We start from the raw sequence: 57,671 nt of genomic DNA on the forward strand, positions 1-57,671 counted from the left end.
CCTTCCCTGCGCCCTCCACGTGATGAGGGCGATACGAGAGATGTAAAGCTCGGGTGCTGGACGCGTCGCGAGGATGCGGGCGCTTATCTTCAGATGCCGTTCGAGATTGTGGATCAGACGATGTCATCGGCGCGCTGCTCACCTTCCCCCGGAGGGGAGGCGCCTCACGGCGAACGCAGCGAGACGAGAGGCGGGGTGGGGTGATCTCTCCACCTCCGCCGCGGCTCGTGACTTCACCCCGCCCCGACGCGCCTCGCTCCGCGACGCGCGTCGACCCTCCCCCTCCAGGGGAGGGTGGGAGCCCGGCCATGACGTTCCTTATTGGGAGCGCGTCGACGGCGGGGGCGCGCCAGCCTCACGCCACCAGCACGGCGTCCGCGGCCATGATGCTCTCGGCAGAGTCGGTGACGGTCTTTTCCAAGGACGGCGCCTGGACGGCAAAGGTCTCGGCGAAGAAGCGGGCGAGGGCGACGTGACGTGCGCCGTCTGCTTCACCCGAGGACCGCGCGGCGAGCGCCTCGTTGGCCAGCATGCAGCCGCCGAGCGCGGAGCCGAACAGCCGCAGATAGGGCGTCGCGCCGGCGAGCGCGTCGTTCGGCGACGACGGCAGTTTTTCCAGCAGCCAGCGGCTGGCGCGATCGAGCGAGCCCAGCGCATCACGCAGCTTCGCGCCGGTGGTGCCGAACGCCGGATCGTTCGAGGCCTCGACGCGGCGGACGATGTCGGTGAGCTCGTCGATGAGCTTGAACACGGAGGCGCCGCCGTTGGCGCCCAGTTTGCGGGTGACGAGGTCGATCGCCTGGATGCCGTTGGTGCCCTCATAGATCGCGGTGATGCGGGCGTCGCGATAATGCTGCGCGGCGCCGGTCTCCTCGATGAAGCCCATGCCGCCATGCACCTGCACGCCGAGATAGGCCACCTCGTTGCCGATGTCGGTGGAGAATGCTTTCGCGATCGGCGTCAGCAGCGCACCGCGCGCGGCGGCGTCCGCGCGGACGCCCGCGTCCTTGGCGCGCACCGCGACGTCGAGCGCCACGGCGGTGGCATAGCAGATCGAGCGCGAGGCCGCGGTGAGCGCGCGCATCTGCAAGAGCATGCGCTTGACGTCGGGATGCACGATGATCGGATCGGAGCCGTCGCCCTTTTTGCCGACGGCGCGGCCTTGCTTACGCTCCTGCGCATAGGCGAGCGCCTGCTGATACGCGCGATCGGCGACGCCGACGCCTTCGAGGCCGACGCCGAGCCGGGCCTGGTTCATCATCGTGAACATGCAGCGCATGCCGGCATTCTCTTCGCCGACGAGATAGCCGATGGCGCCGCCGTGGTCGCCCATGGTCATGGTGCAGGTCGGCGAGGCATGCATGCCGAGCTTGTGCTCGATGCCGGAGGCGTAGATGTCGTTGCGCGCGCCGAGCGAGCCGTCCGCGTTGACCAGGAATTTGGGGATCAAGAACAGAGAAATGCCCTTGGTGCCGGCGGGCGCATCCGGCAGCCGCGCGAGCACGAAATGCACGATGTTGTCGGTCATGTCGTGCTCGCCATAGGTGATGAAGATCTTGGAGCCCTTGATGCGGTAGGTGCCGTCGCCCTGCCGCTCGGCGCGGGTCCGGAGCGCGCCGACATCGGAGCCGGCCTGCGGCTCGGTGAGCTGCATGGTGCCGGTCCATTCGCCGGAGATCAGCTTGCCGAGATAGATCTGCTTCAGCTCGTCGCTGCCATGGGCATCGAGCGCCTCGATCGCGGAGAGCGTCAGCAGCGGACACAGGCCGAAGGCGACGTTGGATGCGCTCCAGATCTCGGTGCAGGCGGCGTTGATGGCGAGCGGCAGGCCCTGGCCGCCATGCGCCTCGGGACCGGACACCGCATTCCAGCCGGCTTCGGTCCAACGCTTGTAGGCATCAGGCCAGCCCGGCGCGGTCGTGACCTTGCCGTCGGCGAGCTTGACGCCGTTCTGGTCGCCGACCTTGTTGAGCGGCGCCAGCACGTCGGAGGCGAACTTGCCCGCTTCCTCCAGCACGGCGGCGGTGAGGTCAGCGTCGAAATCGCCGTAATGGCCGGCCTCGACGGCGGCCTTCAGCCCGGCGCCGTGATTGAGGGCGAGCAGGATGTCGTTGATCGGCGCGCGATAGGTCATGACGCTTCCTCTGGCGTGATTGGGATTTGGCCGCCGTCTTCCCATGAAACCGGCCGGTCCTCAACTTTTTCGCGTATGGTGCGGCTGGTCGGGTGGTCTCGTGGCGCCGGCCGGCATGGCGCTCGAGCCGCCTGCTGCAAGGCCTTCAGAAAGCTCGCGAATCCGCCGGCGGCGCGGGGCAGGGCAGGGCCGGGTGAAAATTCCCACGGCGCGCGGTTGAAAACCCCGACCCGCGTCTGTAGACCACCGTGCGGAAGCCGGAATCGGCGAGGCGGCCCGGTCGCCTCGATCCCGGTCCGCCTGATGGGGCGTAGCCAAGCGGTAAGGCAGCGGATTTTGATTCCGCCATTCGGAGGTTCGATCCCTCCCGCCCCAGCCAGCGCAACACCTTGGATTTCCTTGCGGATCAGCTTTGTTCTCAGGCGCGCTGTGAACGCGTTTGGAAATTCGTTTGCCCCGGCATTTGGAAATTCTGTGCTGTTTTTGTTTCCACGCCACCTGCGGTGCCGCTCTGGTTGCACATGGCCTGCCGTTTATTCCGTCAACGCCATTGGTGGTGAGATGCGGGCGCTGCTCATCACCTGCGTAACCGGGGCAGCACGCATCGCACCACGCAGACGACAAGCGCGAGCTCAGCGCAATATTGAACGCCTTGCGATCATACAGGCACAGCCGCTCGCTGCCCCGGGTTGCCTACGGGCCTGCATCGCTTCCCCCCTGCAAGAGCGCGATTGCAGAAGTCGAGGAGGAAACCGCGCTCAATCTTGTTAGTAATACGTCTCTGCAGGCCACGCGGTACGACGCTCGCCCGGGGCTACACATCCTTCCAAGACGCTCCGTAAGGCCAAGATGTCGTTTCTGCTGGCTGAGCGTATCGAGGACGAAGCCGGCGGCGGCTCGGATTTGTTGGGCACGGCATGCTTGCGGCCTCGTCACGGACGCGCTATCAATGGTACAACCAATAACGAATTTGAGGGAACGTCGTGGCGAGAGGGTTTTGGGCAGCCTTGCTGGGGCTGTGCCTGTCGAGCAGTGCGGCCTTCGGCGAGCCGTTGAAGATCGGTGTCTTGACCGACATGTCGGGAGTCATTGCCGATACGGTCGGGCGTGGCTCGGTCGTGGCAGCGGCACTGGCGGTCAGTGATGCCGGCGGCTCTGTCCTTGGCCGGCCGATCGAGATCGTTTCGGCGGACCACCAGTTGAAGCCGGACGTGGGCCTGACCATTGCCCGGCGCTGGTTCGACGAGGAGCACGTGGAGGCAATCGCCGATATTCCTGTCTCGACCATCGCCCTCGGAATTCAGAATCTCGCGCGGTCCAAGGGCAAGATCGCACTGATTTCCGGATCAGGAACCCTCGATCTCTTTGGCAAGTCGTGCTCGCCGACCGGGTTCGTGTGGACCTTCGACACGAACGTACTCCCGCGTGCCACCGTTCTGACTGGGGCGCAATCCGGCGTGAAGAAATGGTTCGCAGTCGGCCCCGATTATTCCTTCGGGCATCAGATGGAGCGCGCGGTCGCCGATGCCGTGAGCGAGACCGGCGGACAGCTGGTCGGCTCGCGCCGCACGGCCATCGGGACCTCGGACTATGCCTCCCTTCTGCTGGCGGCGCAGGAGGCGCAGCCCGACGCGATCGCCTCATCCTTCGCCGGGCACGACGGCGTGCTTCTGATCGAGAATGCGGTCGAATTCGGCCTGCTGCAGAAGGGAATTCGGATTGCCGGACTGATGCTGTTCGAGGCCGACGTGCACAGCCTCGGGCTGGAACGTATGCAAGGGATCTATACGACAACCGCGTTCTACTGGGACACCGACGACAACACCCGCAGCTTTGCGAAGCGGTTCAGCGAGAAAATGGGGCGTCCGCCGTCTGCGCTGCAGGCGGGGGTCTACAGTTCGATCACGCACTATCTGAAGGCCGTCAAGGCAGCGGGCACGGCATCCGGCCCCGAGGTGGCGAAGAAGATGCATGAGCTGCCGATCTCGGATTTGACGACGCCATCGGCCAGGATACGCGCGGATGGTCGTGTGATGCGCGACATGTTCCTGGTCCAGGTCAAATCACCGGCGGAATCGAAAGGTCCTTGGGATTATTTCAAGATCGTCAGGCGCATGAAGCCGGAGGAGTTGATGTCGGAAACGCCAAGTCCTGACTGCAAGCTTGAGAACTAGTGCGGGTGCCAAGCTCGATCGCCGCCGCCATTTTCTTCGTCGGCTTCGACTTCAATGCTGAACATTGTCAGAGGAACCATGACGGCGCCAGAGATCTTTCTCGATCGAACGCCTCGCGCGCGCGAAGAGGTGCTAGCCAATGCGGCGCGGGCGGCCAGCGGGCTCCGTGCTTGCGGAGTCTCCGAGGGAGATACCGTTGCGCTTCTGCTGCGCAACGACTTTGCCTTCGTCGAGGCGACACAAGCGGCCGCGCTGCTCGGTGCCTATTGCGTGCCGATCAATTGGCACGGCCGGGCCAAAGAGATCGGGTACATCCTCGGTGATGCGAAGCCCAAGGTCCTCGTGGCTCACGCTGATCTTCTTGCCGATGTTCGCGACGAGCTCAAGGAAGAGTTAAGCGGCATTCTGGTGTTGAGCGTCCCAACGCCCGCCGAACTCATCCGGATGTTCGGTGTTCGCGCCGGGGCGGAGAAGCCGATCGCGTCCGATCGGAGCTGGCCGGAATGGCTGGCGCAATTCCAGCCCTGGAGTGGCGCTCCGCCGCGCAGCCGCGCGACGCTGATCTACACGTCGGGCACGACGGGGCATCCGAAAGGCGTGAAGCGCGAGCCTGCGACATCCGAACAGGCCAAGGCGTATGGGGAGTTGATGCGGTCGGTCTACGGCATCGCGCCCGGCGTTCGTGTCCTGATCGGGGGCCCGCTGTACCATGCCTCGCCCAACGCCTGCTTGCGTCAGGCCATTGGTCAGGCCGACCTGATCACGTTTCAATCCAAGTTCGAGCCGGAAGAAACTCTGGCGATGATCGAGCGGGAGCGCGTCACGCATGCCGTCATGGTTCCGACCATGTTCGTGCGCCTGATGCGCCTGCCGGAAGAGATACGCCGGCGTTATGATGTCAGCTCGCTTCGCTGGGTGATCCATACCGGCGCGCCGTGTGCGCCGGAGATCAAGAAGGCGCTCATGGATTGGTGGGGGCCGGTGATCTACGAGACCTATGGCGGAACGGAAGTAGGGGCCGTGATGCTGAGTACACCGGAGGATTGGCTGGCTCATCCGGGCAGCGTAGGGCGGCTCACGCCGGGTGCCCGGATCGCGCTCTATGGTGAGGACGGCAAGCCCGTCGCGCCCGGCGAGGTCGGCGAAATCTATGTCCGGCAGGATTCGCTGTCTGACTTCGTCTATCTCAACGACCTCGCGAAGCGCAAATCGGTCGAGCGCGACGGCCTGATCAGTGTGGGCGATGTCGGCTATCTCAAGGATGACCGGCTGTATCTGTGTGACCGGCGCTCGGACATGGTGATCTCGGCCGGCGTCAATATCTATCCGGCGGAGATCGAAACGGCGCTGATCCAATGTCCGGGTGTCCGGGATTGTGCCGTGTTCGGCATTCCCGATGAGGAGTTCGGCGAGTCGCTTGCGGCTGCGATCGAGGCCGAGCCGGGACATGAGCTCTCAGCAGATATGGTTCGCGCCTATCTCGCCGAGCGGATCGCGAAATACAAAGTGCCGCGCCGGATCGACTTCCATGCGGCGCTTCCACGCGAGGAAAGCGGGAAGATCTTCAAGCGCCGGCTCAAGGAATCCTTCTGGAAGGAGACGGGTCGGCGCATCTGACCGCTGTTCTTGCATTTCCGAGGCCGGAGCGCATCATGCTCCGGCCGTGATTTCATCGCAGACGATGCCGGCTGCTTGGCGCCGTGCGCGGAAGTCATCGCGCAGTGGCGAGGGCGGGTCAGCCTGATGAGCCGAATGCGCCTGCCGCCGTCAGCTCGGCGATGCGCTCGGGTCCATAACCGAGAACGCGCTCCAGCACCTCGGTCGTATGCTGCCCAAGGGTCGGGGCGGCGACCGGATCGAGAACAGGCGTTTCACTAAAGCGCAAGGGGGATCCGATGTTCGGTATCTCGCCCGCGGTCGGATGCGGGATGGACGAGGCGAGCGCACGCTCGGCCATTTCAAACGAGCTGAACGCACCTTCGATCGTTCTGACGACGCCGGCCGGGACGCCTGCGGCCTGCATCTTCACGACCCATCTCTCGCTGGAATCGCCGGCAAGAATCTCTTCGATGATGACGGTCAACTGGTCGCGATGGGCCATCCGGTCGCGATTGCTTAGGAAGCGAGGATCCTCGGCCAGATCAGGCCGTGCCAGCACGTCGGTGACGAGGCGACGGAACGTTCGGTCATTCGCGCAGGTGATGTAGAGCGGGCCGTCTGCCGTATTGAATGTCCCGGTCGGCGTGCTGTCGGCGCTGCGATTGCCGGCGCGCGTGGGATTGCGACCCGTCGCAAGATAGTTCATGGCATGAAAGCCGAGCATCAACGCGGCGGTATCGAACAACGCCGTCTCGACACGCTGTCCGCATCCGGTGCTATGGCGTGCTGCCAGCGCGCCGAGTACGGCGATCGTGGCCGTCATGCCGGTGGAGATATCCATGATCGCGGGACCGGTGCGGACACCTGGCTGGTCCGGGAAACCGTTCATCGACATGAAACCGGTCTCCGCCTGGATCACCGGATCGAAGCCGAGACGATCAGCCATTGCGCCGTCGCGGCCATAGGCGGAGACGCTGCAATAGATCAGGCGAGGGTTGAGCTTCTGCATCGCATCATAGCCAAGGCCGAACCGCTCCATGACCCCGCGCGAGAAATTCTCGACCAGGATATCGGCCGATGCGACGAGCTCAGTTGCGATTTTTTGCGCAGCTTCGTTGGTGAGATCGAGCGCAATGCCTTTCTTGTTGCGATTGACCCAAAGAAACGGCACGCCTTCACCACCGAGGTGAGGCTGGAAACGGCGGAAGTCGTCGCCGTTGGCGGCGTTCTCGATCTTGATCACGTCGGCGCCCATATCCGCCAGGAAGAGCGTGCACATGGGACCTGCGATGAAGTGCGAGAAATCGATCACGCGCAGGCCGTGAAGCGGGGAGGGCGCGCCGGACTTTCTCGGGCGTGGCGGCGGCAGCGGAGGACGATCTGTCGTAGTCATTGTCACCTCCGGGCAAAGCCTATCTTGGCAGCCCCAGGCCGCGTTGGGCAATCAGGCTGCGCTGGATCTCATTGGTGCCGATGCTGATGACCCACATCAGCGAATGTCGGAGATTCTGTTCGATGCGCCCGCGGAGGATGGCGCCGGGACTGTCTTCGCTGAGCAGCGCCTCCAGCCCCAGCAGGTCGAGCGCGGTTTCGCCGAAGCGCTCCATCAGCTCGCCGGAATAGACCTTGCTGAGGGCAGCTTCGTCCGCCGGCGTCTCGCCCTTGTCCACCTGCTCCGCACAATAGACCATCATGCGTCGGCCGGCTTCGATTTCAGCCGCGAGCGCGCCGATCCTGGCGCGCACGAGCGGATCGTGCCGCATCGGGCTGCCGTGGCGCTCGGCGGTCCGGATATGCTCGCACAAGAGTTCGAACATGTGGGCGACCTTCAACACGATGCCGCCGCCGATGAAGCCGCGCTCGGTCGCCAACGCGCCGGTCAGGACCTTCCAGCCTTCCCCCTCGGCGCCGATCCGATTTTCCGCAGGGACCCGCACGTTGTCATAGAAGATGTTGGCGAAGGTGCCGCCATACATCGTCTCTGACGGCCGGATCGTGATCCCGGGCGTAGCCATTGGAACGATGAACATCGTGATCCCGGCATGAGGCGGGGTCGCGTCTCGATTGGTCCGGGTCGCCAGCAGCATGTAGTCGCCCCAATAGGTCGTAGTCCAGATCTTCTGTCCATCGATCACATAGTGGTCGCCGTCCCGAATCGCGCGGGTTTTCAGCGAGGCAAGGTCAGAGCCGGCCTGAGGTTCGCTGTAACCCATGCCGTAGATCGCTTCCCCGCGGAGGATTTCGGGCAGGTAGCGCTGCTGCTGCTCCGGCGTGCCGTGGACCTGGAGCATCGCGGCCTGCACAGGCGCGCCGGCCCGCGGCGCTTCAGCGCGCTCCATCTCCTCCATAAAGGCAAGCTGCTCGAAGGCGCCACGCGCCTGCCCGCCGAACCGCTTTGGCCAGTTGAGTCCGATCCAGCCGGTCTGACCAAGGGCCCTGGCAAATTCACGGTCATACTCCCGTTCGCGAAAGCAAAGCCGCTGGTGCCGTGCGCGGCGCTCGCCCGACCAATAGCCATCAAGCCAAGTGCGGACCTCGCGGCGGAAGGCATTGCCGGCCGGCCCCAGATCGTATTCCGGAAACCGGACCTCACCGTCCTGATCGAGAAAATAGCTCGCGAGCTGCTCGAGTGACGGGCGTCCACCGCCATGCCGAAGCACTCCGACATGAACCTGCCGGAAATGCCGCGCGGCCTCGTGCTCCTCGCTGTAGCCGATCGCGCCGAAGGTGTGGTGGGTTTCGAGCGAGACCTGACGGAGCGAAGCGGCAGCGGTGGCCAGCGCCGCGGACGCGAACCAGCGCCATTGTTGCGCTTGCAGGTCGTATTGAGCGGCGGCGTTCTGTAGCGATAGCTGGGCCGCGCGCAAGGCAATGTGGCAATTGGCCAGCTTGTGCTGGATGGCCTGGAAGCGCCCGATCGGCTGCCCGAACTGCCGGCGCTCGCGGGCATAGGCGACGGCCTGCTCGAACGCACGATCGGCCGCGCCAAAGGCGCGCGCGGCCTGGCCAAGGGACGCGATTGCAAGCAGATCCTGGATCTCCGCCTCGGCGAACGGCACGCTCAGCAGCGGACTTGCATCGACTCGAACCCGCCACCAGCCGGCCTTGCCCATCATCGGGGTTGGCTCAGCGTCAATTCCCTCGCTGGTTATGAGGATGACCAGCGTCGGGCCCGGGACGAACACGGCCAAATGCGTGGCGATGTCTGCGGCTTCGACAAAACGCGATTCCGCGACCACGCGGTTCGCTTCCATCCTTGCCCAGCCCGCGGAACGATCGTGGTCGAAGCCTGCAAAACACAAGGCGATTGCCGCATCACCGGCGTGAAGATCCTCCAGCAGCGACATCAGGGCAGGGGCGTCGCTGCGGGCTCCGAGCTGCATGAGATTGACCAGGGCGGCATCCGCGAGCGGTGCACGGCAAGCGGCGCGCCCAGCTTCTTCCGCGACCTGCAGGATCTCGCGCAGACCGCCGTCGGCGGAAGACGCTGCGATCTGGGTCAAGCCTTGGCCGGCCAGCCGCTTCCAGATGCTCGGGGTCGTCGGGGTGCTGATCTCTGGCGTATTCTCAAAGAACCTTCGGACAGCTTCTCGCAGGATTTGACGATCCTCGTCCGACGGCAATTCCCGCAGCATCCCGGCATTCCTCCCTATATTGGTCCAACCATTCTACCTTTGGTCAAGAGGTGGGTCAATGCCGAGCTTCTATGGCGAGAATCGTCAGCTTCGCCTATATATCGTCCAGTTCGAACCATCCGGGTTGATATGAGCGCTTCACAATTGCCGGCCAAGTCCAGCGCCGAGGCTGCGCCGCTGGCGCAGTTCCAACGTATCCGATCGTCCCGTGCGTTCGATGAGATCGCCGCCCAGATCCGGACCGAGCTTGCCTCCGGCAGGCTTGCCGTCGGCAGCCGTCTGCCGTCCGAACGGGCGCTGTCGGAGCAGTTTGGCGTGTCTCGCAATACCCTTCGCGAGGCGTTGCGCTCCCTGGAGCATGCCGGGTTGATCCGCCTGCAAAAGGGAGCCCGCGGCGGTGCTTTCATAAGCCAGCATAGCGGCGAAGCGATCGCGACCGGGCTCATGGACATGTACCATGTCGGCACGATCCAGCCGGCGCAACTGACCGAGGCCCGCATCTGGCTGGAATCGATCGTAGTGCGGGAAGCGTGCCGGCGCGCAACGCCCGCGGACATCGACATGCTCAACCGCAACATCGATGAGGCGCAGGAGGCGCGCCGCCGCGGTGATTTCGCCGGTCGCGCAGAGAGACATATCGAATTCCACAGAATGCTTGCGCGCCTCACCGACAATCCGATCATGGTCATCGTCATGAACGGCGTGCTCGACGTGCTCGCTCATTTCGTGCAGCGGATCGGCGAGTATGACAACAGTTTCGTTTTGCCGTCGCGTCGCCGATTCATGGAGCACTTCGCTGCGGGCGATGCCGATGCCGCCGTGGCGGAGATGGAGTCCTGCCTGAAGCGGCTGCAGCGAAGCTACATGTCGCGCATTCAGGCCGAAGGTGTGACGGTGGCGAAAGCCGCGCCACGCGCGCGCCGTTCTCCCCCGACTGCCCAGCGTTAAATCCTCTCGGCCGCGCAAACCCGGGGCTTCGTGCCGGGGCCTGCGGACCTCCATTCCGGATGAATGCGGATATCCGCGGCCAGCCGACGACCCTTCACGTCCGAGTTGCCCGAGAGAACCGGCGCGCAGCCTTGTCCGCCGCTCCCGGGTCCGTTGACTTCGCGTCTGATCATCGGTAGCTTCGCAATGGTTCAACCAATTGGTCGGAAGCACATGTCTGCAAATCCATCCCTCGGTGAGACGCTGGCGGTGCTGCTTGCGCGCGATATCGCCGACGGTGAGAAGGTCATCATCGGGACCAACTCCGACATCCAGCTTGCGGCCTGCAATCTCGCGCGGCGGATGCAGGCGCCGCGGCTGTGGTGGATTTCCGGTCCGGGTGGGATGGTCAACCCGACTCGGGATCATCTACTGTCGACGGCGGACTACGAGAACGTCGAGTCCGCGGAGTCCTGGATGGATCTGCCGGTCATGATCGACTTCATCGACTGGAAGATCCACTTCTTCGATTTTGCCATTCTGTCTGCATTGCAGGTCGACCGGTTCGGCAACATCAACACCGTGGTGGTGGGCGACCAGCGTAAGCCGAAGGTGCGCGGGCCGGGAACGGTCGGGATCAGCGCGCTTTGCGGTCTCGCCAAGCGCTTCTACGTGTGCCTGACCCGTCATGACCGCAGTGCGTTCGTGCCGCGGGTCGATTTCCTCTGCGGCCCCGGTCACATGGAAGGCGGCGATTCCCGCGAGCGCATGGGGTTGCCGCCGGGCGGCCCGAAACTGGTGTTGTCCCCGCTGGGCGTGTTCGATTTTGCACCGGGCAGCAAGGCGATGCGCGTGAGGTCGATCAGCCCGGGCGTGACGCTCGAGCAGATCCGCGACTCCACGGCGTTCGATCTCGTGGTTGATGGGGCGCCCCCGGTGACCGCCATGCCGAATGATCAGGAGCTCGATCTGCTGCGCAAACATGTCGACCGGCGGGGCGATCTCCGGCGCAAATTTCCCTGATCGAACGGCGGACGTCTTTCCAATCAGACCGACAGGCAAGCTGCAATCCCATGACAAAGAGCAAGATCGTTTCCGTCGACGAGGCCGTCGCCGAGATTCAGGACGGAGCCAAAGTTGCGCTTGGCGGTTGGATCTTCAACTCGCAGCCGATGGCGCTGGTGCGCGCGTTGATCCGCAAGCGCGCGCGCAACCTGCACCTCATCCCTGCGCCAGGTTCGATCGCGCCGGACATGCTGATCGGAGCAGGGTGCGCCGCTTCGACCGTCTGCGTCTTCATCAGTTTCGAGCAGTTTGGACTGGCGCCGCATTTTCGTCGCCAATCTGAGAGCGGCGCGCTCAAGGTTCACGATCTGGATGGCCCGGGTATCGCGGGCGGGTTGCGGGCGGGAATTTGCGATCTGCCTTACATGCCGGTGCCGGACCTAGGCACGGACCTGCCGAAATTCGCGCCAGAGCATTATTGGCCGCTGCCGTCGAAGGAAGGCGAACGCAAGATGCTCGCGGTGGCTGCCATCAAGCCGGATGTTTGTCTGCTCCACGCCCAGCAGGCCGACGAGCACGGCAATGTTCAGTACCTAGGACCGCCCTTCTTCGACGCGATGATCGCCCAGGCGTCGCGGCGGGTAATCGTCTCGGTGGATCGCATCGTGTCGACCGACACGATCAGGCGCAGCAATCATCTGACCAAGCTGCCCGGCGCCATGGTCGATGCTATCGTGGAAGCGCCATTCGGTGCGCATCCGACCGCTTCGCCATCGCTCTTTCGCTCCGACGGCGCCCATCTGAAGGAGTATGTGAAGAGCAGCGCCAGTTCCGAGACCTTCGGCGGCTATCTCGATCGCTACGTGCGGACCGCATCGCCCGATGCTTATCTCGACGTCATCGGCGGCAGCCGGCTTGCCGCTCTTGCCGTGTCCGAAACCAATCTCAAGTGAGCATCGACATGGCAACCGGAATGGCAGCCGGCCCGACCCGCCCGGGAATCCTCGACGGAATCCGTGTTCTCGATTTCACCGCAATGATGTCCGGGCCTTATTGCACGCGACTGATGGCGGATCTGGGCGCTGAGGTGATCAAGGTGGAACCACCGGAAGGTGACCATATCCGGTTGCGCCCGCCGCTGCGGGCCGGGCGGAGTGCCTATTTCGCGCAGCTCAACGCCGGCAAAAGCAGTATCGCTCTCGATCTCAAACGGCCCGAGGCGCGCAAGCTGATCTATGAGCTGGTGCCGCATTGTGATGTGCTCGTGGAGAATTACCGTCCGGGGGTGATGCAACGGCTCGCCCTGGACTACGAAACTCTTGCCAGGCTTAATCCCAAGCTCGTGTATTGCTCGATCTCGGGCTTCGGGCAGGAGGGCTCCTGGTCCGGACGGAGCGCTTATGCGCCGGTCCTGCACGCCACGTCCGGTTACGATATGGCGAACCTGGACTATCAGGAAGGCGACATCGCCCGTCCGCTGAAAAACGGAATTTTCATCGCCGACGTTCTGGGCGGCTCTACCGCTTTCGGAGCGATTCAGGCCGCATTGTTTCGGACGCTCAAGACGGGGCAGGGCGAGTATGTCGACGTGTCTCTGCTCGACGCCATGGTCAGCATGCTGGTGTATGAGTGTCAGGAGGCGCAATTTCCAGCCGAGCGTCGGCGGCCGCTCTATCGACCCACGCAAGCCAGCGACGGCTTCCTGCTCGTCGCGCCCGTCAGCCAGAACAATTTCGAAGCGCTGGCGCGGGGTGTCGGCTACCCGGAATGGATCAGCGATGCCCGCTTCGCAACCAGCAGCGCCCGCGAGCATCACTGGTCCGAATTGATGAACCTGCTGGATGAGTGGGCGGAATCGCGAACGGCCGAGGAATGCGAAGCGATCCTCACCAAGGCCGGCGTGCCATGCTCGCAATACCGGACGATCCGCGAGACGATGACACTGCCGCCCATCCAGGAGCGCGGTGTGCTGGAGGAGATCAATGACGGGGGTGGGTCCTTGCATATCCCCAACCCGGCTTTTCGGTTCAAGCAGAGTGCCGCCCATGTCCGGAACAAGGTGCCCGCGCTCGGCGAGGACGGGCCGAGACTGTTGCAGACGCTGTTGGGGCTGAGCGCTGAAGAAATTGCGGAGTTGCGCAAGGGTGAGGTGCTCCGAGGCGCGGAACAGCCAATCGTCGCGGCCGCCGAGTGAATTGGTTTTGCTGGCCGAGTCTGTCGCGCGCTCACAGGATTCGGCGGCGGGGCGGCAGCACCCGCCGAACACAATGTGCGGATCATCGCTCCCTGCCCGGGTGCGCGCGATAGAACTAATGCCGAGCTGACCGTGGTTCACAAAGCCGCGCGACGGAACTTGGCAAAGTCGACAGTCGATGTTATTTCTCATTGGTTGAACCAATGAGGATAGGTGCTCGTCAAGAAGTGCCTGAAACACGCCGATCGGTCCAAGTGCTTCATTTCGAAAGCGCTAAACGCCGCGGCCGAGGAGGGAGCCAGAGTTGAGCGCTACGGATTTCCAAATCCCGGAAGATGTCGTGGCGGTGCTCACAGATCCCGCAGCCTACGGCGACCAGCGCATCTTCGACGCCTACCGCTGGCTGCGCGCGAACCAGCCGCTCGGAGTGGCCAGCCGGCGCGGCTTCAACCCGTTCTGGGTCGTGACGCGCCATGCCGACGTTCAGACCGTGAGCCAGCAGACGCAGCTCTTTCGCAGCAGCGATCGCCCGATAGCCTTGTTGAGCACCAAGGCGGAAGCCAGGATCGAGGCGGCCACCGGTGGCCCCGGCCTGCTTCGCGCCCTCGTGCAGATGGATCCCCCGGACCACCCCAAGTTTCGCGCCTTGACGCAGAAATGGTTCACGCCCGGCAATCTGCGCTCGGTCGAGGCACGGATTCGCGACATCGCGAAAACCTTTGCGAACCGGCTCGCCGAGTTCGACGGACATTGCGATTTCGTCTCTGAAATCGCGCTCGGCTTTCCGCTGCGGGTGATCATGACCATCCTGGGCGTCGATCCGGATGATGAGCCGAGGATGTTGCGTCTGACGCAGGAATTTTTCGGCACCAAAGACCCGGACAACGCGCGCAGGGGCCAGCAGGATGGCGTCGCGGCGCTGTCGGACGTCGTCGCGGAGTTCGGCGAGTTTTTCTCCGCGATCGTTGCGGACCGGCGTGCCACCCCTTCGGACGACCTCGCAAGCATCATCGCCAACGCGCAGGTCGACGGCGAGCCGATCTCCGATCTCGATGCGCTCAGCTATTTCGTGACGATCGCGACTGCCGGCCACGATACGACCTCGTCCTCGAGCGCGGGCGGGATGTGGGCGCTTTGCGAACACCAGGATCAGTTCGATAGGCTGAAGGCCAACCCCGCCGTGATGCCGGGTTTCGTCGACGAAGCGATCCGTTGGACCACGCCGGTCAAGCACTTCATGCGCTCCGCAGCGGCAGACACCGAGATCGACGGCCGTTCCATCAAGCGCGGCGATTGGCTCATGCTTTGCTACGCCTCCGCCAATCGTGACGAGGCCGTCTTCCAGGAACCCGACGCGTTTCGGATCGATCGTTCGCCGAACCGGCACCTTGCCTTCGGCTATGGCGCTCATTTGTGCCTTGGCCAGTATCTGGCCAAGCTTGAGATGCGGATTCTGTTCGAAGAGTTGCTGCAGCGGCTCAATTTCGTCGAGCTCGACGGAGCGGGAGCGATGACCGTGTCCTGGTTCGTCAACGGGCCCAAGCGGCTGCCGATCCGTTATCGACTGCATTGATGGAGGCGGCAGGCCGTGAAAGCGGCCCGCCTAGTTCGACCGCCCTGGACTTGCGAGGGAGCAGAGACGCGTATGAAGATCACAGCAGCCGTGGCGCACGAGCCGCAGCGCCCGTTCGAATTGATCGATTGTGATCTGACCGATGAGCTCGGCGCTGGCGAGGTGCTGGTCCGCGTCAAAGCGTGCGGCATCTGCCATACCGATCTCGCGGTCAAGCTGCAGCACATTCCGGTGCCGCTGCCCAAAGTTCTGGGCCATGAGGGCGCCGGTGTGATCGAACGTGTCGGTCCAGGCGTCGTCGGGCTGTCCGAGGGCGACCACGTGCTGATGAGTTTCGGCTCATGCGGGGCGTGCGGCCAATGCCAGCTCGGCGCGCCCGGCTATTGCGACGAGTTTGGCATGATCAACCTGTTCGGCCAGCGGCGTGGCGGGTCGGGCCTGCGTTATCGCGGCACCGAACTCGGTGGGTCCTTTTTCGCTCAATCCGCGTTCGCGAGCCACGCCATCGCCACGGCGCGGAACGTCGTCAAGATCGGCAAGGATCTGCCGCTTGAGCTGTTAGCGCCACTGGGCTGTGGAATCCAGACCGGCGCAGGCGCCGTGCTGAACGTCCTGTCGCCCCGGGCCGGCGCGTCGATTGCCGTGTTTGGCGTTGGCGCGGTCGGAATGGCTGCGATCATGGCCGCCAAGCTTGCGGGCTGCAGCACGATCATCGCCGTCGATGTTCGTGCCGAGCGGCTTGCGCGGGCGCGCGACATCGGGGCAACGCATACGATCGAAGGACGAACTCCAGATCTTGCCAAGGCGGTGATGGCGCTCGGCGGAGGCCGCGGCCTCGATCACTCGCTCGACACGACGGGGGTCCCCGAAGTTGTCGCTGCGTCGATCGCTTGCTTGCGGCAGCGAGGCTCGTCCGCGCAGGTCGCTGCTCCACCGCGGGGAACGCGTTTTCCGGTCGAGGCCAGCGTGCTGGTCGGAGGCGGTCTGACGGTGCGGGGCGTCGTCGAGGGGGATGCCGTCTCCAGCATCTTCCTGCCGCGCCTCATCGACTTCTACCGCCAAGGACGGCTGCCGCTCGACAAGATCGTCGCGTTCTATCCGTTTGAAGCGATCAACCGGGCCATCGAGGACATGGAGACCGGGGCGACGGTCAAGCCGGTGCTGCGGATGAACTGAAAATAGCAAAGACAGGGGAGGATAGACATGCAGGATGCGAGCTGGGACTACGCGATCGTCGACCACAAGACGTATGGAGATCTTGACCGGCAGCATGACCTGTTTACGGCTCTGCGCAAAGAGGATCCGGTGCATTGGACGGAGCCGTCCGGATTTCGGCCATTCTGGACTATCAGCAAACACAGCGACATCATCGAGATCGAGCGGCAGAACGAGCGCTTCATCAACGCGCCGCGCACCAAGATCCTGTCCATCGAGTTCGAGAACAAGGTGCGCGAGGCGATGGCAGGGCGTCCGATGCTGGTCCGCGCCATCAATCACATGGATAATCCGGAGCATGCGAAATACAAGAAGATCACGCATGCCTGGTTCCAGCCGCGCGAAGTGCGTCGTCTCGAAGAGAGGATAGGGTTGCTCGCGCGCGCTAGCGTCGACCAAATGCTGGAGAAAGGCAATGCCTGCGATTTCTACAACGATGTCGCCGTCTGGTACCCGCTCAAGGTCATCATGCTGATTCTGGGAATTCCGGACGAGCATGGTCAGCGTCTGCTCGACATCACCAAGGCCTATTTCGGGGGCGGTGATCCGGAAATGCAGCGTGGCAGCGATCTGATCGACGCCACCTTCGCCTACGTGGAGTTCTTCAGGGAGGTCGCGCGCGAACGGCGGCAGAACCCCACGGATGACCTCGCAAGCATCATCGCCACGGCCGAGGTTGACGGCAAGCCGATCGGAGAGTTCGAAACCTCATCCTATTACGTGGCGCTCGCCAGCGCCGGTCACGACACGACCAGCGCTACGCTCTCCGGCGGTCTGCTCGCCTTGATGCAGAACCCGGCCGAGATGCGCAAGCTGAGGGACAATCCCGATCTCATTCCGACCGCCGTCGAGGAAATCGTACGCTGGGTCTCTCCGGTCAAGCACTTCTTCCGAACTGCGACGGAGACCTACACGCTGCGCGGCAAGACCATCAAGCAGGGCGATAACCTGTTGCTGGCTTATCCGTCCGCCAATCGGGACGAGGATGCCTTCGAACGTCCATTCGCATTTGTCGCCGACCGGACGCCGAACCGCCATGTCGGCTTCGGGTTCGGCATCCACGCCTGCTTGGGAATGTATCTGGCCAAGGTCGAGATGATCGCGTTCATGCGCGAGCTGCTGTCACGCGCGGACAAGTTCCAACTCGCTGGCGACCCAGCTTGGACCGAGACATCATTCGTCGGCGGATTGAAGCGGCTTCCGATCCGCTTCTCACGACTGCATTAGCACGGCCTGTCTGCAAATTCAGGATGCTGGACTGAATGGAGCCTCTCGAATGGATTTGACCCCGAGCGAGGCGCAGCAAATGCTTCGCCATAGCGTCGAACGGTTTGTCGCCGAACATTATGATTCGACGGCACGTCGGCATGCGATGCGGGATCCCAACGGATTCAAACGCGAGAATTGGCGCAGTTTCGCTGATCTGGGCTGGCTCGGTTTGCCATTCGGTGAGGAAATTGGCGGCTTCGGGGGCGGCCCCGTGGAGGTCGCGATTTTGATGGAGGAGTTCGGTCGGGGGCTTGCCACCGAGCCTTATCTCTCGACAGTGTTGCTGGCAGGGTCCTTGGTCGCCGAGTGTGGCACGGAACAGCAGAAAAAAAGTTTGGTGCCGGCCATCATCAGCGGCGAACTGATGCTGTCGTTTGCTCACTACGAGACCGACGCAAGGGCTGGTCTCTCCGCGGTTCAGACTGTCGTGCGGAGTGATGATCCCGGTTGGACCCTCCACGGCCGCAAGATCGCTGTGCTCGACGCGACCTCTGCGGACATCCACCTCGTCTCGGCGCGGGTATCCGATGCTCAAGGCGGAAGCCTCGCGCTGTTCCTGGTGCCAAAGCACGCCGCCGGTGTGCGTTGGCGCGAAGCGCCGCGCTTGGGTGGCGGGCGTGTCGCGGAGCTGACCTTCGAGCAGGTCCGGCTTCCGCCGCATGCACGGCTTGGAACGAGCGCTGATGTGCTGCCGGCGATCGAGGCCGTCGTCGATCGGGCGATTGCCGCGCTCGGCGCGGAGGCGTGTGGTCTGATGCGGACCATGTTTGAGGCCACGCTCGAATACACCAAGGTGCGCAAGCAATTCGGCCGGCCCCTCGCCGCCAATCAGGTGATCCGTCACAGGCTGGCCGACATGTACATTCAATGCGAAGAGGCGCGAGCGATGGCGGCGCGTGCGGCTCTTCTGGTCGGCACCGATGCCAATGCGACGCAGCGGTCGCTCGCTGCGTCCGGTGCCAAGGTGAAAATCGGCCGTTGCGCGCGCAATCTCGCGGAGCAGGCGATTCAACTTCACGGCGCAATGGGTGTGACGGATGAGCTCGACCTCGGCCTCTACTTCAAACGATTGCTGGTCTTCGAGGCGCTGTTCGGAAGCGTAGACTTCCATCTGCAGCGCCACGCCAAGCTGTTCAGCAGCTCTCACTCCGAATGAGATCAACCATGTCACTGTCACTCACGCCAGATGAATTGCGCTTCAGAGATGAGGTGCGCGCCTTCATTGGTACCCATCTTCCGCCCGGATTGCGGCGGGCGAGCTCTCTCACCGTCTCATTCTTTTCGGATCCCGATGTTGTCGCACCCTGGCAAAGGGCCTTGCATGAGCGCGGCTGGGTCGCGCCCGGCTGGCCCCAGGAATATGGCGGCCCCGGCTGGTCCGCGACGCAACGCTGGATCTTCGAATCCGAATGTGCGCGAGCAGGGGCCCCGCAGCTGTCTCCCATGGGCATCAAGATGGTGGGACCCGTCTTGATCCGCTTTGGGACCCCTGAGCAAAAGAAACATTACCTGCCTCGCATCCTCAGCGGCGAGGATCGGTGGTGCCAGGGATACTCCGAGCCGGGCTCCGGTTCCGACCTGGCCTCGCTGAAGACGCGTGCGGTTCGCCGCGGTGATCATTACATCGTCACCGGTACCAAGATCTGGACGACGCACGCGCATTTCGCCAATCGCATGTTCGCCCTGGTCCGCACCAGCGACGAGCCGAGGCAGCAGGATGGCATCAGCTTCCTGCTCATCGACATGGCATCGCCAGGCATCATCATCCGCCCGATCATGATGATCAGCGGCGATCACGACGTTAATCAAGTATTCTTCGACGAGGTCGAGGTCCCGGTCACCAATCTCGTCGGCGAGGAGGGGCGGGGCTGGACCTGCGGCAAGTATCTGCTGGAGTTCGAGCGGGGCGGCGGTGTCAACTCGCCGAAACTGAGATATGCGCTGGGGAAGGTGAGGGGACTGGCCAACTCCGACCTGTCCTGCCACGCGATATCGCATCCGGAGATCGCGACCAAACTGTCGGAAATCGAGCTCGATCTCCAGACGCTCGAGTTTGCAGAGTTGAAGGTCTTGTCTGCGTTGCAGAGAGGCGACAATCCCGGACCGGTATCGTCGGTCCTCAAGCTGCGTGCCAGCGAAATCCACCAGGCTATCTCCCGCGTGGGAGTTGAAATAGTTGGGCAGCATGCGTTGGTGGAGGAAACACGCCGTCCTCTCTATGCTCTCAGTGACGAGCCGCTCATTCCCGAGGAGGTGCTCAGCGTCGTCCCCCGTCATCTCAACGGCCGCGCCAACACGATCTTCGGCGGCAGCTCGGAAATCCAGCGCGATATCATCGCCAAGCAGGTGCTTGGGCTTTGAGGGCGTCGCCAGATCACGGCAATCGAGCCCTGACGGAGGTCACCCTGCGGTGTGCGGCCCTCACCCGGGATCAGGAGCGAACATCGGGATCATCGTCCCGCCGTCGGCCGGTTTAAAAACGACGTGGACACGTTGTCCGATCCGCAACGAGTCGAGATCGCAATCGACGATATTGCTCAACATCGTGACGCCCTCGTCGAGCCTGACATAGGCGATCGCGTAAGGGATGGGGCCGGCACGGCGCGTGACGCTCACGCTGTAGATCTGACCTTTGCCGGCGACATCGCTCCATTCGGTCTCGCCGAGGCAGTAAGGACAAAGGGGGCGGGGATACCAATGCGGCTTGCGGCAGGTACTGCAGACCTTCACGCGAAGCGACCCGTTTGCGGTGGCGGCAAAGAACGGTTCTGTTGCGGGGTCATGGACCGCTGAGCCGAGAGGGCGGTCCTGGTACATCGTCGTCATCTCACGCGCGCTCCATGATGAGGGTGGCACTGCCGTGGCGGGAGCCGAGCAGGCCGCCGGTGCCCTGAGCCAAGGCCAGGCTGCAATCGGGGACCTGGACCTTGGGATGGGCCTCGCCGCGCAACTGTCGGACCGCCTCGATCACCTTGGTGATGCCGCCGCGATTGGCTGGATGATTGTTGCAGAGGCCGCCGCCATCCGTATTGAAGGGAAGCTTGCCAATCCCCGAAATCAGATTGCCGTCGGCGACGAAGCGGCCACCCTTGCCCTTCTCGCAAAAGCCGAGATCCTCGATCTGCATGAGAACGGTGATGGTGAAGCTGTCGTAGATCGAGGCATATTGAATGTCCGCTGGTTTGACCCCGGCTTCTTCGAAAGCGCGCGGACCGGACCACGCTGCGCCAGAGAAGGTCAGGTCGACCTGTCCGTTGAGCTGCCCCTTGATCGCTTCACCGCCACCGAGAACGTTGACGACGGGGCGCTTGAGCGAGCGCGCGATCTCCGGGCGAACGACGACCAGCGCGCCGCCGCCATCGCTGACGACGCAGCAGTCGAGCCGATGCAGGGGATCGGAGATCATCGGCGACGCCAGCACATCGTCGACCGTGACAGAGTCGCGCAGCATCGCATTCGGGTTATACTGCGCGTGCGTGGCGGCCGCCACTTTGATCCAGGCCAGTTGTTCGCTGGTCGTCCCGTATTCGTACATGTGCCGCGCCGCCGCGAGCGCATACATGTTGACCGTCACGGGCGCATAGGGCGCCTCCCAAGGTACGTCCGGCGTGCCGGCGCCGACCAACCTCGGCGCCACGCCGCTCGATCCCTCGCTCCGTGGCCGACCGGCGAGCGTGATCAGGGCCACGTCGCACTTGCCCGTCGCGATGGCCTGGGCTGCATGTGAGACGTGAATCAGATAGGCGGACCCGCCGGTGTCGGTGCTGTCCACATGGCGGGGACGGAGCCCCAAATAGTCCGCCATGCTGTTTGGGCCCAGCCCAGGCGCGTCGCCGGCACAGAAATAGCCGTCGACATCCTCAAGGCGCAGCCCTGCGTCTTCCAGCGCCCCGCGCGCACATTCGGCATGCAGCTGCGCAACGGTCTTATCAGGAGCTTTGCGGGTCGGGTGCTCGAAGGCACCTGCAATGCAGGCCTTGCGTCGAACGCTCATCAGGATCTCGAGCTCCTGTTCATTTTGTGGGCGCTGCGTCTGCGTGAAGCCTCGTTGACCACCATGCGACCGGTCTATATCATTGGTTCAACCAAATACAAGGGTCGACCCTGAATTGAGGATCGCGAGGAGAGCAGTCGGACATGGTGGATTATGCAAAGACCCGGGCGTGGCGGTCGGGCGATGTTCGGCAGGCCTATACGCCGAGAGACACGATCCTCTATGCGCTTGGCGTCGGGGCCGCGAGCGATCCGCTCGACTCTCGGCAATTGCGCCTCGTCTACGAACAGGATCTGGTGGCGCTTCCGACGATGGCCAGCGTGCTGGCTTCACCGGGCGCCTGGATGAGGGACAACGCGGAGCTCGGTATCGACTTCGCAAAAATGGTGCATGGCGAACAGTCCGTGCAGATCCATGCCGCTCTTCCTCCGAGCGGAATTCTGGTCGGCAGGAGCCGCGTCGCTCGGCTGGTGGACAAGGGCGTTGGCAAGGGCGCCGTCATGCATGTCGAGAAGGAGCTATGGACCGAGACCAACAATCAATTGGTGGCGGTTTGCGAACAGGTGCTCTTTCTTCGCGGCGATGGCGGCTTCTCGAAGGACGCGGGTGGTGACGAGCCTGCCACCGCTCCGGCGCCTGTTCCGGATCGTGCGCCTGACAGGGTGATCATGTTGCAGACGCGTCCCGATCAGGCGGTGCTTTACCGGCTATCCGGGGACCTCAATCCTCTGCACATCGATCCCGCCTTTGCAGCCAAAGCCGGTTTTCCGCGGCCGATCCTGCATGGACTTGCGACTTATGGATTCGCCTGCCGCGGCCTGATTGAAGCGTTCTGTGACAGCGACCCTGCAAGGCTGAAGGCAATGCGGGCGCGCATGTCCGCGCCGGTCTTCCCGGGTGATACGATCCTACTCGAATGCTGGCGTGTTGGTGAGCGGATCGCGTTCCAGGCGCGCGTCGCCGATCGCGACGTGATGGTCCTGAGTTATGGCTGGGCCGCGACGTGATCCACGGCTTTTGACCCCTGCATAATAATGACCTTCACCAGGTATCGAGGAACGAGAAATGACAAAGAATATGGTGTCGCTGGAAGGCCGGACAGTCGTCGTCACCGGTGCGGCGCAAGGCATCGGCAAGGCAACGGCTGAACTTGCGATCGAGCTTGGCGCCAATGTGGTTGCGGTCGATCTCAACGGCGCGGCGCTCGAGACCGGGCTCGCGACCTTGCCTGCAGAGCGGCTGATGAAGGTCGTTGGTAGCGTGACCGATGCCGAGCTCGCCGCAAAGACGGTCGACGATGCAGTTGGCCGGTTCGGCTCGGTTAATGGGCTGGTCAACAATGCCGGAATCGTTCGTCCCGCGATGATCGAGAAAATGAGCGCGCATCAATGGCAGGAGGTCATCGATGTTCACCTCACCGGTGCTTTCCTCTGGCTGCAGGCGGTCGGCCGTCATCTGGTCCAGCGCGCGAAGGAGGGCGAAACGACCGGTGGCTCCATCGTGAACATCTCCTCGGACGCAGGACGGAAGGGCTCGATTGGTCAGATCAACTACGCCGCCGCCAAGGCCGGACTGCTTGGGATGACCATGACCGCGGCGCGGGAATGGGGCAAATACAACATCAGGACCAACTCGATCTGCTTCGGGGTGGTTGAGACGCCGATGACCGAGGTCGTACGGGGTGAGAAATTCAGGGACGGCATGCTGGCACAGATCCCTCTGGGGCGATGGGCAACGCCGGACGAAGTTGTCAGGACGGTCTGCTTCCTGCTTTCGGATGCCTCCTCCTACACCACCGGCCAGCACATTGGCGTGAACGGCGGTTTCCACATCAGCCTTTGATCACGACAGCCTTCGCGTCTCCCTCAGCATCTTGGACCACCTGCGATGTCGAATGCGAAGGCAAAACTGCCGGTGGGCTGCGCAACCGGCGCGCCCACCGGCTTTTTTCCACCGTGTTTTAATCGGCTGTCATTGGATCGCCTAACAACGTCCAGCTGGTTCCATCAAAGACAGCAATTCGGAGCGTCTTGAACGGAGTGTAGTCCTCGGGCGTGGTGCTGATCGTCACTCCTGGCAGCATCATCGGGATTCGTTCGCCGTGAAGCGATGTCGCCTGACGGATCAGGTTCTCGCGGGTCAATTGGTCGCCGCACTTCTTCAACACCGCAGCCTGCGCGTTCAAGTTCATATAGGCGACCAGAACCGAGTAGTCGTCGGGATTGACCGATGGTGCATATTTCACCAGGAAATCCTTGTAGACCTTGACCTCATCATCGTTGGCCCAGGCGGGATCGCCCGGTTGCTTGAGGAATTGCGTCGTCACCAATCCGCGGGACGCGTCGAGACCGGCCGGTTTCAGCACTGTTTCGACGGAAGCGGTCGATCCCCCGATGATGTGCAGTGGGTGCCAATCCAGTTCATGGGTCTTGCGGATCGACTGTGCCGCCGCCTTGGCCGAGGACTGCTCGATGAAGGTATCGATGCCTGCCGTTTTCAGCTGCACGATCTGGGAATCGATCGTCGGGTCTGCAATTTCATAAGATGCCTCCGCTGTGATCAAATTCGCTTTAGCGCCCAGGCCTGCCCGTAAGCCCTTCAGATAGTCCTTCCCGAAATCATCGTTCTGATAGAGCACGCCGATCTTGGCGTCCGGCTTGGTCTTGAGGATGTATTTGGCGACCACGCGGCCTTCGGTCTCGAAGTCCGGGTAGAGCGGCACGGTCCAGGGAAACTGTTTGGGATCGTTGAAGCGGCGGCCGCCCGCAGTGATGAAGAGTTGCGGTACTTTCTTGGAGTTCAGGAACTTCTGGATGGCGACGTTCGGCACCGTTCCGATCGTGCCGACTTCGGCCAGCACGCCGACATCCTCGATAAGTTTGCGGGACTGCTCGATGGCCTTGGGCGCGCTGTAGGCATTATCGAGCTGCGTGAAGCTGATCTTACGACCGTTGATCCCGCCTTGCTCGTTGAGCATGTTGAAATAGCCAACGACCGCCCGTCCGGCCCCCGCGCCAAAGGCGGAGGCCGGTCCGCTGAGCGGCGTCGATTGGCCCAGCTTGATCTCGGTATCGCTGACTCCCGGACCATAGGTCTTCTGGGCATGCGCCGCTGAGAGGGATAGGAACGCGGCGGCGAATATCGAGTACGATGTCAGGATCGATCGGCGGCTCAAGGCGCTTCCTCCAGGTCTGTTTTTTGATTTGTTGAGACTATCGAAGCAGCTCGCGGGCGATCACGAGGCGCTGGATCTGGTTCGTGCCCTCGAAGATCTGGGTCAGCTTGGCGTCGCGCATCATTCGCTCGACCGGATAATCCATGGTATAGCCGTAGCCGCCGAACACCTGCACGGCGTCGGTGGTGACCTTCATCGCCATGTCGCTGGCGAAACACTTGGCCATACTGGCGAGCAGATTGAGGCGCTTCCAGTCGCCGACGTCTCCAGCGCGGGCGCATTCATAGACCAGCGCGCGCGCAGCCTCGATCTGCATGGCCATGTCAGCCAGCATGAACTGCACGCCCTGAAACTCGGAGATGCTCTTCTTGAACTGCTTTCGTTCCTTGGCGTAGGTGAGGCTGGCTTCGAATGCGCCTTGGGCGAGGCCGACGCATTGCGCGCCGATGGTCGGCCGGTTGAGGTCGAGCGCACGCATGGAAGCCTTGAAGCCCTTGCCTTCCTCACCGACGAGGTTTTCCGCAGGCACACGCACGTTATCCAGGAAGATCGGCGTGTTCGGCGCGCCGCGGAATCCCATCTTGCGCTCATGCCGCCCGAAGCTGATGCCCGGCATCTTCGGCTCGAGAATGAACGCGCTGATACCGTCTGAACCCGGGCTGTCGCTGGTGCGCGCCATCAGGACAATGTAGTCGGCGGCCACGCCGTAGCTGCACCATTGCTTCCGCCCGTTGATGATGTAGCTGTCGCCGTCCTTGCGCGCGCGGGTATTCAAGGCCGAAACGTCCGATCCTGCCTGGGGTTCGGAGATCGCTATCGCTGTCACCACCCCGCCTTTGGCGATGATCGGCAGAAACCTCTGCCGCTGCTCTTCCGAGCCGAAGTGCAGGAGCGGCATGATGAACATAGTGTTGAGGCCCGCAATCGAGGCGCAAGCCGGCGACACCTTCGAGATCTCCTCGCGTGCAATGCACATCATGGTCAAATTGCCGTTCGGGCCGCCATATTGCTCCGGGACCCAGAGCTGCATCAGTCCCATCTCGCCGAACAGCCTGACGAGCTCTTCGGGGAAACGATCGGTTTCATCGATCTCGGCTGCGATGGGCGCCACATGCTTGGCGACCATCTTCTGGATGCCGTCGCGAAACACGACCTGCTCTTCGGTGAAATTCATAACGGTCCGTTTCTCCCTGCTTACGGCGATTATCAATGGTTGGACCAATATAGACGTGGAATGCAGGAGTGACAAGCAGGAGCGGGCGTTCGGTCGCTAGCACAGGGGCCGTGCTCGCCCGGAGCTCGGCTGCTGGATGTGCTATGGGCCAGGAGGCATCGAGTCTGCGTTCGCTTCCCCGCGCGTCATCGGCACCTAGCTGCCATCAAGGACGATGTCGGTTTGGGGCGGGTGCCCGCTGTGCGGGACGCGCTGCTGCACGCGCGCACGCTCTATGGCAAATGACGCTCTTGTTCGGGGTGTCCGGCGTCGAGCTCAAGCCCGCTTCGTGCTGGCTGGGCCGCCTGCACGGCGTTCTCCGTCGGCGAGCGGTTCCAACGTCGATGCCTTGGCGATCGCCTGCAGGCATTTGAGAAAATGGGCGCGGTCTTCCTTGTCCAGGGGCGCCAGCATGATGTTCTGCAATTGGGCTGCGGCCGGAACCACGGCGAGGAGGGCTTCCTCACCTCTTGAGGTGATCTGAACCTGGAACGAGCGAGCGTCATCCACGTTGCGCTTCCTGGAGACGAGCTTGCGGGCTGTCATGCGTTTCAGCATCTCACTCAGCGTGTTGCGGTCGCAGCTGATCCGCTCTGCCAGTACGGAAGGGGTTAGGGCGCCAAGCTGGTACAGCGCCATGAGGACACCAAACTGGCGCGGCGTGATGTCTGTCTGGCTGGTCAGGCTTTGATAAAGGGCATCGTAGCGGGCTTCCAAGAGTCGTAGCAGGAAGCCCATACCGCCTTCGAGCTGCCACCCACGGGCCATCTCCGCGGCTGAGCTCGTCTTGGTGTCCCTACCGACTGACATGCTGTCCTGGTCCCGGCTAACGTTCCATTTCGGATCAGCCGTTACCAGCTGGCTCGATTGCTCTCAATCTTCTCAGCAGCAAGGCGAAGTGCACCTGTGGAATGAAAGGCGTTTGGTGCTTGCAAAGCAATCGCAATTATAATACGTATACGTATCAAAATGGAGCGCCACAAGACGCTCTCGGGGAGGTTCCAGTGGTCCTGAGCGACTTCTTGGCGGTGCCTTATCTGTTGCGGGCCGAAGCGATCGAGAGCGAGCCCGGGCGTTGGCTCATTCGTGTCGCGTACCCTGAATTGCCTGGCTGCACGGTTGAAAGCGCGGTGGTCGAAGATGCCTTGATGGAGCTGGAGCGGCGACGAATCGAAATCATCGTGGGGCTGGTCGAGCAAGACAAGCAGCCGCCTGTGCCACGCCCGCCGCTCGCGGTCTCCGACCCGCTTTGGGCTGCGCATGATCTCGGCTTGTCGGAGCGCGTGGCTCAGCTTTTGAGCCCGCCACCGAAGCAATAATCGCACAATCCGCCTCAGGAGGACCCAATGCTGACGCACGAAGACAATGAACGACTGGTGAGGGTCGGGAAGGGCACGCCCCTTGGCGAACTTTTTCGCCTGTACTGGATTCCATTCCTGCCGTCAGCGGATCTGGTGACCGACGGCCAGCCGAAGCGCATCCGGTTGCTCGGCGAGGACCTCGTTGCTTTCAGGGATTCCGAGGGACGTGTCGGCTTGGTCGAGCAGGCCTGTCCGCATCGCGGTGCGCCGATGGTGTTCGCACGCAATGAGGATTGCGGGCTGCGCTGCGTCTACCACGGCTGGAAATTCGACGTGAGCGGCGCCGTGACGGACATGCCTGCCGAACCGGTCCGCAGCCGCCTCAAGGAGCGGGTCGGGATCAAGGCCTATCCCTGCAAAGAGCGCAACGGAATGATCTGGACCTATATGGGTCCGGAGCAGACCGAGCTGCCGCCGCTCCCCAATCTCGAGTGGAATTTGGTGCCGCAGGACCAGGTGCATATTTCAGTGCGGGTCCAGGAATGCAACTGGCTGCAGGCGGTCGAGGGTGAGATTGACTCGGCACATGCGCCGCTGCTGCACGGGCGGTTGGACGCGCAGGGGACCACGAGCGCCTGGATTCAGAAGCGCGATCTTCGCCCGACATTCGAATGCATCAAGCAGGATTTCGGGATGAGTATTGCGGCCCGGCGCAACTATGACGCCAACACGCTGTACTGGCGCGTCAATCAATTCATGTTGCCGTTCTACACGCTGGTGCCGCCGTTGTCTCCGTTCCCCGATCTGAGCGGCCATGCCTGGGTACCGATCGACGACGAGAACACGCTTTGCATCATGTTCTCGTATCATCCCTCGAAGCCGCTGCTGCCGAAGACGCGTCAGGTCTTCGCGGAAGGGCACAATGGCCGGGAGAGCGGCCATGCCAGCCGCCATGCGCTCGTCGAGCACCCGGTGACCGTCCCCTATGCAGGGTACTGGACCAAGTACAACCCGCAAAACGGCTTTCAATTCAACTACGAAGCCCAGCAGACGACATGGTTCTCGGGCCTTCCAGGTCTTTGGGTCCAGGACGGCGCGTGTCAGAGCGGCGTCTCGCCGATCTTCGACCGCACCAGGGAGAATCTCTGCTCCAGCGATACCGGCATCGCCATGACCAGGCGGTTCATCCTGGAAGCACTCGGTGCCTACCGCGATCACGGCGTCAAACCGAAGGGGGTCACCGATCCCGATGTGTTCATGGTGCGGGCGGTATCGCTCCGATTGCCGCCGGAAGAGCAGTGGGCCGATGTCGGCGCGCCCTTCATGAGGGCCAGGCTCGGGACTGATTTCGGCTACGAGGTGTGAGGCCGGACAATGCTGCACATGAGTAGCGCTCAGCACACCCCCCGCGAGGATCGACTGGATGGCTGACCCGATCATTGAGCTACGCGTGAAGCGGATCACCTACGAGGCGGAAAACATCAACTCGTATGAGCTGGTGGCGCCGGATGGCGCCGAGCTTCCTCATTTCACAGCGGGGGCTCACATTGATCTGCATCTGTCGAGCGGCCTCATTCGCAGCTACTCACTGGTGAACGATCAGCGGGAGCGGCACCGTTATGTGGTCGCGGTCAACAAGGAGGCGGCAAGCCGCGGCGGCTCCGCCTTCATCCATGACCGGATCAGGGCTGGAGACGTGGTCACCGTCTCCTGCCCGCGGAATAATTTCGCGCTTCATGAAGCGGCGGATCGTTCGATCCTGATTGCGGGTGGCATCGGCATCACACCGATCCTGTCGATGATCCGCCGCCTCGAGTTTTTGGGACGCGATTGGGAGTTGTTCTATGCCGCAAGAATGCGGCGGGCCGCGGCCTTCCTTGACGAACTGAATGCCCTTCGGCCGAACGTCCACCTGAAACTGCATGTTGATCTGGACGACGAGCGATCGGGCCGGGTCTTCGACCTCGCCGCCATCGTGGGGAGGGCACCGGCAGACGCCCATCTCTATTGCTGCGGTCCAATCCCAATGCTGGAGGCATTCGAGGCTGCGACCCTGGGCCGTCCCTCCGACCTCCTACACGTGGAATATTTCAAGGCCAGGGAGGCGCCGGCCATTGAGGGCGGTTTCGAGGTCCGCCTCGCGCGGAGCAATCGCATCATCCCCGTGGAGAGCGGCAAGACAATTCTGGATGCACTGATGGATGCAGGCGTGCCGGCGAACCACGCTTGCATGGAAGGGGTCTGCGGCACCTGCGAGACGCGGGTGATCGACGGCATACCGGACCACCGCGACCAGTTTCTGAGCAAGGAGGAGCAGGAAGCCAACAAGACCATCATGATCTGCTGTTCGGGCGCAAAGTCCAAGACGCTGACTTTAGACATCTAAATACGTCGAACCACAAACAATCAACAATATAAAAACCGGGGAAACCAATGACGCGACTGTCGCGATATCTATCGCTGTCCTTGCTTGCCATGTCCATGTGCTCGGCTTTGGCAGCCGAAGCGAGGTCAATCAAAATCGGCGTGCTGAACGATGCGTCGGGTCCCTATTCCGACAACGCCGGGGAAGGGTCCGTCACGGCGGCAAAGCTGGCCGCCGAGGATTTCATGCAGAACCATCCGGATTTCAAGGTCGAGATCGTTTCGGCGGATCACCAGAACAAGCCCGACGTCGGCGCGGCCATTGCCCGTCGCTGGATGGAGCAGGGGAATGTCGATGCGATCGCGGACGTGCCGAACTCCGCCGTCGGCCTCGCGGTGAACGAGGTCGTACGTGGCAGCAAGGTGGCTCTGGTCGCGTCCAGCGCGGCGTCTTCGGACCTGACCGGGAAATACTGCTCACCCAATACGATCCAGTGGACGTTCGACACCTGGGCTGCATCGCATACGCTCGGAGACTATCTCGTCCATCACGGCGGCAAGAAATGGTATTTCATCGCGACCGACAATGCGCTCGGAAAGTCGATGGTGCGGGACGGGACGTCGGTGATCTCCGCGGGAGGCGGCACGGTGCTCGGCTCCGTCAACGTTCCCATCAACACTGCCGACTACGCCTCGTTCATCCTCCAGGCGGACGGCTCAGGCGCTGATGTCATCGCGTTTGCGACGGCCGGGGGCGACACCGTGAATCTGATCAAACAATCGGCTGAATTCGGTCTCAAGCAGAATGGGCGTACCTTTGCTGCGCTGCTGACTACCACGAACGATGTGGAATCCAGCGGGCTATCGGTCGGGCAGGGGCTCATCATTACGCAGCCCTTCTATTGGGATATGGACCAGGCCAGCCGCGCCTGGTCTGCGCGGTTCACTGAGCGGCAGCACGGCCAATCGCCGACAGCATTCCATGCCGGCGTGTATTCGTCGGTGCTGGCTTATCTGAATGCCGCGCTTGCGGCCGGGACGAATGATGCGCCCGCCGTCATCCGGAAGATGAAGGAAACCCCGATCGACGATGCGCTGTTCGGTCCGGTGGTCGTGCGTGCCGACGGTCGCGCGATCCACAACATGTATATCTTCAAGGTGAAGGATCCCAAGGCCTCGAAGAGCAAATGGGACCTGCTGGAGAAGGTCGGAGTTCTCAGCGGGCAAGAGGCGTTCCGGCCGCTCGAGCAGGGCGGATGCAGCTTGGTCGATCAGCCGAAGGGAAATTGAGAGCGATGTGCTCGGAAGCGGGGACGCGTCGACGCTCACGTTCCCATTTTATTGCTGCAAACTGGGAAGAGACATGTTGGACCATATCGAAGAAGAGTTTCCGGCGCACACATCGCGGCCGCCCGATGCGCCGAAGGCGCTTCAGGGCATACGCGTGGTCGATTTTTCGCACTTCATTGCGGGTCCTTTCGCGACCATGATTCTGGCCGACATGGGAGCCGAGGTCATCAAGATCGAGCCACCGGGCCGCGGGGACGACTTGCGCCGTTACCCGCCGGTGCATTCGGGCCTCAAACTTGGCGCGCCCTTTCTATGGACCAACCGCAACAAGTGGAGTGTTGCCCTCGACTTGAAATCACCGGAGGCGGTCGAGGTCGCGCGGCAGCTCATTGCGACCGCAGATGTCGTGGTCGAGAATTTCTCGACGGGGGTCATGGAGCGGTTCGGCTTGAGCTACGAGGAGTGCTGCAAGCTGAAGCCCGACATTATCTATTGCTCGGTGTCTGCCTATGGACGCGAGGGGCCATTCGCCGATCGGCTCGGGTTCGATCCGATCGCCCAGGTCGAGAGCGGGTTCGTATCCATGAACGGTTATGCCGATCGTGAAGGTGTACGAGCGCTCTCGCCCGTCATGGATATCAGCACGGCAATGATGGCCTGCAACGCGATCCTGGGGGCGCTTGTCGCGCGTGAGCGCACTGGGCTTGGCCAAGCCGTCGAGGTCTCCTTGTTCGACAATGCCGTGCTGATGACCGGTTATGCGACGATGCAGCATTTGTTCACCGGCGCCAATCCGCAGCGTCACGGCAATACCAGTCCGGACACCTGCCCGTCCGGCGTGTTTCAGGCCGAAGATTGCGCCTTCTATATTAACTGCGGCAACGACAAGATTTTTCAGCGCCTGATGTCCCAGGTGATCGATCGCCCCGATCTGGCCGCCGCGGATGTCTACGCGACGGGGTCGGATCGGATTCGGCGGCGTGATGATCTGTTCGCCATCCTCGGCGCCGCCTTTGCGCAGCGGCCCTGGTCTCATTGGCAAATGCGAATGCGAGCGGCTGGTGTGCCATGCGGACGGTTGCGGACCGTCGGTGAAGCGATTCGCTCACCTGAAGCGAGGGACCGGGGCATCGTCACGCGGATTCCGCATGATACGGTCGGCTGGGTTCCGAACGTGAATTCGCCGATCCGCTATTCGCGAACACCGATTGCCGACCCCATTGCCGCACCGGCGGTGGGACAACATACAGAGATCGTCCTGCGCGATCTGCTCGGCTACGATGACACGAGCCTGGCACGTCTGACGGAAGCCGGCGCGTTCGGCACTCGCATGGCGAAGACGATCGCCGAGGATGCCAAAACCTGATGTCACGGCAAACATCCGAGCGGACCCTGCGAGGGCGTGTTGCCGTCATCGGCATCGGCGAAACGCAGTATTATCGGCACGGCGCCTCGCCGGATGCCGAATTCAAGCTGGCTCTCAAAGCGATCCTGGCCGCCTGCGACGATGCCGGCATCGATCCGCGTGAGATCGACGGCTTCTCATCCTACAGCGACGACCGCAGCGAGGCCTCGCGCCTGGCCGCCGCGCTCGGCATCCGCCAGCTTCGCACAGCGACCATGCAATGGGGCGGCGGCGGGGGCGGCTGCTGCGCCGCAGTCGCGAATGCTGCGGCGTCCATCGTCGCGGGCCTAGCCGATTGTGTCGTGGTGTTCCGCTCATTGGCCCAAGGCGAATATGGCCGTTTCGGTCAGACCAGCGGTATCGTCAGCCTTTCGGGCGAGAAGGCCTATCTGATGCCCTATGGTGTGCTGGCGCCGCCGCAGCGTTTTGCCATGCGCGTTCGCCGTTTCATGCACGACTACGGCGTTCGCCAAGAGGCGCTGCGTGCGATTGCGCTCGCATCCTACCATCATGCGCAAGCCAATCCGCGGGCGATCATGCATGGCAAACCGCTCGATCCCGACAAATACGACGCGTCGCGCTGGATCGTGGAGCCTTTTCATCTTTACGATTGCTGCATGGAGAATGACGGCGCGGCCGCGCTCGTGCTCGTTGCTGCCGAACGGGCCGCAGATTTCCGCAACAAGCCGGCCTATCTGCTAGGCGCGGCCGTTGGATCGGGATTTCGCGCCGGAGCCGCGCCGCATAACGCGCCACATTATGCCAGCGCGAGCTTCGACACCGTGGCACCTGATCTCTATCGGATGGCGGGTGTCGGCCCGATGGATGTCGGCGTGGTTCAGAGTTACGAAAATTTCACCGGGGGCGTGGTGATGGCGCTGACCGAGCACGGATTTTTCCGGCCGGACGAGGCGAATGAGTTTCTCACGTTTGAAAACCTCGTGGCGCCATCGGGCCGGCTGCCGCTCAACACCAGCGGCGGCAACCTCGCAGAATGCTACATGCACGGCTTCGAGCTCGTGCTGGAAGCGGTGCGCCAGGTGCGCGGCACGTCCGTGAACCAGGTACGGCGGAATGACGTAGCGATGGTGATCGGCGGGCCAATGGTCACACCTGTCAGCGATCTCCTCCTTGGCTCAGAGGCGACGCTATGAGCAGCCCAAAGAGTTCGTTTTATCTTCCCGGCGGGCTTCCTGCTCCAGTGGCCGAGCCTGATGGCCTGTCCGCACCCTATTGGGCGGGCTTGCGGCAGGAGCGGCTCGTTGTGCAGCGCTGCAGCCGATGCGGCACTTGGCAATTCGGGCCCGAATGGATCTGCCATCGATGTCATGCGTTCGATCCGGAATGGGTCGAGGTCGCCCCGCAGGGCCGCATCTTCAGCTGGGAACGGGTCTGGCATCCGTCGCATGCGGCTCTGCGGGAGCATGGTCCTTATCTTGCCGTGCTCGTGGAGCTGCCGCATGCCGGCGGCGTTCGCATGATCGGCAATCTCTTGGGCGACCCATTGCGGGCGGTCACGGTCGGGGCCGAGGTTGCGGGCGTGTTCGAGCATCATTGCGATTCTGATCCGCCATACTCGTTGTTGCAGTGGAGCCTTCGCTAGCCTCGCGGCGATATTTCGATCTCTTGCCGGTGACCTCGATCTCTGACCCCCCCAAGGCGGCGTACCGGCTGGCCGATTGGCTGCCATGGGCATACCTGGTCGTGCCGGGTGTGATCCTGATCAAGAATGGCAGCTTCCAGCGAGCGCCATCCGGTCAGCGTTCCCGAGATTCCGGCCTATCTGGACTGTCTTCTGAGCGACGAGCCGCTGACCGGGGGCGTGGCGCCGGCAATTGGACGGAGCCATCTTCGCGCGCTGACGGTCCTCGGCTTCCCGCACGTCACCTTTCCAGGCCTGCTCGATGAATTGAACCGTCTCGGTGTAGCCTATCGCTGGGCAACCCGGTTCATTCCGCTCGATCGCGAGCTACGGCCCAACCTGCGCCAACAAGCAGGGTTGCCGATCTTTCTCAACCGCGCGTTATAGTCGGGGTCGCAATTGCGGCCCGCAGCGAACGTTTTGCCTGCAAATGCTCAACAAGTCACGTGAAAGAGCCCAATCCGCCTTGCGCTGGACCCGTTGAACATCTGGATCGCCTCGGGTGTCGGCTTCACTAAAACTTGGCAACCTTTTCTTTCGAAATAGGTTTCAGCTTCCGGTGACAAGTGCACGTTGCCCATCTGACCCGAGCCAATGACGACCTGGTCGCACCCCTTCTCGAAGAGAAACTTTGCCTCGTCTTCCGAAAGCACGTGCGAGGTACCATAGAGCTTCTTTGATAACTTCTTTTTCCGCTTCACAACTTCGCCGGAAAGACGAACGACGACGTCATGCTCGTAGGTTTTTCCGTCGATCGTAATCGTGCCAAATGTGGTGCCGTCAATCTTCATCGTGATCTCCGCCCGGTCATCCAACGCAGTGCTCGGCATGACGTCGACGCATTCCGCAACAGAGGTGCCAACACAACGACAAGGTTTGCGGTTGCTCAATCCAGCGTGGGCTGGATTCTAATCCAGGGACGACAAGTATCCCTGTAATCTGAGCCAGCTTTGTCTCCCCGGCGCGCAACGGTTGCGTGGCCGTGAGCACGATTCATCTTCCGTCTAGGCGCTTAGTCCGACGCGTCCTTGATTGCGGCCTCGAAGGTCTTGGTCTCGAAGGCCGGCATACTCTGGATCCGCCCCAGACCATGGGTGGAGTACCAGACAGAAAACGCGAGGACCGCCTCCGGCTTCGGGGCATCGACAATGTCGACGAAATCGTAATAGCCTTGCGTGTAGTGGATCGACTCGATCTTGATACCCAGCTTGTCGAGCTTTGCCTTGGCCTTGCCGACCCGGTCCGACTGCTTTTTTGCCCACTCCGGGCTCAGATTTCCGAGCAATACGTATTTCATGGCCACCTCCACGGTACGTTGATGATCTTGCGCGAAGGACGACGCAATTATACGTCGTTTGGTGCACCACGCCTACGCCGTTTCGCGTCACGGAATTGTGTAGCCGATCGCTTCAAGCGAGCCGACGTCCCGTCGGAGGTCTTCAAAGTCGGGTTGCTCCTGTCCGTGGAGAAAGATGGTCAAGCAAATTCATCGGCAACGGAAACACCACGGTGGATGAGCGCTCGCCCGCTATGTCATGCAGCGCCGCGAAATACCGCAGCTGCATCGCCAGCGGCTCCTGGGCGAGGACGTGACCGGCTTCAACGAGTTTCTCGGCGGCCTGCTGCTCGCCCATCGCATTGATCACCTTGGCGCGCCTCAGCCGCTCCGCCTCGGCTTGCTTGGCAATCGCGCGCACCATGGTCTCGTTGAGATCGACATCCTTAATCTCGACAGTGGTGACCTTGATGCCCCAGGCGTCGGTTTGCTGATCAAGGATCTCCTGAATGTCCGCGCTCAGCCTGTCGCGTTCCGCCAGCATCTCGTCCAGTTCATGCTTGCCGAGCACCGAGCGGAGTGTGGTCTGTGCCAGCTGGCTGGTCGCGACCATGTAGTTGCCGACCTTGATGATGGCTCGCTCAGGATCAATGATGCGGAAGTAAAGAACGGCATTGACCTTGACCGAGACGTTGTCGCGCGAGATCACGTCCTGGGGCGGTACTTCCTGCACCATGACCCTGAGATCGACCTTCACCATCTGCTGCACCACAGGAATGAGGATGAAGAGGCCGGGTCCCTTCACTCCGGTGAAGCGGCCGAGCGTGAAAATCACGCCGCGCTCGTATTCTCTAAGAATACGAATGGCTGCGGATAGTAATAGGACTATGACAATCGCGAGCGCTGCATAGGCCAGATAATCGAGCATCATCGCGCGTCTCCTTTATCGATCAGCGCCGGGCGGCGGCGGACCACCAGGGTCAGATCTATGATATTGGCAACCTCAACCGTTTCGCCCGGCGTGAAGGTTTCAGCGCCACGCGCTCGCCAGCGTTCACCGTGTGCGAAGACGTGACCTTCGTTCTCGGTCCAGTCGAGCACCTTGGCAGACAGGCCACGCATGGCTTGCGCGCCTGCTCGCACCGGAGACTTGCGGGCACGCCGCAGCGAGCCAAGCACGACGAGAACGAGGCCAGTGAATATCGCCGCGGTGGCGCCGATGAGGAACCATGACAGCTGGAAGCCCGGCGCTTCAACGTTGAAGAGCATCATCGCTCCGAGCACAAAAGCAACGAGTCCGCCAAGGCCGATGACGACGGTCGGGTTGAAGGCTTCGATGGCGAGTAGCGTGATGCCGACCAGCATCAATCCGAGGCCGGCGTAGTTCGTGGGCAACATATTGAGAGCGTAGAGGCCCAGCAGCAGGCAGATTGTCCCGACGACTCCGGGAGCAACCATACCGGGGGACAGGAACTCGAAAATCACGCCGTATGTGCCGACCATCAAGAGAATGAAAGCAACATTGGGATCGGTGATCACTGCCAGGAATCTTGAGATCCATCCGGGATCGATCGCTTCCTGGACGGCATCCTTGGTCGCGAGCTGCCGCATTTCGCCGCCTGCAACTTCCACCACGCGGCCATCCACGGCGTTGAGCAAATCGCTCGGACTGCGCGCGATGAGGTCGATGACATTCGCTTGCAGCGAGCCATTGGCGGAGAGGGTGGCAGCCTCGCGGACCGCCTTCTCGGCCCAGTCGGCATTGCGGCCGCGCAGCTCGGCAAGACTGCGGATGAAAGCGACGGCATCATTCGTAGCCTTGGCCGTCATGGCGTCCTTCGGCTTTGGCTCGGACTTAGGTTGGCCGTCGCTGTCCTTGTTGTCTTTGCCGGTCTTGTCCGGGTTGCTGTCCGGCAGGCCCGGCAGCGCACCGCCGATCTGCACTGGCGTCGCGGCACCGAGATTGGTGCCAGGTGCCATCGCGGCGATATGGGTTGCGTAAAGGATGTAGGTGCCGGCGCTGGCCGCATGGGCTCCGGAAGGAGCGACGTAACCGATGACCGGAACGGGCGAAGCCAACACATCGGCGATGATCTCGCGCATGCTGGTCGCGAGGCCGCCTGGTGTGTTCAGACGGAGAATGACAATCTCGGCGTGCCGTTCGGCTGCCTTGGCCAAAGCGTCTTTCACGTAGGCGGCTGTCGCCGGGCCGATCGCGCCGTCGATCGAAATCGTCAGTGCAAGACTATCTTTCTCCCTCGCCGTGACGGGAAGGAGGGAGGCCATCAGAGCGACGACTGTAATCGCCGCAACGAGAGTCGTCTTTACGGTCTGCACGGCAAGGACTCCCTTGCCATAAACATATGGGGGTTCCGCTCGGGAACCTCAATGTGTTCGCAAGAACCGGCACCTGGAGATGACGCTATTTGACGCGTTGTGCGGTGCGGCCGGCCAGGTCAGCCGAGCGAAGTCCTGTGGGTGTGCTTCCGGTTCACGTAGTCAGCTCGAGGTCCTGCCTGAGTGCGACCAGGAAGCGGGCGGCTTCACCGCCCGTTACCACGCGATGGTCAAAGGTGAGCGACAACGGCAGCACACGCCGCACTGCAGGCTGACCCCGATAGGCCACCACGCGTTGAGAAATCCGGCCGGCGCCGACAATAGCCGCTTGCGGCGGCACGATGATCAGATTGGCAAATCGGCCGCCGATCATCCCGAAATTCGACAGAGTAATGGTTGCGCCGCGTAATTCTTCCGGGGGTATCGAGCGCGCAATGGCGTCAGCCCGCAGCCGCTCGAGTCCGGCCCGCAAGTTCGATACGCTCCGCCCGGCGACATTACGCAACACCGGAACGATGAGACCTCCCTCGGTATCGACGGCGATACCGAGATCGACGCGTTCGATCAGACGCCGCTCCCGTGTGCCGGAATCATACCAGGCATTGAGTGCGGGTTCTGCCCTGCAGGCTGCCGCGATGGCCCGTGCCAGGCGGATTGTTATGTCCTCGTCCGTCCGCCAATCGTCGATATCGGCCTCATCGGTGACGGTTGCCGCGACGATCTCGGAATGCGACGCGGTCATGCGTTGGGCCATCGCGCGCCGCAAGCCGCGGAGGGGCTCAGCGGGGCCGGTTCGGGACATACTCCTTGCGGCCCGCTCGACATCGGCGCGCGTTATGCTGCCGCCCGGTCCCGTGCCCTCGACGAGTTCAAGAGCGACGTTGAGCTTGCGCGCCAGTGCACGTACCGCCGGAAATGCCTGAGGTCCCAGATCCGTCGGGCGCGCGGAAGGCATTCCCGCCGCCGGCGGACGCTCGTCGCCGCCCAGTTCACCGACTATTGTGCCGGTGTCCTGCTCAGCTCCTTCCGCAAACTCCACCAACGGCGTACCGACCTTCACGAGATCTCCCTTGGCGCCAAAGAGGTGCGCAATGCGTCCACTCGACGGCGCGGGTATTTCAACGACCGCCTTGTCGGTTTCGACGGAGAGCAGGGGTTGATCCGTGACGACGTGGTCGCCCTCGTTGACATACCAGGTGACGATCTCCGCCTCTTCAAGACCTTCTCCCAGATCTGGCAGCATGAACCGGTGCATGGGGCAGAATCCATCGCGGTTAGCTGAACTGGCACAGCTTGCGTGCGGCGGTTACGATGCGTTCGACCGATGGCATATAGTACTGCTCGAGGCGGGCCATCGGGATGATCGTGTCGTAGCCGGTCACGCGGGTCACAGGGGCAAGCAGCGAGGCGAGGCCACGTTCGGCGAGAGTAGCGGCGATCTCGGCTCCGAATCCGCCAGTGCGCGCCGCCTCGTGCACGATGAGGCAGCGCCCGGTCTTCGCGACCGAACTCAGTACGGCGTCTTCATCATAGGGTTTGAGCGTGGCAAGATCGATGATCTCGGCGGAAATGCCTTCGGCTGAAAGCGGATCGGCCGCGGCCGTGGTTTCCTTCAGCGCCGCGCCCCAACTGATTATCGTGATGTCGCGGCCATCCCGGAGCACGAAGGCATGATCCAGCGGCAAGGCTTCGCCATTGTCTTCCACCTCGCCTTTCGCCGCGCGATAAAGGCGTGTTGGCTCGAGGAACACCACTGGATCGGGATCGCGGATCGCGGCGAGGAGAAGTCCATAGGCGCTTTCCGGCGACGAAGGCATGACGACACGCAGCCCAGGAATATGGGCGAGCATCGCTTCGGTGCTTTCGGAATGATGCTCGGGCGCGCGAATGCCAGCTCCATGCGGCGTGCGCAGGACCATCGGACAGGTGAGCCGTCCTTGAGTGCGGTTGCGCATTCGGGATGCGTGGTTCACCAGCTGATCGAGGCATGGATAGATAAATCCCATGAACTGGATCTCGCCGACCGGCTTCAGCCCTTGGGCCGCCATACCGACGCAGAGCCCGCTGATGAGGAGTTCGGCAAGCGGCGTATCGAGCACGCGCTCCGAGCCGAAGCGCTTCTGGAGGCCCGCAGTTGCGCGAAAGACGCCTCCATTGATGCCGACATCTTCGCCGAGCACGACCACGCCTGGATCATCCTGCATCGCCCGTGCCAGCGCCAGATTGACGGCCTCGACCAGGGTCATCTCAGGCATCGCGCTCTCCCGCGAGTTCACGGCGCTGCGCGGCATAGGCCTCTGGCAGATTGGCATAGAGATGATCGAACATGGTCTCGGGCCGGCGTGGCGCCGTGGCCAGGTAGCGTTCGACTGCCGCCTCGATGCGCTCATTACAGTCGGCGGCAAGCTTCTCCTCGTCCGCCTTGCTCCACATTTTCCGGCTGAGAAGATAGCTTCTCAGCCGCGCGATCGGTTCTTTCTTCCAGTGAGCCTGGACTTCGTCAGGAGAGCGATAACGCGATGCATCGTCAGAGGTGGTGTGGTCACTGAGTCGGTAGGTGACAGCCTCGATGAAGCGGGGGCCCTTGCCTTCGCGGGCCGCGGTAATGGCTTCTTCCGCCGCGGCGCGCACGGCGAGCACATCGCTTCCATCGACCTGTTCGCCCGTGAATCCGGCGGCGATAGCCTTCTGAGCCAAAGTCTCGCAAGCAGTTTGCTGTCGTAACGGTACCGATATGGCCCATTGATTGTTGGTGGCGACGAACACCACCGGCAGATTATGGACACCGGCAAAATTCATCGCCTCGTACACATCGCCCTTCGAGGTGGCGCCGTCGCCGAACATACAGACCGCGACGCGTGGCTCCTTGCGCAGCTTGAAGGCATACGCAACGCCGGCGGCATGCGGCGCCTGGGATCCGACGGGGACGCAGAACGGGAAATCATGCTCCGGTCCGGAGAAGTGATTGCCCCGCTCGTCGCCGCCCCAGAACAGCAGGATCTCCTCAAGCTTGACGCCACGCCAGATCAGCGCACCATTGTCGCGATAGGAGGGAAGCAGCACATCTTCCTCCCGCATTGCGCTGGCAATCCCGACCGATACCGCTTCCTGGCCGAGCGAAACGGCATAGGTTCCGAGCCGACCGGTGCGCTGCAATGCAACCGCCTTTCGGTCAAACAGTCGCAGCAGCAGCATGAACCGATAAAGCGCAACGAGTAGCCTGGCGTCGGAAGCGAAGGCGGGGAGTGGACGGTTGATCGAGCCGTCGGGCGCGAGGTAATTGCGGTAGCGCACTTCGAAGCGCGCGATCACGGGGAGCTCTTGATTTGCTCTTTTGCTGGCCACGCTCTCACTCCGGAGCGATGCTGCCTCCACAGCTCGTCATGTGGCGCTTGCACGCGCGCTTTGCAATACCATGGCAGGTTCGCTCTGGCGTGCTTTCGGCCCGCGGGAGGCGGCGAAGTAGGCCGCCAGTGGCGGCTTGCAATCGCCTTCCGGCGGCCTACCATGGATAGTGCAGCTCACCCTATAGGAGCGCGGCCATGGAACTCGCCGTGGTACCCATCGTCAAGCCGGATGCCGCCAACTTCATTTTCGGCCAGTCGCATTTCATCAAGACCGTGGAAGACCTTCACGAGGCGCTGGTGGGCGCGGTTCCGGGCATCCGCTTCGGGCTGGCCTTCTGCGAGGCCTCCGGTAAGCGGCTGGTGCGTTGGTCCGGAAATGACGAAGCCGCCCTGGTCCTCGCACGTGACAACGCATTGGCCATCGGCGCCGGCCACACTTTCCTGATCTTCCTTGGCGATGGATTCTTTCCCGTCAACGTGCTGGCCGCGGTGCGCGCGGTGCCGGAGGTCTGCCGCATCTATTGTGCGACAGCCAACCCGACACAGGTGATTGTGGCTCAAACCGAGCTGGGGCGCGGCGTGCTCGGCGTGGTGGACGGCGCCTCGCCGCTGGGTGTGGAGACAGACGCTGACATTGCGTGGCGGAAAGACTTGCTGCGTAAGATCGGCTACAAGCTGTAGTGGCCATTAAATCGCAGCTTGTGACGGACCGTCGAAGAAATACAGCCGGTCGGGATTCACGGCGAGGCGAAGCTGATCGCGGACTTTCGCGCGGACCGTCGGCTCTACCGCTGCCGCCATCGTGCTGGGGCCAACCTTCACGTCCAGGAGGATCTCCGACCCGAGCTTCTCGACGACCTCGACCATGGCATCGAAAGCCACGTCTGCCGGGTCTCTGCTGGAGGCCACGCGCAGGTCCTCCGGGCGGATTCCAAGTGTGACGTGTTCTCCCACATGCTTACGAAGCCGGCCCGCGACCTCGGCCGGAAGTTTGATATGGATGCCTTCGTTGTTGGCCCATAGGAGGCCGTTCGCGTCAGCGGCGATCGTTACCGTCGCGAAATTCATCGCGGGCGAGCCGATGAACCCGGCAACGAAGCGGTTGGCGGGCGCATTATAGAGTTCGAGCGGCTCGCCGACCTGCTGAACGACACCATCTCTCATGACGACGACGCGATCGCCGAGTGTCATCGCTTCAACCTGATCATGGGTCACATAGATGGCGGTGGTGCCGAGGCGAGCATGGATCTTCTTGATCTCCACCCGCATCTGGACGCGCAGCTTGGCGTCGAGGTTCGACAGCGGCTCGTCGAACAGAAACAATTTCGGATGCCGAACGATGGCGCGGCCCAGGGCGACACGCTGGCGCTGGCCGCCCGAGAGTTGTCGCGGCTTGCGCTGCAGCTGCGCCTGGATGCCAAGGATCTCGGCCGCTGCCTTCACGCGCGCGTCGATCTCCGCGCGACCGAACCGGCGCATCTTCAAGCCGAACGCCATGTTGTCGTAGACGTTCATGTGCGGGTAGAGGGCGTAGTTCTGGAACACCATGGCGATGTCGCGATCCATTGGTGGTAGCTCGTTGACGATCTTGTCGCCGATCAGGATTTCGCCAGAGGTGATGGATTCGAGCCCGGCCACCATGCGCAGCGTCGTGGTCTTGCCGCAGCCGGAAGGGCCGACGAGAACCACGAATTCCTTGTCATTGATCTCGAGGTTCACGTCCTTGACGGCATGGACCCCGTCAAACGTCTTGTTCAAGTTGCGTATCACGACCGGCGCCATGGTTCACCCTTTGACCGCTCCGGTGAGACCGGCGACGTAGTACTCGACAAAGAACGAGTAGACGAATGCGACCGGTATGGACCCCAAAAGGGCGCCTGCCATCAGCGAGCCCCAGTAGAATACGTCACCGCGGATCAGTTCCGACGTGACGCCGACTGAGACGGTCTTCTCCGCGGGGGAGGACAGGAAGACCAGGGCATAGATGAACTCATTCCACGACAGCGTGAATGCGAAGATCCCGGCCGAGAGGATCCCAGGCACTGCGATGGGAAAGATGATGTAGAGCATAGCCTGCCAGCGGGCCGCACCGTCGATGCGGGCACATTCCTCGAGCTCCCGGGGGATCGCCTTGAAGTAGCCCATCAAGAGCCAGGTGCAGAAAGGAATCAGGAATGTGGGATAGGTCAGGATCAGCGCCCACGGCGTATCGCCGAGGCGGAAGTTGCGGATGATGTCAGCCAAGGGAATGAAGAGAAGAGTCTGAGGAACGAGGTAGGTGATAAAAATTGCGGTGCCGAGCATGCCGGCGAACCGAAATTTGAGGCGGGAGAGCGCGTAGCCGGCCAAGAGCCCGCAGAACAGCGAGATCAGCGTCGCAGCAATCGAGATCAAGAGGGTGTTGAGCATCCAGGTGCTGAACAACGTCTCCTGCAGCAGATAGGTGATGTGATCGAGGGTCGGATGCGAGGTCCAGAACGGCGCGTAGTTCGGCGCACTCCAGGGGCGATAGAGTTCGCTGTCGGGCCGTACCGCGGTGACCAGCATCCAGTAGAACGGAAATAGCAGTGTGAAGATAAAGGCGCAGAGCGGGATGTAGAAGAAAATCCAGCGGCGCCATTTTGCACCTTCGATCATGGCTCAAAGGGTCTCCACCCGGCGGATGTAAAGGAGTTGCACGATCACCACGACGAGCAGGACCGGAAACATGGCGAGCGAGATCGCCGCGCCCTGGCTCAACAGCCCGGTGCCGACTCCGATCTGGTAGGCATAGGTCGCGAACAGTTGGGTGGCGTTGGCAGGCCCACCCCCGGTCAGCACATAGACGAGTTGAAAGTCGGCAAACGTCTGGATGACCGAGAACAGAACCACCACCATCGTGACCGGCAGGAGCAGCGGCCAGGTCACGTACCAGAATCGTTGCCAGGGCCTTGCGCCGTCGATCGCCGCAGCATCCTGCAATTCCGGATTGATCGTCTGCAGGCCGGCCAGGAGGCTGATCGCGTAAAATGGGACGCCGCGCCAGACATTGACGATGATCACGGAGATCAGCGCCAGGCTCGGATCACCCAGCCAATTGATGCGGCTGCTAATGATGCCGAGCCTGAACAGCGTCCAGTTGATCACGCTGAAAGTGGGGTCGAACATCCACTTCCATGCGAAGGTCGAGAGCACCGTGGGGATGATGAACGGTAAAAGGATGAAGGCGCGTGTAAGGGCCTTTCCCTTAAAGTTGCGATTGAGGAGAAGCGCAAGCCACAGGCCGAGAGCGAGCTTGAAGACGGTCGTCACCGCCGTGTAGACAATCGTGTTCCACACCGCGACACGGAAGATGCTGTCATTCAACAGCCCAACGAAGTTCTGCATCCCGACAAAATTGCCGGGTACGCCGACCTTGGCATCAGTCACCGATAACTCCACGCCCTTGACGAACGGGTAGGCAATGAAGAGGCCGAGCAGCACCATGGTCGGCACCAGCAGGACGAGCGCGAGCCAGCGCTCGTCCTCGAGAAGGCGCGTGACCGGCCACCGGCGCACGGAGCCCGTGTAGGTGTCCGATGTCGTTGTGACGTCGCTGACGGCCATCTCAGGTCCTCTCGACCACGGCCCGCTCGCCCCTAAATTCATTTACCGCCCGGCGCTTCAGGGCCGGATCAGGTTCTAGGCGTGGACGCTCGCAACTTCCCCATGCGCCCAGTTCACTGCGTCCTCGGCCGCCATTCCTTGCACCGCCTTCGCATACATATCGATGATGATGTACTTGCTCAACACCTCGGCCGCATGCCGGTCGGCTGGCCCCTCATAGCCCGGGAAGCGGCCCGCGCGCGCGGCCGTTCGGAAGGGCAGCATGACCGGATCCTTCTCCCACAGCTTGTCCTTCTCCCAGATCGTCGTCGCACCAACCGTATAGCCCTGCTGGGTGTCGAACCATTTCTGGTAGACTTCCTTCGAGGTGATCCAGCGCAAGAACTCCTTGGCCGCCTTCTGATTGCTGGAATAAGCGAGCAGCATATTGGACATCGGCAGGTGATAGCCAAACTGACCGGCCGCGCCCTTGGGGAGAGGCGCGTGCAGGATGTCCTGCCAGAGTGGCGTGCCCTTCTCGGTCACATAGGTCTCGGGCTTGCGCTTGGCCTCAAGGTAGATCGAGGCTCCGTTCAGCGTGCAACTGCAGGTGCCCGAAAGGAACGCGCGATTGTTGCTGGAATCGTCCCAGGCAAGCCCGCCTTCATCATAGGCGTCCTTCCAGAAGCCAGTCATGAACTTGACCGACTCGGTCGTCTCCTTGGAGTTCAGCACAACGGTCTTGCCATCGGCCTGCACTTCCTTGCCGCCGAACGACCACATGTAGGGATAAGCGTACGTTGGCGCGTCGCCGAAGGTGTGGCCGAGTGTTTGTCCCATCGGATGTCCGTTGGCTTTGAGCAGCTTGCCTGCGGCACGATACTGCTCCCAGTTCTGCGGGAATTGGCCTGTGGGATAGCCGACCTCCTCGAACCAGGACTTGCGGTAGGCCAATAGCGCCCCGACAATGCACCAGGGAGCGGCGAGCCATTTCTTGCCGTCATTGGCGACGACCTTCGATTCATCGTAGTAACCCCCCTGGGCCTTGCCGATCTCCTCGGCGACGTCGCTGACGTCGACGACGCTCTCGGGGTAAAGCTGCGGCCAGTTGTTGAGAGCACATATGATGTCCGGACCGGAGCCGGATTGGATCGCAGAGGTGGTGCGGGCCTGGATGTCGTTGCCGTTGATCATTTCGATCGTGAGCTTGATGCCGAGCGCCTTCTCGCACTCCGGGACTATCTCCTTCAGGAGCAGGGCGTCGGAGGTCGGGACGAAATCGTTCCACCGCAACCAGTGAAGCGTGGTCGCCTGGGCGTAGGCTGGCGCCTGCTTCAGGGCAAGGATTGACGCTATTCCTCCCGCCCTTGCCGCGAGTGCACCGCCACCGGACAGCTTGAAAAGCTCACGCCGACTTATGCGCGCCATGGTATGTTCTCCCTGTTAGCTTGTGCCGAATTCTCCTCTTTTGGAAGTCCGTAAAGGATTTGGGCGTGAAGGAGTTGAGATTCAACATGCCCAATGTCCATGCTGTCGGAAGGCGAGCGGCTCCGATCTCGCCCAGATCGATAGTTCAAATTCTGCGTTAACAGGATACCTGTGCGGCTGCGTTGCTCGCCATCGCACAGGTTTAGGCGCTGCGACTTTCAGGCGCTGCGGCTGGCCGGCGGAAAAACGCGGTGCAACAAAATTTTTGCGAGTGCGCAACGACGTTTCGATGCCACCTTCCGGTGGACTGTAACGCGCGCCGGTCTCATTGAGCTGATCGAAGAGCCGCGCACTTGTGGTCCCGCAGCGGGACCGGCGAACTAGGTCACAGCGCTCTTCTTCTTGAGCACCAGCTTCATGGCAACACCGCCATCGCGCGAGTCATCGATCCACAATTGGCCGTCGTAGAGAACGGCCAGATCCCGGGCGATTGCAAGCCCGAGCCCGGTGCCGGGTTTTTGTTCGTCGAGCCTCACGCCGATGTCGAAGATGCGCACTCGATGCTCCCTGGGGATGCCGGGGCCATCGTCCTCCACCGAGATCAGAACGGTGCTCCCGAGGTCGGCAACTGCGACAACGACGCGTTGGCGTGCCCATTTGGCGGCATTGTCGAGCAGATTCCCGATCAGCTCGATGAGGTCGTTGGGATCGCAGCTCACCACGATGTCGGCGTGTCCTTCGACCTGAAATCGCTTGTCGCGTCCTGCACCAAATCGCGAATAGGTGCTGATCAGCGTTTGCAAGATATCGGCCAGCACCGCACAGGATCCGGCATTGGTCGAAGCCGACGCGCGGGCGCGCGCCGTCTGGTAGTCGATCAACAGGTTCATCCGCGAGCACTGCTCCAACAGAATCTTTGCCTTCTGCTCGTTGCCGGATGCCCTCAGCTCCTTCGCTTCCTCGTTGAGAATGGCGAGTGGCGTCTTCAGCGCATGAGCGAAGTTCCCCGCCAGGACGCGGGCGCGCTCGACTATGCTGAGATTGGCACTGATCATTCCGTTCAACTCGGTGACCAGAGGCATGATCTCGTCGGGCAGATCTTCGGGCAGGCGGCTGGTCTTGCCGGTGCGGACCGCCGCGACCGCAGTGCGTATGCGCGCAAGAGGCCGCAGGCCATAGGCAACCTGGGCGTAAGCGGTGCCCACCATCGCGAACGCCATCAGGCCCAGCGCGGTCGCGAGCGTCAAGTTCAACTGCTTCATCTCATCGCTGATCAGCCGCTCATCGGCACCAACACGGATTTCGACGGCTTCCTGCAAATGCGGCGGCCGGCTGATGTTTCGGATCAGACGCATTGGTCCGGTAGGGCCCTCAACATTGATCGGGACGGTGTTCAACTGAGCACGTTCCTGTTCAGGACCGGACGGAAGCGACAGCGTGTCCTGCAATGAGGATGAACGGATGGTGGCGCCATTCGGCAGCAGGACTTGCCAATAAAGACCCGACCGCGGGGGAGAAAATCGGGGGTCACTCAGGTCTCGCGCGATGAAAGGCCTCACCTCGGCGTCGATTCCAACGAGGCCGATAAGCTCACGGGCGTGATCCTGAAGGTCATGATCGAACTGCGCCGCGACGACTCGGCGGAACACGGCCGAAAGCCCGATCCCGCTCACGAGCAAGACAAGCGAGATCCAGATCGCTGCGCCAGCGATCATGCGAGCACGGAAGTTGCGGCCGAACATTGGTCTATCCGATGCGATATCCCATGCCTCTAATCGTGCGAATGCAATCCCGTCCGAGCTTCTTCCTGAGCCGGGCGATGTAGACTTCCAGTGTATTTGAATCGCGAGAAGCGCTGCCCGAATAGATGTGCTCCAACAGCTCGGGCTGGGAAACGATCCGATCGGGGTGGCGCATCAGGAACTCGAGAATGCGCAATTCGAGCGGACTCACGCTGACTGTCTGGCCGCCCTTGCTGACGAGGCCGGCGGCCGCATTCACCTCGATCTGACGCTGGCGCAGCACCGCATCCGGCTTGCTGGAGGCGCGACGGAGCAGCGAGTTGATGCGGGCGACGAGCTCCTGCGCTTTGAACGGTTTTTCCAGGTAGTCATCCGCGCCGGCGTTGAGTCCATTGACGCGTTCCACCCAGCCGCTGCGGGCGGAGAGGATCAGGACAGGCAGCGTGCGCCCTGCGTGCCGCCAGCGTTGCAGCACGTCGAGGCCGGATACGCGGGGCAGGCCGAGGTCCAGAACGGCAGCATCATAGGTCTGAGTGTTGCCCAGCATCCACCCCTCGTTCCCGTCCGTCGCAAGGTCTGCTTCGAATCCGGCTTCAGTCAGGCTTTCCCTGATCCGGTCGGCGTAAACAGCCTCGTCCTCTATCAGCAAGATGCGAATGGTAGCCACCCCGGTCGCCCACTATGGATCTGCCTTCGTCGCGCTGCGTATTACGGGTCGACGCCGAGCTGCTTCGCAGTCTCCGCGATCCGAGTTCGTTCCTCGCTATCGTCGGAAAAAACGGATAGCGCCCGCTGCAGCGACTGTCGCGCCAGCTCGGCCTCGCCCAACACGACCCGCGAGCGGATCAGTTTGATCCAGCCTTCTGCATCGCGCGGTGATTGTTCGAGCCGGCTTGCAAGATTGTCGACCATGCCCCGGATCATCGCGCCGCGGTCCTGTGGCGACATGCCTTGCGCGGCGCGGACGTCTTCCTGACTCGGACCTCGTGGAGCAGCAGTCTCCGTCGACGACTTTGCCTGGTCGGAACGGAGCAGCTCCTGCATGCGTTCGGCCGAGAGATCGGGGCTGCTTGATGCTGGAGCCTGATCCTCTCCGAGTTCGGCCAGTCGCCGCTTCAGGTCGGGCAGCCATGGCTCGTTCGGATCAGCGTCCGATATGATCGCCTTCCAATCGGCGATTGCGCCTTCCTTGTTGCCGTCCTGTTCTTTGGCGAGACCAACGAAGAAACGCGCGCGTGCGTCTTTGGGATCGAGCCTGAGCGCTTCATCCAACTCTTTCTTGGCCGCGGCGGTCACGGTGCCGTCGGCGGCTCGCACCAGCGCTTCGCCACGCGCACTCCGGTACTCGGCCGAGTCGGAGCGCAGCTCGATCGCGCGGGCGTAGGCTTGAGCCGCATCGGCAAAACGCTCGATGTTGAAGAGAGACCAGCCGAGCAGCCGCCAGCCATCGACATCCTTCGGATTGCGCTCCAGACGGGTCTGCACACGCTGGATCATCTCCTCGACCGGAGGCAATCCGCTTTTCTGTGGCGTGCGGCCTTGCGAGTCCTGGGCGGCCGCAGGCTGCGACGACGCAGCGCCTTGGGTGGTCGCGACGGATCGGACGTCGGCCACAGATCTTGCAGCCGGTTCGTTGCCCGCTTGCCCCGGGGACGCGGAAGGGACGTCCGGACTTCCGATCATCGCATAGAGAACGACGGAGCCGAAGACCACGATGCCAGTGACGACGGTGAGCGCAAATTTGCGTTCGGAAGAAGTGAGCGGAGATGCCGTCGCCTCGTCAGCGCGGTTGGCCGCGAGAATACGTCGCTTGATCTCGATCGTGGCACCCTCAGCCTCGGTCTCGTCGATCAGACCGCGTTCCGCTTCCGCCTCGATCTCCCTGAGCTGGTCTCGGTACACGGCGACGCCCTGAGCGGACGCCAACTGCGCCCGCTCGAATCGGCGGATGAAGGGGGTCGATATCAGGACGGCAGCGGCAGAAATCATCGCCGTCAACACCAGCCACAGCATCATACGGAGCTCCGTCTGTCGAGAATCGCCTCGATTGCTTTGAGTTCGTCTGCATTGAGCGCAGGAGTCCGCGCTGCAGCGCTCGCATTGGCTGCCGCACCACGGACGTAGCGGCCGAAGCCGATGATTGCCACGAGCAGCGCCAATAACGGTCCGAGCCAAAGCAAGACCGTGTTCCACTGCAGAGGAGGCTTCAATAGGACAAAGTTGCCGTAGCGGGCGACGATGAAATCCACCGCCTGCCGATCGCTGTCCCCGGCCAGCAGTCGTTCTCGAAGAAGTACGCGAAGGTCGTGCGCCAAGGGCGCGTTCGAATCGTCGATGCTTTGGTTCTGGCACACGACGCAACGCAGCTCCTGGCTCAGGACGCGTGCGCGTCCTTCGAGCCTTTCGTCCTTCAGCATCTCCTCCGGAAGCACCGCCCTGGATGGCGACACCAGGACCGTCGACACGAGTAGCGCGGCGCACAATGCCAATCGTGTCAGCTGTGGCTGGGTCATGACTCGCTCCGTAGTGCCTTGAGCAGCGGCTCGAATTCGTCACGCCAGACCTCCTCAGTGAGAGGACCCGGATAGCGGAAGCGGATGCGCCCGGTGCGGTCGATCACGAAAGTTTCGGGAACGCCGGTGACGCCGAAATCGATGCCGACCCGGCCTGGCTCGTCGGAGCCGACGCGGATATAGGGGCTTCCGTGCCGGGCGAGCCAACGCGAACCGTCGCTGCGTGTATCTTTCCAGTTCAAGCCATAGATCGGGATTCCTGAGGTCTCCGCCAGCTTGAGCAGCATGGGGTGCTCGACGCGGCAGCCCGGACACCAGGACGCGAATACGTTGAGCAAGATGACACCGCCCTTCAGATCCGTGTTGGAAAACCCTGCGTCCTTGCCGTCGAGCGAGGCCATGTTGAAGGAGGGCGTCGGCTTGTCGATCAGTGTCGAAGGCATCCTGCGCGGGTCATTGGACAGGCTGAATGCAAGCCCGGCGGTCAGTCCCATAAAGGCGAGGAGGGGGGCGAGATAGGAAAGGCGCAGCATCGGTGGTCCTACTCGGCAGGGAGGGCAGCAGCTATGGCCTGTGTGGCACGCCGTGGTGCGCCGACGCGAAACCGGCGGTCGGCGAGCGAAACAAAGCCGCCACACGCCATCATCAACGCGCCGATCCAGACCAGTGGCATCATGGGGTGATAGTAGAAGCGGACCGCCCAGGCCCCTTTGTCGTCGGGGTCGCCGAGCGTCACATAGACGTTCCACAATAGGTTGGTGCGAATGCCGGCGGCCGTGGTGAGCTGCTGGCGGACCGGATAGAAACGGCGCTCGCTATAGAGCTGCGTGAACGGCTTGCCGTTTCGCGTGATATCGAAGACGCCGCGTTCGGCCTCGTAGTTGGGCCCCGGCACCTTTCCGACCGAACGTAGCCGGACATCGTAGCCCGCGAGCTGCAGGCTTTGGCCGGGCCGCAGCATCTCGATCTTCTCGTTGGCCCAGGCCGTCATTCCGGTGATGCCTGCGACCGTGACACCCATGCCGGCGTGGGCAAGCACCAGACCATACACCGCAAGCGGCGTCGTGCGTGCGAGGCTCAGGGTCGTCACCAGCGGCGTCGACATGCCGAGGCGCGTACGGTGAGCCAGCACCATCAATGAGCCGACGACCAACCAGGCGGCAATACCCAAGAAGAACGCAACCATGACGTGGCGCCCGAACGTCGCGACGAGTATCCCGATGAAGACGAGCGCAGCGGCGCCGGCGGCGGTTTTCAGCCGCTGGAGCGCTCCAACGAGGGCGTCACGCTTCCACCTCAGGACAGGGCCGACCGTCATGGCCAGCAGAAGCGGCACAATGATGGGAACGAACGTCATATTGTAATAGGGCGGTCCGACGGAAATCTTATCGTTCCCGATCATGTCGACCAGCAGCGGATAGAAGGTGCCGAGAAAGACCGTCGCTGCGGCGGTCGTCAGCACCACATTGTTGAGCACAAGCCCGCTCTCGCGGCTGACGGAGCCAAAGAGCGCACCCTGCTTCAGGGTGGGTGCTCGGATCGCAAACAGAGTCAATGCCCCGCCGGTCGCGACCACGATCATGGCGAGGATGAATGCGCCGCGGGTCGGGTCCTGTGCGAAGGCATGGACGCTGGTGAGCACACCGGATCGCACCAGGAATGTGCCGATCAGGCTTAGCGAAAAGGTCAGTATCCCGAGCAGGATCGTCCAGCTCAGGAGCGTGTTCCGGCGCTCGACGACCAGGGCGGAATGGAGCAGAGCAGTGCCGGCGAGCCACGGCATGAAGGAGGCGTTTTCCACGGGATCCCAGAACCACCAGCCGCCCCAGCCGAGCGTGTAGTAGGCCCATGCGCTGCCAAGCGTGATCCCGATCGTCAGAAAGCACCAGGCGGCGAGCACCCAGGGACGAACCCAGCGCGCCCAACTCGCATCCACCTTGCCCTCGATCAGCGCCGCAACTGAGAATGAGAACGCCATCGAGAAGCCGACATAGCCGAGATAAAGAAACGGCGGGTGGATCGCCAGGCCTGGATCTTGAAGAATTGGATTCAGTCCATTGCCTTCGATCGGAGGATCGAGAAGCCGGGTGAACGGGTTCGAAGTCGTGACGACGAAGGTCAGAAAGCCAAGACCGATCATCCCGTGCACGGCCAGGACATTGCTTAGCAGTCGATCCGGCAGATTCGTTCCGAACAGTGCGACCGCAGCCCCGAACAAACACAGGATGAGAACCCACAACAGCATGGAGCCTTCGTGATTTCCCCAGACTCCCGAGATTTTATAGAGAAGCGGCTTCAGCGTGTGCGAGTTGGCAGCGACGACCTGGACTGAGAAGTCCGAATGCACAAAGAGCGAGGTGAGGCACGCAAAGGCGATCGCGATGAACAGAAATTGGCCGAGAGCAGCCTGTCGAACGAAGACAACAATCACGGGTTCTTGTCGCCTCAGTGCGACGAAAGGCACGATCGACTGCACGAGCGAGGTGAAGAGCGCCAGAATGAGAGCAAACGATCCGGCTTCTGCTGTCATCTTGTCCCCCGTTGGACGCGCCTATTCCTGCAACAGACTATCAAGTGTCCGTGATGCGCGCGCACTCAAGGCGGCAAATGGGGCATCAATCGTACAAAATAGTGAAGTTCATCAGATTGCGGTTGGTTGCACTTGCAACTCATTGTTAGTAAGCGCACGTCGGCGCGAGGCACCCAAGGTTTTCGCTGCGATGCATGCTCGCTAGCATTTGCAAGAATGGTAGTTGGAGAGTGGCTGCGTCTTTGCGCCGCAGCTAAAGCGTGCGAGCTTGTTGTGTCCGCAGATGGAAGGGAATGCGGCCGCTATTCCAGCAGCTTGGCAATCTCGCTGTGACCTTCGATCGTGGCGATGTCGCTTGCTCGTTCGCGCCGCTTGTTTTTTAAGTACTTGTCGGCGCCGGCGGCGAGAAGGTTCTGCGCGATCTCGACATTGCCTTCATGGGCGGCCATCATCAGCGCGGTCATCCCTTGTGCGTTGCGAACGTTGAGGTCTACCTTGCGCTGCAGAAGCACGTGGACGACGTCGGTCAGTCCACCACGCGCGGCCAAGATCAGGGGCGTGTTACCGCTCTTGGTTGGCGCTTTCGGATCGGCACCGCTCTTAAGGAGAGTCAGCGCGGCCGAAGCTCCGCCGTTTTCCAAAGCTCTCAGGAGCGGCGTCATTCCTTCGCTGTCAGCATGGCCGACGTCGGCCCCCGCACGGATCAGTTGATCCAATCCTCCCGCGTTTCCACGATCCGATGCGTACCAGAGCGCCGTCCGGCCCTGCTTGTCGCTCGCATCGATCGCGGACCTCTGGATGAGCAGCGGCGCGATCGCGTCCTTGGTACACGATGCGACGGCAACCATCAGCAGTGTCCGGCCATCGTCGAGGACAGGAAGGCCGCCCGAATTGGCTGCAAGGAGCGGAGCGATCGTGTCGGACTTGCAGCGACTGACGGCGATGGCGAGCGCAGTAGAGCCGTCCGCCCTGATCGCGGATGCGTCGGCGGACTTGGCCAATAGGAGTTTGACCATTTCAGCACGGCCCTTGTCCGCCGCCAGCATCAGGGGCGTGTCGCCGCGCCGGTTACGGACGTTGGGGTTGGCGCCAGACGAGAGCAAGAGCTCGGCGAGGTTGACTTGGCCGGCGGCTGCAGCAATCGCCAACGGTGTGTCGCCATCTTCGTTGGTCGCATTGACGTCGGCCTTCGCCGCGATCAGTTGACGCATCGGCGCGATCTGGCCGCGCAGGGCCGCATCGATAATATCGGGCTGGCCATTTCTGGATGCAGCTTGAGCGCTGAGTTTCGGATTCGCTGCCATGCGCTCGATCGCGCGATCGGTCGCATCGGGCCGCTTCTGAACTGCTGCGGGGCTGCGGCTTGCAATCTCGGCCAGGAGCCGCTCGGCAGGTTCGTAGCCGGCCGCCGCCGATTTGCGCAGCCACTCGCGGGCCCTCTCGACGTCGGTCGATGTACCTCGTGCGGCGAGATACATCGCTGCCAGATTGTATTGGGCCTTGATGTGTCCCTTCTCAGCGCTCAGCTTCATCCATTTGAACGCCAAGCCGTCATCAGGTCTGGTCCCGAGCCCGGCGCGATAGAGTGACGCAAGACGATATTGCGCATCGCGATCCCCGCCCAAAGCGGCCTGCTCGAGCAGCTTCAGCGCTTCGGCGGGACGGTTCATCCGGATTGCCGTCTCGGCAGCCCGGCTCGCAGCAGACAACGCGTCCGTTGTAGCGGCCACGCGGTCGCGCTGTTCGAATGGATTGCCACCTTGTGCGAATGCCGGGCCAACTCCGCAGCCCAACAGATACATCAGGATGATCGCGACATGAGCGGGCCTAGGCTGTGCCATATTTGGTCTCGACTTCGATTCCCATGCTCTTGAGGAAGGCGGTCGGCAGGATGCCGCCGACACAGACAATGACCGCGTTGTTGGGGATTGTGGTCAGCTCGCCTTTGGCGTTGATCTCGACGTCGTTCTCGCCGACCCGCCGGACCGATGAGCTCAGCATGACCCTGAGCCGTCCGGATCGTTCTGCGGCGTCGACCCGTTCGCGGTTCTTCGGCTTGGCGCGATTGAACGACTCGCTGCGATGCGACAAGGTCACGGTCGTGCCGGGTTCATCGGCCACCGCGCAGGCCGCCTCGAGCGCCGCGTCGCCGCCACCGACGACCAGCACGTGCTGCCCGCGATATTGTTCCGGATCGATCAGGCGGTAGACGACTTTGGTCTGCTCTTCGCCCGGGACGTCCAGCTTGCGGGGCGTTCCACGCCGACCGATGGCCAAGAGAATCGCGCGCGTCTTATAGCTGTTGCGGTCGGTCCTCACCTCAAAACCATTGTTGAGCTGGATGACGGCATCGACCCGCTCGCCGATATTCACCTTGAGCTTGGTCTTGTTCACAATCTTCATGAAGAAGCCGATCAGTTGCTCCTTGCTCAGCTCGCGAAAGTTGAACTTGCCAGCAAGCGGCAAAGTGAAGGGGGCAGTCATCACGAGCTTACCGCGGGGAAAATGAGCGACCGTGCCTCCGAGCGAGTCCTGCTCCAGCGTGACGAAACGGAGCTTGTGGTGCATTGCCGCGAGACTTGCTGATAGTCCGGCTGGACCGCACCCAACGATTACCACATCGAGCATGTCGGATCTGCCTGGAGTCTTCATCTTGCGAACTGAGTCGATCGCTTGCCGCCCTTGCTCAATGGCATTGCGGACCAGTCCCATCCCGCCCAGCTCTCCGGCGATGAAGATACCGGGCACGTTGGTCTGAAACTGCTCATCGACATTGGGAATATCGATGCCACGCGTCTCTGTACCAAAGACGAGAGTAATTGCGTTCACCGGGCATACCGCCTTGCAGGCACCGTGTCCGATGCAATGCGAAGGCTCTACGAGCGAGGCCTTGCCGCCGATCAGGCCGATGATATGTCCTTCCGGACAGGCTCTGACGCACGAGCCACAGCCGATGCATAATGCCGGATCGATGATGGGGTGAAGCGATGCCGGCTCGAGGAGCCCAGCTTCCTTGGCCGCTGAGAGCTTCGCCACGCTCTTGAATTCGCGGTGTTTGCGCGCTGCAACGTAAGCGGCCCAGACGCCGATCATTGGAGCGGCGTAGACGACGAGTAAATCCAGCGCCATGCCCTCTCTCTCATTGCTTCTTCTGCGGACCATCGCGAGTCAGCAGATCTCTGGAGTAGCAGGAGCAGCGGAAGCGAGTGCATTGCACTGAAGCCGAAGGTCTTCCCTCGTGCAGGCACTAGATGCAAATCCTTCTCAACAGCTCCCGACACAGAAAGTCCAGATTGATCACTACACGTGCGCGAATGGTCAGGCGCGTGATCGTTAATCAGTAGCGATCGGCGGAAATAAGGCTCAGGTAAATGACAGCGGCGTCGACTAATAGAGATGTCATAAATCTAACGTCAATCGAACTCGTCGGTCTTTTGGCCTGTCTGATGACTGGCGACGATTTGCCGCATGTTCTTAGTTGTGGATCTGATCCGTCAAAGGCCGACGCATGACGAGCACGACGATGGCGGCACGCGCGGGCGGAAATCTGCTTGGACGAATGCTTCCGATCTTGCTCACCGTGCTTGTTTTCTGCGCGGTGAGCGTCGGATGGCTGCAGCGGGATGAGGAATATCTGACGCCCGACTCCGGCACAGGGTATTGGCTGGGCATATACGGCGGCCTCGCCATGCTATCTCTGCTGGTCTACTCGCTGCGCAAGCGGTTCAAGTCGATGCGCGTGATCGGATCCGTCCCGTTCTGGTTCCGCAGCCATATGCTGCTCGGTATCCTCGGGCCTGTGCTCATCTTGTTCCACGCAAATTTCAGGCTCGGGGCGCTCAACAGTAACGTTGCCTTTTTTGCGATGCTGATCGTCGCGATCAGCGGCGTCATCGGCAGATACATCTACGGCAAGATCCATCTGGGTCTTCACGGCAGGAAGGCTCATGTGAAGGAGCTGTTGGCGGAGGCCGAGGCAATGAAAGTGGATCTGGGCCAAGAGTTGCAGGCCGCCGCCTTTGTCTCTCAACAGCTGAGCGCGTTCAGCAAAGGCCTTGAGAACAAGATGCCACGAACGGCGCTGGGTAGTCTCCGGGCTGGTGCGATCATCGCTGCGCGTACCAGGCGATTTCGGCGCGACGTGGTGACGGAAGCACGGCGGCTCATTCGTGCCGAAGCAAGAAGGGCGCGCTGGTCATGGTCCGAGCGACGGAGACGCCAGAAGCGGATCGAAAACGTGGTGCGACGGTATGCTGCCGCCGTGCGCAAAGCCGCGGAGCTGACGTTCTTCGAACGGCTGTTCTCGCTCTGGCACATCTTCCATCTGCCTTTGTTTTTTCTGATGTTGCTTGCCGGCATCGTGCATGTGTGGGCGGTCCATCATTATTGACGGAGTATCGTGATGAGATGGCGCCTTGCAGCACTTGCGGTCGTCGCAATCGCGTTGGCGGCCGTGGGGGCCCGTGCTCAGACCGTCCTCGAGAAGTTGGTCATGCCGGGGCCGCTGGTCGGCAAGCATGCCAAGTACGAGACCGAGTGCGGCAAGTGTCACGAAGCGTTCACGCGCAAGGCGCAGACCGGTCTCTGCCTGGATTGCCACAAGGATATCGCGGCCGATCGCAGGGAGCACGTGCGGCTGCATGGGCGCGAGCAGGGTGCGCTGAGCCAGGACTGCAGACAGTGTCACACCGATCACAAGGGACGCGAGACCGACATCGTTCAGCTCGATAAGGAGACCTTCAACCACGATTTTACCGACTACCGGCTGGTCGATGCGCACAGGAACGTGTCGTGCGCCGGGTGTCATATCGCGAAGGTCAAGTTT

General features: G+C 62.2%; 50 protein-coding genes, 1 tRNA gene and 1 pseudogene (1 of these 52 running past the window's edge). 25 read left to right on the top strand and 27 right to left on the bottom strand.

The window, feature by feature from the left end:
* Positions 1-355: 355 nt before the first annotated feature.
* Positions 356-2,134: an acyl-CoA dehydrogenase gene (locus BRAS3843_RS27020; protein ID WP_008972300.1), complete on the bottom strand. Its 1,779-nt coding sequence runs from the start codon at positions 2,132-2,134 to the stop codon at positions 356-358.
* 304 nt (positions 2,135-2,438) lie between these two features.
* Between BRAS3843_RS27020 and BRAS3843_RS27025 the strand changes: the two genes are divergently transcribed.
* The 3 genes from BRAS3843_RS27025 to BRAS3843_RS27035 all read left to right on the top strand — a co-directional run bounded on the left by BRAS3843_RS27025 (position 2,439) and on the right by BRAS3843_RS27035 (position 5,925).
* Positions 2,439-2,513: transfer RNA gene (locus BRAS3843_RS27025), tRNA-Gln, on the top strand.
* A 604-nt stretch (positions 2,514-3,117) separates the two neighbouring features.
* The gene (locus tag BRAS3843_RS27030) at positions 3,118-4,308 is read left to right on the top strand and encodes an ABC transporter substrate-binding protein (protein WP_008972302.1); all 1,191 of its coding nucleotides are present in this window, start codon (positions 3,118-3,120) and stop codon (positions 4,306-4,308) included.
* Between the two features lie 78 nt (positions 4,309-4,386).
* Positions 4,387-5,925 carry an acyl-CoA synthetase gene (locus BRAS3843_RS27035; protein ID WP_008972303.1) on the top strand — a complete coding sequence of 513 codons (1,539 nt, stop codon included), beginning with the start codon at positions 4,387-4,389 and terminating at the stop codon, positions 5,923-5,925.
* 118 nt (positions 5,926-6,043) lie between these two features.
* Here BRAS3843_RS27035 and BRAS3843_RS27040 read toward each other — a convergent pair whose 3' ends face one another.
* Positions 6,044-7,300, bottom strand: coding sequence for a CoA transferase (locus tag BRAS3843_RS27040; RefSeq protein WP_008972304.1), 1,257 nt, complete (start codon positions 7,298-7,300; stop codon positions 6,044-6,046).
* Between the two features lie 19 nt (positions 7,301-7,319).
* A complete protein-coding gene (locus BRAS3843_RS42315) occupies positions 7,320-9,161 on the bottom strand; it encodes an acyl-CoA dehydrogenase family protein (RefSeq protein WP_277996492.1) in 1,842 nt (613 codons plus the stop codon).
* Between the two features lie 24 nt (positions 9,162-9,185).
* Here BRAS3843_RS42315 and BRAS3843_RS42325 point away from each other — a divergent pair, with 24 nt between their 5' ends.
* The 9 genes from BRAS3843_RS42325 (at position 9,186) to BRAS3843_RS27090 (ending at position 20,086) form a co-directional block, all read left to right on the top strand.
* Entirely contained in the window at positions 9,186-10,490 is a 1,305-nt protein-coding gene (locus BRAS3843_RS42325) for an FCD domain-containing protein (protein WP_244425482.1), read from the top strand.
* Between the two features lie 213 nt (positions 10,491-10,703).
* Entirely contained in the window at positions 10,704-11,492 is a 789-nt protein-coding gene (locus BRAS3843_RS27055) for a 3-oxoadipate--succinyl-CoA transferase subunit B (RefSeq protein ID WP_008972308.1), read from the top strand.
* Between the two features lie 50 nt (positions 11,493-11,542).
* Positions 11,543-12,427, top strand: a complete 885-nt coding sequence (locus BRAS3843_RS27060; RefSeq protein WP_008972309.1) for a CoA-transferase — start codon at positions 11,543-11,545, stop codon at positions 12,425-12,427.
* On the top strand, positions 12,424-13,668 hold the full coding sequence (locus tag BRAS3843_RS27065) for a CoA transferase (protein WP_008972310.1): 1,245 nt from the start codon (positions 12,424-12,426) through the stop codon (positions 13,666-13,668). Before BRAS3843_RS27060 ends, BRAS3843_RS27065 begins: the two co-directional genes overlap by 4 nt.
* A 304-nt stretch (positions 13,669-13,972) precedes the next feature.
* Positions 13,973-15,241 carry a cytochrome P450 gene (locus BRAS3843_RS27070; RefSeq protein WP_008972311.1) on the top strand — a complete coding sequence of 423 codons (1,269 nt, stop codon included), beginning with the start codon at positions 13,973-13,975 and terminating at the stop codon, positions 15,239-15,241.
* A gap of 72 nt (positions 15,242-15,313) precedes the next feature.
* Positions 15,314-16,417 (top strand): NAD(P)-dependent alcohol dehydrogenase, encoded by a 1,104-nt coding sequence (locus tag BRAS3843_RS27075; RefSeq protein WP_008972312.1) that lies wholly within the window; start codon positions 15,314-15,316, stop codon positions 16,415-16,417.
* Between the two features lie 27 nt (positions 16,418-16,444).
* Complete coding sequence (locus BRAS3843_RS27080; RefSeq protein ID WP_008972313.1) at positions 16,445-17,683, top strand: cytochrome P450; 1,239 nt, start codon at positions 16,445-16,447, stop codon at positions 17,681-17,683.
* A gap of 49 nt (positions 17,684-17,732) precedes the next feature.
* Complete coding sequence (locus BRAS3843_RS27085; protein WP_008972314.1) at positions 17,733-18,881, top strand: acyl-CoA dehydrogenase; 1,149 nt, start codon at positions 17,733-17,735, stop codon at positions 18,879-18,881.
* An 8-nt stretch (positions 18,882-18,889) separates the two neighbouring features.
* Complete coding sequence (locus BRAS3843_RS27090; RefSeq protein ID WP_008972315.1) at positions 18,890-20,086, top strand: acyl-CoA dehydrogenase family protein; 1,197 nt, start codon at positions 18,890-18,892, stop codon at positions 20,084-20,086.
* Between the two features lie 60 nt (positions 20,087-20,146).
* Here BRAS3843_RS27090 and BRAS3843_RS27095 read toward each other — a convergent pair whose 3' ends face one another.
* Positions 20,147-20,551 (bottom strand): OB-fold domain-containing protein, encoded by a 405-nt coding sequence (locus BRAS3843_RS27095; protein ID WP_008972316.1) that lies wholly within the window; start codon positions 20,549-20,551, stop codon positions 20,147-20,149.
* A 1-nt stretch (position 20,552) separates the two neighbouring features.
* Positions 20,553-21,719, bottom strand: a complete 1,167-nt coding sequence (locus tag BRAS3843_RS27100; RefSeq protein ID WP_008972317.1) for a thiolase domain-containing protein — start codon at positions 21,717-21,719, stop codon at positions 20,553-20,555.
* Positions 21,720-21,862: 143 nt separating this feature from the next.
* Here BRAS3843_RS27100 and BRAS3843_RS27105 point away from each other — a divergent pair, with 143 nt between their 5' ends.
* Complete coding sequence (locus BRAS3843_RS27105; RefSeq protein ID WP_008972319.1) at positions 21,863-22,726, top strand: MaoC/PaaZ C-terminal domain-containing protein; 864 nt, start codon at positions 21,863-21,865, stop codon at positions 22,724-22,726.
* A gap of 58 nt (positions 22,727-22,784) precedes the next feature.
* The gene (locus BRAS3843_RS27110) at positions 22,785-23,561 is read left to right on the top strand and encodes an SDR family NAD(P)-dependent oxidoreductase (RefSeq protein ID WP_008972320.1); all 777 of its coding nucleotides are present in this window, start codon (positions 22,785-22,787) and stop codon (positions 23,559-23,561) included.
* 118 nt (positions 23,562-23,679) lie between these two features.
* Here the strand turns inward: BRAS3843_RS27110 and BRAS3843_RS27115 are convergent, their stop codons facing one another.
* From BRAS3843_RS27115 to BRAS3843_RS27125, 3 genes are all read right to left on the bottom strand, one after another.
* On the bottom strand, positions 23,680-24,894 hold the full coding sequence (locus BRAS3843_RS27115) for an ABC transporter substrate-binding protein (protein ID WP_008972321.1): 1,215 nt from the start codon (positions 24,892-24,894) through the stop codon (positions 23,680-23,682).
* Between the two features lie 37 nt (positions 24,895-24,931).
* Positions 24,932-26,068: an acyl-CoA dehydrogenase family protein gene (locus tag BRAS3843_RS27120; RefSeq protein ID WP_008972322.1), complete on the bottom strand. Its 1,137-nt coding sequence runs from the start codon at positions 26,066-26,068 to the stop codon at positions 24,932-24,934.
* Between the two features lie 315 nt (positions 26,069-26,383).
* Positions 26,384-26,845 (bottom strand): MarR family winged helix-turn-helix transcriptional regulator, encoded by a 462-nt coding sequence (locus BRAS3843_RS27125; protein WP_244425483.1) that lies wholly within the window; start codon positions 26,843-26,845, stop codon positions 26,384-26,386.
* A 173-nt stretch (positions 26,846-27,018) separates the two neighbouring features.
* On the opposite strand from BRAS3843_RS27125, the gene BRAS3843_RS27130 reads away from it, so the two are divergent.
* From BRAS3843_RS27130 to BRAS3843_RS27165, 8 genes and pseudogenes are all read left to right on the top strand, one after another.
* Positions 27,019-27,426 (top strand): hypothetical protein, encoded by a 408-nt coding sequence (locus tag BRAS3843_RS27130; RefSeq protein WP_244425484.1) that lies wholly within the window; start codon positions 27,019-27,021, stop codon positions 27,424-27,426.
* Between the two features lie 27 nt (positions 27,427-27,453).
* Entirely contained in the window at positions 27,454-28,773 is a 1,320-nt protein-coding gene (locus BRAS3843_RS27135) for a Rieske 2Fe-2S domain-containing protein (protein WP_008972325.1), read from the top strand.
* Positions 28,774-28,831: 58 nt separating this feature from the next.
* Positions 28,832-29,794 (top strand): PDR/VanB family oxidoreductase, encoded by a 963-nt coding sequence (locus tag BRAS3843_RS27140; protein WP_008972326.1) that lies wholly within the window; start codon positions 28,832-28,834, stop codon positions 29,792-29,794.
* 95 nt (positions 29,795-29,889) lie between these two features.
* On the top strand, positions 29,890-31,062 hold the full coding sequence (locus BRAS3843_RS27145; protein ID WP_347379591.1) for an ABC transporter substrate-binding protein: 1,173 nt from the start codon (positions 29,890-29,892) through the stop codon (positions 31,060-31,062).
* Positions 31,063-31,135: 73 nt separating this feature from the next.
* Positions 31,136-32,428 (top strand): CoA transferase, encoded by a 1,293-nt coding sequence (locus tag BRAS3843_RS27150; protein WP_008972328.1) that lies wholly within the window; start codon positions 31,136-31,138, stop codon positions 32,426-32,428.
* Positions 32,428-33,621 (top strand): acetyl-CoA acetyltransferase, encoded by a 1,194-nt coding sequence (locus BRAS3843_RS27155; RefSeq protein WP_008972329.1) that lies wholly within the window; start codon positions 32,428-32,430, stop codon positions 33,619-33,621. The genes BRAS3843_RS27150 and BRAS3843_RS27155 overlap by 1 nt, the downstream gene beginning before the upstream one ends.
* Positions 33,618-34,070, top strand: a complete 453-nt coding sequence (locus BRAS3843_RS27160) for a zinc ribbon domain-containing protein (protein WP_008972330.1) — start codon at positions 33,618-33,620, stop codon at positions 34,068-34,070. Before BRAS3843_RS27155 ends, BRAS3843_RS27160 begins: the two co-directional genes overlap by 4 nt.
* A gap of 135 nt (positions 34,071-34,205) precedes the next feature.
* Positions 34,206-34,433 (top strand): annotated as a pseudogene (locus tag BRAS3843_RS27165) (hypothetical protein); the annotation flags it as partial.
* 110 nt (positions 34,434-34,543) lie between these two features.
* Here BRAS3843_RS27165 and BRAS3843_RS27170 read toward each other — a convergent pair.
* The 7 genes from BRAS3843_RS27170 to pdhA form a co-directional block, all read right to left on the bottom strand.
* Positions 34,544-34,900 (bottom strand): MTH938/NDUFAF3 family protein, encoded by a 357-nt coding sequence (locus BRAS3843_RS27170; protein ID WP_008972332.1) that lies wholly within the window; start codon positions 34,898-34,900, stop codon positions 34,544-34,546.
* Between the two features lie 221 nt (positions 34,901-35,121).
* Positions 35,122-35,406: a GYD domain-containing protein gene (locus tag BRAS3843_RS27175; RefSeq protein ID WP_008972333.1), complete on the bottom strand. Its 285-nt coding sequence runs from the start codon at positions 35,404-35,406 to the stop codon at positions 35,122-35,124.
* 142 nt (positions 35,407-35,548) lie between these two features.
* Complete coding sequence (locus BRAS3843_RS27180; protein WP_008972334.1) at positions 35,549-36,316, bottom strand: slipin family protein; 768 nt, start codon at positions 36,314-36,316, stop codon at positions 35,549-35,551.
* On the bottom strand, positions 36,313-37,722 hold the full coding sequence (locus tag BRAS3843_RS27185) for a nodulation protein NfeD (RefSeq protein WP_008972335.1): 1,410 nt from the start codon (positions 37,720-37,722) through the stop codon (positions 36,313-36,315). The genes BRAS3843_RS27180 and BRAS3843_RS27185 overlap by 4 nt, the downstream gene beginning before the upstream one ends.
* 154 nt (positions 37,723-37,876) lie before the next feature.
* On the bottom strand, positions 37,877-38,977 hold the full coding sequence (locus BRAS3843_RS27190) for a dihydrolipoamide acetyltransferase family protein (protein WP_008972336.1): 1,101 nt from the start codon (positions 38,975-38,977) through the stop codon (positions 37,877-37,879).
* A 19-nt stretch (positions 38,978-38,996) separates the two neighbouring features.
* Positions 38,997-39,977 carry an alpha-ketoacid dehydrogenase subunit beta gene (locus tag BRAS3843_RS27195; protein WP_035982918.1) on the bottom strand — a complete coding sequence of 327 codons (981 nt, stop codon included), beginning with the start codon at positions 39,975-39,977 and terminating at the stop codon, positions 38,997-38,999.
* The gene (gene pdhA / locus BRAS3843_RS27200; RefSeq protein ID WP_008972338.1) at positions 39,970-41,034 is read right to left on the bottom strand and encodes a pyruvate dehydrogenase (acetyl-transferring) E1 component subunit alpha; all 1,065 of its coding nucleotides are present in this window, start codon (positions 41,032-41,034) and stop codon (positions 39,970-39,972) included. Before pdhA ends, BRAS3843_RS27195 begins: the two co-directional genes overlap by 8 nt.
* 230 nt (positions 41,035-41,264) lie before the next feature.
* Here pdhA and BRAS3843_RS27205 point away from each other — a divergent pair, with 230 nt between their 5' ends.
* Complete coding sequence (locus BRAS3843_RS27205) at positions 41,265-41,750, top strand: adenosine-specific kinase (protein ID WP_008972339.1); 486 nt, start codon at positions 41,265-41,267, stop codon at positions 41,748-41,750.
* 6 nt (positions 41,751-41,756) lie between these two features.
* Here BRAS3843_RS27205 and ugpC read toward each other — a convergent pair whose 3' ends face one another.
* From ugpC to BRAS3843_RS27265, 12 genes are all read right to left on the bottom strand, one after another.
* On the bottom strand, positions 41,757-42,851 hold the full coding sequence (gene ugpC, locus BRAS3843_RS27210) for a sn-glycerol-3-phosphate ABC transporter ATP-binding protein UgpC (RefSeq protein WP_008972340.1): 1,095 nt from the start codon (positions 42,849-42,851) through the stop codon (positions 41,757-41,759).
* A 3-nt stretch (positions 42,852-42,854) separates the two neighbouring features.
* Positions 42,855-43,706, bottom strand: coding sequence for a carbohydrate ABC transporter permease (locus BRAS3843_RS27215; RefSeq protein WP_008972341.1), 852 nt, complete (start codon positions 43,704-43,706; stop codon positions 42,855-42,857).
* 3 nt (positions 43,707-43,709) lie between these two features.
* Positions 43,710-44,654 (bottom strand): sugar ABC transporter permease, encoded by a 945-nt coding sequence (locus BRAS3843_RS27220; RefSeq protein WP_008972342.1) that lies wholly within the window; start codon positions 44,652-44,654, stop codon positions 43,710-43,712.
* Between the two features lie 75 nt (positions 44,655-44,729).
* The gene (locus BRAS3843_RS27225; RefSeq protein WP_008972343.1) at positions 44,730-46,061 is read right to left on the bottom strand and encodes an extracellular solute-binding protein; all 1,332 of its coding nucleotides are present in this window, start codon (positions 46,059-46,061) and stop codon (positions 44,730-44,732) included.
* Positions 46,062-46,441: 380 nt separating this feature from the next.
* The gene (locus BRAS3843_RS27230; protein WP_244425485.1) at positions 46,442-47,416 is read right to left on the bottom strand and encodes a HAMP domain-containing sensor histidine kinase; all 975 of its coding nucleotides are present in this window, start codon (positions 47,414-47,416) and stop codon (positions 46,442-46,444) included.
* A 391-nt stretch (positions 47,417-47,807) separates the two neighbouring features.
* Complete coding sequence (locus tag BRAS3843_RS27235) at positions 47,808-48,470, bottom strand: response regulator transcription factor (RefSeq protein ID WP_008972346.1); 663 nt, start codon at positions 48,468-48,470, stop codon at positions 47,808-47,810.
* A gap of 41 nt (positions 48,471-48,511) precedes the next feature.
* Entirely contained in the window at positions 48,512-49,819 is a 1,308-nt protein-coding gene (ccmI, locus tag BRAS3843_RS27240) for a c-type cytochrome biogenesis protein CcmI (RefSeq protein ID WP_008972347.1), read from the bottom strand.
* Complete coding sequence (locus BRAS3843_RS27245) at positions 49,816-50,316, bottom strand: cytochrome c-type biogenesis protein (RefSeq protein ID WP_008972348.1); 501 nt, start codon at positions 50,314-50,316, stop codon at positions 49,816-49,818. Before BRAS3843_RS27245 ends, ccmI begins: the two co-directional genes overlap by 4 nt.
* Positions 50,313-50,849 (bottom strand): DsbE family thiol:disulfide interchange protein, encoded by a 537-nt coding sequence (locus BRAS3843_RS27250; protein WP_008972349.1) that lies wholly within the window; start codon positions 50,847-50,849, stop codon positions 50,313-50,315. The genes BRAS3843_RS27245 and BRAS3843_RS27250 overlap by 4 nt, the downstream gene beginning before the upstream one ends.
* Before the next feature lie 8 nt (positions 50,850-50,857).
* Positions 50,858-52,846: a heme lyase CcmF/NrfE family subunit gene (locus tag BRAS3843_RS27255; protein ID WP_008972350.1), complete on the bottom strand. Its 1,989-nt coding sequence runs from the start codon at positions 52,844-52,846 to the stop codon at positions 50,858-50,860.
* A 302-nt stretch (positions 52,847-53,148) separates the two neighbouring features.
* Complete coding sequence (locus BRAS3843_RS27260) at positions 53,149-54,687, bottom strand: ankyrin repeat domain-containing protein (RefSeq protein ID WP_008972351.1); 1,539 nt, start codon at positions 54,685-54,687, stop codon at positions 53,149-53,151.
* The gene (locus tag BRAS3843_RS27265) at positions 54,674-55,975 is read right to left on the bottom strand and encodes an NAD(P)-binding domain-containing protein (RefSeq protein WP_008972352.1); all 1,302 of its coding nucleotides are present in this window, start codon (positions 55,973-55,975) and stop codon (positions 54,674-54,676) included. The genes BRAS3843_RS27260 and BRAS3843_RS27265 overlap by 14 nt, the downstream gene beginning before the upstream one ends.
* Positions 55,976-56,369: 394 nt before the next feature.
* On the opposite strand from BRAS3843_RS27265, the gene BRAS3843_RS27270 reads away from it, so the two are divergent.
* On the top strand, positions 56,370-57,236 hold the full coding sequence (locus tag BRAS3843_RS27270; RefSeq protein ID WP_008972354.1) for a hypothetical protein: 867 nt from the start codon (positions 56,370-56,372) through the stop codon (positions 57,234-57,236).
* Positions 57,237-57,248: 12 nt separating this feature from the next.
* A protein-coding gene (locus tag BRAS3843_RS27275) for a cytochrome c3 family protein (RefSeq protein WP_008972355.1) crosses the window boundary here: on the top strand, positions 57,249-57,671 show its beginning. Its footprint extends 930 nt past the window's final position; the window shows 423 of its 1,353 coding nt (coding positions 1-423); it begins with the start codon at positions 57,249-57,251; its stop codon lies off the right edge, out of view.

The organism is Bradyrhizobium sp. STM 3843 (assembly GCF_000239815.1).
GTDB lineage: Bacteria > Pseudomonadota > Alphaproteobacteria > Rhizobiales > Xanthobacteraceae > Bradyrhizobium.

Excerpts from the sequence above, each read along its gene's own strand:
- BRAS3843_RS27125 (WP_244425483.1), bottom strand. The coding sequence starts at position 26,845 with ATGGGCTTCCTGCTACGACTCTTGGAAGCCCGCTACGATGCCCTTTAT.
- BRAS3843_RS27160 (WP_008972330.1), top strand. The coding sequence starts at position 33,618 with ATGAGCAGCCCAAAGAGTTCGTTTTATCTTCCCGGCGGGCTTCCTGCT.
- BRAS3843_RS27150 (WP_008972328.1), top strand. The coding sequence starts at position 31,136 with ATGTTGGACCATATCGAAGAAGAGTTTCCGGCGCACACATCGCGGCCG.
- BRAS3843_RS27230 (WP_244425485.1), bottom strand. The coding sequence starts at position 47,416 with ATGCGTCTGATCCGAAACATCAGCCGGCCGCCGCATTTGCAGGAAGCC.
- ugpC (WP_008972340.1), bottom strand. The coding sequence starts at position 42,851 with ATGGCGCCGGTCGTGATACGCAACTTGAACAAGACGTTTGACGGGGTC.
- BRAS3843_RS27130 (WP_244425484.1), top strand. The coding sequence starts at position 27,019 with ATGAAAGGCGTTTGGTGCTTGCAAAGCAATCGCAATTATAATACGTAT.
- BRAS3843_RS27215 (WP_008972341.1), bottom strand. The coding sequence starts at position 43,706 with ATGATCGAAGGTGCAAAATGGCGCCGCTGGATTTTCTTCTACATCCCG.
- BRAS3843_RS27145 (WP_347379591.1), top strand. The coding sequence starts at position 29,890 with ATGTGCTCGGCTTTGGCAGCCGAAGCGAGGTCAATCAAAATCGGCGTG.
- BRAS3843_RS27265 (WP_008972352.1), bottom strand. The coding sequence starts at position 55,975 with ATGGCGCTGGATTTACTCGTCGTCTACGCCGCTCCAATGATCGGCGTC.
- BRAS3843_RS27055 (WP_008972308.1), top strand. The coding sequence starts at position 10,704 with ATGTCTGCAAATCCATCCCTCGGTGAGACGCTGGCGGTGCTGCTTGCG.
- BRAS3843_RS27190 (WP_008972336.1), bottom strand. The coding sequence starts at position 38,977 with ATGCACCGGTTCATGCTGCCAGATCTGGGAGAAGGTCTTGAAGAGGCG.
- BRAS3843_RS27100 (WP_008972317.1), bottom strand. The coding sequence starts at position 21,719 with ATGAGCGTTCGACGCAAGGCCTGCATTGCAGGTGCCTTCGAGCACCCG.
- ccmI (WP_008972347.1), bottom strand. The coding sequence starts at position 49,819 with ATGATGCTGTGGCTGGTGTTGACGGCGATGATTTCTGCCGCTGCCGTC.
- BRAS3843_RS27220 (WP_008972342.1), bottom strand. The coding sequence starts at position 44,654 with ATGGCCGTCAGCGACGTCACAACGACATCGGACACCTACACGGGCTCC.
- BRAS3843_RS27110 (WP_008972320.1), top strand. The coding sequence starts at position 22,785 with ATGACAAAGAATATGGTGTCGCTGGAAGGCCGGACAGTCGTCGTCACC.
- BRAS3843_RS27120 (WP_008972322.1), bottom strand. The coding sequence starts at position 26,068 with ATGAATTTCACCGAAGAGCAGGTCGTGTTTCGCGACGGCATCCAGAAG.
- BRAS3843_RS27095 (WP_008972316.1), bottom strand. The coding sequence starts at position 20,551 with ATGACGACGATGTACCAGGACCGCCCTCTCGGCTCAGCGGTCCATGAC.
- BRAS3843_RS27080 (WP_008972313.1), top strand. The coding sequence starts at position 16,445 with ATGCAGGATGCGAGCTGGGACTACGCGATCGTCGACCACAAGACGTAT.
- BRAS3843_RS27225 (WP_008972343.1), bottom strand. The coding sequence starts at position 46,061 with ATGGCGCGCATAAGTCGGCGTGAGCTTTTCAAGCTGTCCGGTGGCGGT.
- BRAS3843_RS27085 (WP_008972314.1), top strand. The coding sequence starts at position 17,733 with ATGGATTTGACCCCGAGCGAGGCGCAGCAAATGCTTCGCCATAGCGTC.
- BRAS3843_RS27245 (WP_008972348.1), bottom strand. The coding sequence starts at position 50,316 with ATGACCCAGCCACAGCTGACACGATTGGCATTGTGCGCCGCGCTACTC.
- BRAS3843_RS27270 (WP_008972354.1), top strand. The coding sequence starts at position 56,370 with ATGGCGGCACGCGCGGGCGGAAATCTGCTTGGACGAATGCTTCCGATC.
- BRAS3843_RS27260 (WP_008972351.1), bottom strand. The coding sequence starts at position 54,687 with ATGGCACAGCCTAGGCCCGCTCATGTCGCGATCATCCTGATGTATCTG.
- BRAS3843_RS27155 (WP_008972329.1), top strand. The coding sequence starts at position 32,428 with ATGTCACGGCAAACATCCGAGCGGACCCTGCGAGGGCGTGTTGCCGTC.
- BRAS3843_RS27060 (WP_008972309.1), top strand. The coding sequence starts at position 11,543 with ATGACAAAGAGCAAGATCGTTTCCGTCGACGAGGCCGTCGCCGAGATT.
- BRAS3843_RS27020 (WP_008972300.1), bottom strand. The coding sequence starts at position 2,134 with ATGACCTATCGCGCGCCGATCAACGACATCCTGCTCGCCCTCAATCAC.
- BRAS3843_RS27195 (WP_035982918.1), bottom strand. The coding sequence starts at position 39,977 with ATGCCTGAGATGACCCTGGTCGAGGCCGTCAATCTGGCGCTGGCACGG.
- BRAS3843_RS27075 (WP_008972312.1), top strand. The coding sequence starts at position 15,314 with ATGAAGATCACAGCAGCCGTGGCGCACGAGCCGCAGCGCCCGTTCGAA.
- BRAS3843_RS27250 (WP_008972349.1), bottom strand. The coding sequence starts at position 50,849 with ATGCTGCGCCTTTCCTATCTCGCCCCCCTCCTCGCCTTTATGGGACTG.
- BRAS3843_RS27105 (WP_008972319.1), top strand. The coding sequence starts at position 21,863 with ATGGTGGATTATGCAAAGACCCGGGCGTGGCGGTCGGGCGATGTTCGG.
- BRAS3843_RS27090 (WP_008972315.1), top strand. The coding sequence starts at position 18,890 with ATGTCACTGTCACTCACGCCAGATGAATTGCGCTTCAGAGATGAGGTG.
- BRAS3843_RS27205 (WP_008972339.1), top strand. The coding sequence starts at position 41,265 with ATGGAACTCGCCGTGGTACCCATCGTCAAGCCGGATGCCGCCAACTTC.
- BRAS3843_RS27035 (WP_008972303.1), top strand. The coding sequence starts at position 4,387 with ATGACGGCGCCAGAGATCTTTCTCGATCGAACGCCTCGCGCGCGCGAA.
- BRAS3843_RS27140 (WP_008972326.1), top strand. The coding sequence starts at position 28,832 with ATGGCTGACCCGATCATTGAGCTACGCGTGAAGCGGATCACCTACGAG.
- BRAS3843_RS27180 (WP_008972334.1), bottom strand. The coding sequence starts at position 36,316 with ATGATGCTCGATTATCTGGCCTATGCAGCGCTCGCGATTGTCATAGTC.
- BRAS3843_RS27170 (WP_008972332.1), bottom strand. The coding sequence starts at position 34,900 with ATGAAGATTGACGGCACCACATTTGGCACGATTACGATCGACGGAAAA.
- BRAS3843_RS27135 (WP_008972325.1), top strand. The coding sequence starts at position 27,454 with ATGCTGACGCACGAAGACAATGAACGACTGGTGAGGGTCGGGAAGGGC.
- BRAS3843_RS27040 (WP_008972304.1), bottom strand. The coding sequence starts at position 7,300 with ATGACTACGACAGATCGTCCTCCGCTGCCGCCGCCACGCCCGAGAAAG.
- BRAS3843_RS27255 (WP_008972350.1), bottom strand. The coding sequence starts at position 52,846 with ATGACAGCAGAAGCCGGATCGTTTGCTCTCATTCTGGCGCTCTTCACC.
- BRAS3843_RS42315 (WP_277996492.1), bottom strand. The coding sequence starts at position 9,161 with ATGGAAGCGAACCGCGTGGTCGCGGAATCGCGTTTTGTCGAAGCCGCA.
- BRAS3843_RS27175 (WP_008972333.1), bottom strand. The coding sequence starts at position 35,406 with ATGAAATACGTATTGCTCGGAAATCTGAGCCCGGAGTGGGCAAAAAAG.